A 57,671-nucleotide genomic window follows, 5' to 3' on the forward strand; every position below is an offset into this window, starting at 1 on the left:
CCAAAACAATTAACCTATCAAGTAGATTAATTATTAGAGATTCAACAAAAATATAACATCTAAATACATAAATAAATACTTAAAGGTTTGTTTATCCACAATAAATTGATATTTTAGAAGGAGATTTCAACTTAACTTGTTTTTTCAAGCTCCCGGTTTCTTGCCCAACATTTGAAAAATATGGATTAACGGATACGAGGATGATGAATCTTACGGATATTTTAAAGAATAACATTTCTGTTCACTCTCTTATTGAGTCAATGTCCGAAGGCATAATTTTCACGAATAAGGAGGGTGAAATATTATCTGTAAATGAAACAACAAACCAGTTATTTGGATACAAAAGAAATGAACTAATCGGTCAACCAATCGAAAATCTGATTCCAAACAGATTTAGAGACAAACACAAAACCCACCTGCTTAGTTATTTTTCAGCTCCCAAAGTACGTCCTATGGGACATGCAAATTCGAAACTATCCGGAACTAAAAAAGATGGAACTATTTTTTCACTTGAAATTAGTTTGAGTTTTATCAATACAGACAAAGAACTACTTGCTATCGCTTTTATTACTGATATTTCATCACGGGTAAAGGCTGAGAACGAACTAAAAATACGGAACATTGAATTAGACGCATTTGCTCATACGATTGCCCATGAACTGCATTCCCAACTAAACAGCATCATCGGCTTTAGTCAATTGATACTTAACGATAATGATTTAAGCGAACAGAAACGCAGCTCCTTTTTGGACATGATAGTTGCCAGCAGCCTTAAAATGAACAGCATTATTCGGGAAATGCTTCTTTTCTCAAGTCTTAAAAAAGATGAAATTGTAAAAACTCAGCTCTCAATGAAGAATATAGTTGATGAGGCTGTTAACAGAATTGCAGACTCTGAAAAAAAATCAGCTAAAATTTCCATATCAGATGATTTTGAACCTTCTTTGGGTTATGGACCATGGATTGAAGAGGTTTGGTACAATTACATACGAAATGCCTTAAAGTATGGTGGAACCCCTCCCAGTATCGAAATTGGCAGCTCAAAAGCTAAGGATGGTTACAATAAATTCTGGGTAAAGGATAACGGCAAAGGGCTTACTAAAAAGCAGTGCGATATTATTTTTGTTGATCCTCAGAAATTAGGAAATGGTTTTATTAGAGGCCATGGATTAGGATTATCAATCGTAAAGCAAATTGTTCAAAAACTAAACGGCTGGGTAACTGTTGAAAGTACACCTAACAAAGGAAGTAGATTTAGTTTTTACCTGCCACACTCAGAGAATAATTCCCATTAAAAATTTATTAAGCTGATTGCTGATAACAATAGAATCAGCAATCAACAAAATAACTGTAATTACACTTTCTTTAAAATCTCTCTTGCAATAACAACTCCATTAACCGATGCCTGCATAAGACCTCGGGTAATTCCAGCTCCATCGCCTCCCAAATAAAGATTTTCAACCGAAGTAGACTGAAAGCCATTATCCACTTTAGTGATATTGCTATAAAATTTTACTTCAACACCATACAATAAGGTTTCATCTGATGCCAAACCTGGAGTTACTTTATCGAGAGCCAAAATCATTTCCTCGATATCTTTCAATATTCTATGAGGCAAAACAAGGCTTAAATCTCCGGGTACTGCATCTTTTAGAGTTGGTATAATGTTATTTCGATACAAACGACTTGATGTGGTTCTCCTCCCCCTTATTAAGTCACCAAATCGTTGTACCATTATTTGATTATTTGTCAGCATATTAGCCAAACGGGCAATGTGCTTGCCATACTCAATAGGTGCTTTAAAAGGTTCTGTGAATTTCTGCGATACCAATAAAGCGAAGTTAGTATTGTCACTCTTTAAATCTTTAAAACTATGTCCGTTCACCACAGCCAAGTTATCATCGTAATATTCCGATGACACAAAACCGCCTGGATTCGAACAAAAAGTTCTCACCTTATCATCAAAAGTATGTGTGTAATGAATCAATTTTGCCTCGTAAAAATTGTCATTAATATCCTTCATCACCTCATTACGGCACTCTAATCGAACACCAATATCTACAACTCCGACTTCGGTAGAAATACTTTCCTTACTGCACTCCTTCATTAACCAATCTGCACCGTCTCTACCAACAGATACCATTACTATTTCAGCAAAGTAACTCCCTTTTCCATTTTTAACCCCTTTGATTTTATCTTCCTCTAAAATCAGATTTTCAACAGCACTGTTAAAATGTACCTCAACACCTCTCTCAACAAGGTAATCGTATAATTTCCGGTATAATTCCTGAGCTTTTTCAGTGCCCAAATGCCGAACAGGACAATGCACCAACTTTAAATTTGCCTCAATAGCCTTTTTCCTGATTTTCTGCATTTCAAGGCTTAGCGATTTCCCATGAATATCAGATGCTGCTCCAAAATCCAAGTATACCTCATCGGTATATTTTATTAATTTGATTGTTTCCTCTATACCTAAATAATCGGGTAAAGTTCCTCCAACCTCAGGCGATAATGAAAGTTTCCCATCAGAGAATGCGCCAGCTCCTGCCCAACCTGTAGTAATACTGCAAGGCTTGCAATGCACACACTTTCCTCCATTGGTGTGTTTGGGGCATTTCCGCTTGTCCATTCCTCTTCCTTTTTCAAGGATTAAAATGTTTAAATCAGTTCTGTTTTTTACTAATTCATAAGCACAAAAGATACCGGCAGGTCCGGCACCAACAATAATCACATCGTATTTCTTCATACGCTTTGTTTAATTTTTTAGATTAATGCGGTTTACCCGATTTCTGTTTTTTCAAAAGGCAAACCTCTAAAATTAGGCATTCTTTTCATTCAAATCACATCATACTCTCTATAATGAATATAAATATTAAACAACTATTAACGAACTACACCTAAACAAAAAAAGGTCGGAATGATTATTCATCCCGACCTTTTACAACAATGCTGTAATTTCTATTGTCTATTCTTAAATTCTTTTTTCCCGTTTTCAAGAAATTCAACAAATGCATCTGCATTTAAATCATAAGCTCTTGGTTCAACCAAAGTCTCCTCCGATTTATCCATAAGCACATAATAGGGTTGTGCATTGATACCAAATCGTGTAATTTGAAAATCGGCATATTTCTTACCTAAAGTCTTTTTCACTTTTCCATCGTAAGTTGAAGTAATCCAATCTGATTCCGGCAATGATTGCTTGTCATCAACATACAAGGCAATAATCACATAATCTTCTCTTAGAATTTTCTGCACCCGCGGATCAGACCAAACATTAGCTTCCATCTCACGACAATTTACACATCCGTGCCCCGTAAAATCAATAAAAATAGGTTTGTTCTGCTCTTTTGCACAGGCTAATCCTTGTTCAAAATCGAAATATCCTTTTAACCCATGTGGCAAATGAAGATACTCTGCATATTTAGGTGCTTCACAAATTTCCATAGCTGCAGATATATTGTTCGCCCCGGATTGATCGCGAACAATTGCAGAAATATCAAAATCCTGAGTTGTTTGTGGTGGCAAATAACCGGAAATCGCTTTTAAAGGAGCTCCAAACATTCCAGGAATCATATAAACAACAAATGAAAACGAGGCAATTGCCAGCATTAAACGTGGAACAGATACAAATTTAATATCACTATCGTGGCTAAACTTCAATTTACCCAATAAATAAAATCCCATCAAGGTGAAAATTACGATCCAAATACCCAAATAAATTTCACGATCCAGTAACCCCCAATGATAAGTCTGATCTGCAATACTTAAAAATTTTAATCCCAATGCAAGTTCTAAAAATCCTAAAATAACTTTTACTGAATTAAGCCAACCACCCGACTTTGGCAGATTATTCAACCACGACGGGAATATAGCAAACAGCGTAAATGGCAACGCAAAGGCAAGAGAGAAACCAAACATTCCTACAATTGGTTCCAAAACCTCTCCTCCAGCTGATTGAACCAAAATTGATCCAACAATGGGGCCGGTACACGAAAATGAAACCAATACCAATGTAAATGCCATAAAAAAAGATCCTGCAATGCCACCTTTATCTTCTTTTGCTACCGACTTATTTACAATCCAACTTGGCATCGTGATCTCAAACATTCCAAAAAATGAAAACGCAAAAAACAAGAATATTATGAAGAATAAGATATTTGGAATCCAATGAGTACTTAGCCAATTGGCAAAACTTGGTCCCAAAGTTACCGCGACAATGGTTCCTATAATAGTATAAATACCAATGATTGAAATACCATAAACAACAGCATTAAAAATTGCTTTTCGTCTGTTTTCTGAACTGTGCATAAAGAAGGAAACCGTCATGGGTATCATTGGAAACACACATGGTGTAAGAAGAGCGATTAATCCAAAAGAAAATGAAATAAAGAACAAAGACCACAATGAAGTATACTCCTTTCGAGGATTCTTCATCGGATTTATTTTCTCTTTCACTTTAGGAGTAGACTCAACTATTGAAGAAGTTTTGTCGACATTCAGTTTAAACTCAAAATCGGGTGTAAACATCACACACTCGCCTTCGCGACAAGTTTGATATTCCATTTCCCCCTTTACTGAAAATGCCGATTCGGATAGTAATTTTATTTTTTGTTTCAGAATTGCCTCACCAACAAAGTACCGAATATCCATTTCAAAAATGTCATCGTACTCCGATTTTGGCTTGGTGATCTCTTCCAAATCTCCAAGTAATTCATAATTATCCGACTCCGTAAAAGTTGTACTGAATCGAATCGGACCACCATCCGGGAAATGTTGGGAATAAAGATGCCATTCGTTGGCAATTTTGGCTGTAAAAACCAAATTAACTTCGTTGTTGCTAACTTGCTCTGTTGAAAAATCCCAGGATACCGTTTCACGAATTTGCGCCTGAACGGAGATAAGACTGCTAAGGAAAACTCCAAGGAATAAAGTAAGAAGTTTTTGTTTCATGTGCTATAATTTAAGTGCTTTAACGCATAAAATTAATATTATAAAGCACCTTAACAAAGGCTTTAACAAAATGATAACAAAGTTTCGAAACCCCTCAGATCATTGATTTTGTATACTTAATTATAACATCTCTATTTCCTGATTGTTTTTATCGAAAAATTTATAAACCAACATATCGTATGAAGGAATTTCACGTACAGAAAGTTTTATGCCAAATTCCGACTGCCATTTTCTACGCAATGTATTCCAAATCCCTTTGTTGATATATGCTGCAACAAAAGGATGTACTTTTAAAGTAAACTTCTTGTCATTTTGTTCATTAACCAGCCGCTTAAGATTTTGTTCTATCTGATCGGTAAGCAGAACCGCTGGAGTTATTTTCCCTGATCCTAAGCAAGTTGGACACACCTCTTGAATCTCAACATTCATTTCAGGACGAACACGTTGGCGGGTAATCTGCATCAAACCAAATTTACTCAATGGCAAAATGTTGTGTTTCGTATGGTCAAGCCCCATTATTTCTTTCATTTTCTCGAAAACTTTCTGTCGGTTTTCGGCAGAATGCATATCAATAAAATCAACGACAATAATTCCTCCCATATCGCGCAGGCGAAGTTGGCGGGCAATCTCCTCAGCCGCAGCTAAATTCACTTCTACTGCGTTTGACTCCTGATCGTTTCCTGCTTTGGAACGATTTCCACTATTTACATCAACAACATGAAAAGCTTCTGTATGCTCAATAATTAAATAAGCACCATTTTTGAAGGAAACGGTTTTCCCAAAAGAAGATTTAATTTGTTTATCGATACCAAGTTGATCGAAAATCGGCACATCACCAGTAATATGCTTTACAATTTTAGATTTCTCGGGTGCAATGCTTTCAATGTAGTTTTTAATATCTTTTGCTGCGTTAGCATCATTAATATAGATATTCTCGAATGAAGAATTCAAAATATCACGCAAAATAGCCGATGTTCTATCCATTTCCCCCAACACTAATTTAGGTGGATTTACATCTCTAATATGCTCAAAACCAGACTCCCATTTTTCCACAAGAGATCTTAATTCCTGATCAAGAGCAGCTACTCTTTTTCCCTCAGCAACCGTGCGAACGATTACACCATAATTCTTAGGCTTGATACTTTGAAGGAGTTTCTTTAGTCGGAGTTTCTCCTCGGCAGAGCTAATCTTTTGAGAAATGGAAACTTTATCTGAGAAAGGCATTAATACCAGATTTCTTCCGGCAATAGAAATTTCGGAACACAATCTAGGGCCTTTTGTCGAAATTGGTTCTTTTGCAACCTGAACAAGTATGTGTTGACCCGACTTTAAAATCTCGGATATTTTCCCATTCTTATCGATATCCGCCTCTAATTTCATTTTAGAGATGGAAAGATTACGACCATTTCGTGCCAAAGCTTGTTGCAAGAACTTACTTAAAGATCTAAATTGATGGCCTAAATCCAAATAGTGTAAAAAAGCATCCTTCTCATATCCTACATCAATAAATGCAGCATTTAGACCCGGCATTATCTTTTTCACTTTTCCCAGATAAATATCACCTACAGCAAACTGAAGATTACTTTTTTCCCTGGATAACTCAATCAGTTGCTTATTGCTTAATAAAGCAATTACAATTTCATTAGGGGTTACATCAATTACAAGCTCGTTACTCACTACTTTTTTTCTTATTTTTAATAAAGATAATCAGTTCTTACAAATAGATAAACCTAAAGTACTAAAAAGTTCTTTAGGTTTATTTATTTTGTTATTACAAACAATCAATTCAAAAGAATCTATTTCTTCTTCTTATGACGGTTTTTTCTTAATCTTTTCTTACGCTTGTGCGTAGCCATCTTATGTCTTTTTCTTTTTTTTCCGCTTGGCATATCTTCAATATTTTTAATTAATTACAATCTAAGACTACTTTACGTTAGTTTTAACTTTACTAACGAATGTTTTAGCTGGTTTAAAAGCTGGTATAAAGTGCTCAGCAATAATAATTGTTGTGTTTTTAGAAATGTTTCTTGCAGTTTTCTCTGCTCTTTTCTTAACGATAAAACTCCCGAAACCTCTTAAATACACATTTTTGCCTTTTACCAAAGAACCTTTGATAGTATCCATGAAAGCTTCAACAGTTTTTTGTACTGTAATTTTCTCAATTCCTGTGTTTTTAGAAATCTCGTTAACAATATCTGCTTTAGTCATCTCTTAAAAAATCTTTAATTATCAATTATTTACATCATCATTTTCTCAAATCAGAATGCAAATATATATGATTTCTAGCTATTAATGAAATCGAAAACAATTATTTTTACCCAAATTTGAAAAAAAATAAATCAGGACAAATATTTTCAAGATGCTTAGTAACCAAATCATAAGCTGGTATTTGCAAAACAAACGCGACTTACCATGGCGGGAAACAAAAGATCCGTATCAAATATGGATATCAGAAATCATGCTTCAACAGACCAGAGTAGCCTCAGCTATTGATTATTTTAATCGCTTTTTGAAACAATTCCCAACAATCTCCGATTTAGCTCAGGCTGAGGAGCAGGAAGTATTAAAACTATGGCAGGGATTGGGATATTATTCCCGGGCCCGGAATTTACATGCCGCTGCAAAAATTATTCAATTAGAATATCATGGTATTTTTCCAGACTCTTACAAAGAGATTCTTAAATTAAAAGGAATTGGCACATATACTGCAGCTGCAATTGCTTCATTTGCCTTCAATCTGCCACATGCCGCAGTTGATGGAAATGTTTATAGAGTTTTATCAAGACTATATGGCATTAACAAAGCAATTGACAGTACTGAAGGAAAAAAATACTTTCAAACAATCGCAAGCGAAACAATGGGAAATGCCATCCCAGAGATCTACAATCAGGCAATTATTGAATTTGGAGCTCTTCAATGCATTCCCCGTAGTCCTAAATGTGATATTTGTCCACTTCTCGCGAATTGCTTTGCCCACAACAATGCACAAGTTGATCAATTCCCCGTTAAATCGAAACAAATTAAGACTAAAAATCGATATTTTTACTATTTGTTTCTATCTTGTAAAAGTCGGTTTTTAATCGAAAAAAGAAAGAAAAAAGACATCTGGGAGAACTTGTTCCAATATCCTTTAATTGAATACGATAAACCTATTTCAACGAATGAATTGTTACGAACTTCTGAATGGAAAGAGTTATTTGGAAATATGGAATTGGTTATTCACTCTGTATCCGAAAATGTGATTCATAAATTAAGCCATCAAAACTTACACACGAAATTCATTCATATCGAAATGGATATCGATAAGATGAAAAATAAGTATGGATATGCAATTATTAATCATTCCGAAATATCGGAATACCCATTCCCGAAACTAATTGAAGATCATTTAAATAAAATGACTAAAAATAACCCATAATAACATTATGATCTTACAATAAGTTTGTATATTTACAACTATTGTTAAATTAAAAAAAATCAAAATATGTCAGTAAACAAAGTAATTCTTGTTGGAAATGTTGGTAAAGATCCAGAAGTAAAATATCTTGACAATGGTGTTGCCGTTTGCAACTTTTCATTAGCAACCAGCGAAACGTACAACAATAAAAATGGCGAAAAAGTTACCCAAACAGAATGGCACAATATTGTATTGTGGCGTAAACTGGCCGAAATTGCAGAGACTTACGTTAAAAAAGGAATGCAAATTTACATCGAAGGTCAAATTAGAACACGTAACTGGGAAGACAAAGACGGCGTAAAAAGATATACAACTGAAATTTTTGGTACCAGCATGCAAATGTTAGGCCGCAAAGCAGAAGGTGGTTCTGAACCACAAGGAAGTCCTGAAGTCGCCCAACAAACTACTTCTGACTCATCGGCAACAGAAGAAACGGATGATCTTCCTTTTTAGACATCCTATTTAAAACTAATTTCATACAAAATTGGAAACTGAAGAATTTACTAAACTTTTTTTTAGCAATACTGATATTGCTTTTTATTCTATAAGTATAAGTACCATTATAAGTTTGCTTATAATGGTACTTCTTTTGTTTTGTTCTGCGGTGATTTCAGGATCAGAAGTGGCTTTATTTTCACTTTCTCCACAAAATATTAATGATTTGGAAGCCGATGATAATCCAAAAAACAAAAAGCTTTTAAAATTACTGAGTCAACCGGAGAAGTTGCTGGCAACCATACTAATTGGTAATAATTTTGTAAACATTGGAATTGTAATATTATCCAGCTTTATCACCAATTCACTAGTCGATTTTTCTAATGCTCCTACATTGGGATTTGTGGTTCAAGTAGTGTTTATTACATTCTTACTTTTACTTTTTGGTGAAATAATCCCAAAAGTGTATGCAGCCCAAACTTCATTGAACTTTTCAAAATTTGTTGCTTACCCTTTATATTATTTAGAAAAAGTGTTTCAACCTCTTTCTATCGCACTTATCAAATCGACCTCGATCGTCAACAATCGTATTTCTAAAAAACAGAATATCTCGATGGTAGATCTTTCTCAGGCATTAGAACTAACTGCCGATGAAATATCTGAAGAGATGGAAATTTTGGAAGGAATCGTAAACTTTGGCAATATCAATGTTGAAGAAATAATGATATCCAGAATGGATGCTGTAGCCGTAGATGTTAGAACCAGCTTTAGCAAATTAAAATCGGTAATTATTGAATCTGGCTTTTCTCGAATTCCTGTTTTTGACAAAAGCTTTGACAATATAAAAGGAATATTATATGTGAAAGATTTGCTTCCTCATCATCATAAACCAAGTACATTTCGTTGGCAATCTCTTATCCGACCACCCTATTATGTGCCCCAGACAAAAAAAATAAATGATTTACTGGAAGAATTTCAAACTCAGAAAAACCATATGGCGGTTGTTGTTGATGAGTATGGAGGCACTTCAGGAATTATTACCATGGAAGATATTATTGAAGAAATAGTTGGAGATATTACCGATGAGTCGGATGATAATAAGGCTACTTTTACAAAAGAGGAAGATGGTTCCTACTTATTTGAGGGAAAAACATCCTTAAACGATTTCTTTAAAATTGTAGATATTAGATCGGATATTTTCGATGAGATAAAAGGTGATGCTGAAACATTAGCAGGTTTACTTCTTGAAATAAAAGGTGAGATTCCACAGAAAAAAGAAGAATTCAAATATAAAAAACATCGCTTTATTGTTGAAGCTGTAGATAACCGACGAATCAAAAAAATTCGTTTTATACTACCAAAACTCCCTGCGAATAAGTAATTTCGTATCATTAAATAAACAAATGTTCTTAACCTGCATTTGCGTCTACATCCACAACTTATGAAATTGTATCGAATTCTTTTAACCTTTCTTTTTGTTCTTATCGCTTTGGTGCCCATTTCGTGTAAAAAGAAATATACTCCCAAACCGAAAGCATATTTCCGAATTGATTTCCCTTCAAAGGAATATCAAAATTGGAATTCCGATTTTCCATACAGTTTCGATCTTTTATCGATGGCAAAAATTGAAGAGGATCCAAGTAAAGGAGCTGAGAAATACTGGATCAACATTCAATATCCCAAATACCATGCAACCATTCACCTTAGTTATAAAAATGTAAATAACAACCTGGAAGAGTATCTGGAAGATTCGAGAAAAATGGCATACAAACACTCCATTATGGCAGATGCTATTGCCGAACAGATCTATATCAATGATAAAGAAAAGGTTTATGGTATGATCTATCGGATTAAGGGCAATGCTGCATCATCGGTTCAGTTTGTTGCAACAGATAGTACAAACCATTTCTTAAGAGGAGCTTTGTATTTTCAGGAACATCCTAATCAAGATTCTTTAGCACCGGTCATTCAATTCATCGACAAAGATATTGTTCGTCTGATGGAAAGTCTGAAATGGAAATAAGTTAATATTGTGATTCATGCCAATTTGCAATCAAATACAAATTAATAATTCCTGCAGACTAATTGTTTGGAAAACCTCTGAACCTCTGGAAGAACTGCTGCAGATTGTACGCTTAACTCCCAACGAAGAAGCAAAACTTAACTCGTTCGGGAGTCAATCCCGTAAAATTGAATTTGCAGCAACACGTTGCCTGCTGCAATTGTGCTTAGGGGAAAATGTTCAGATTAAAAATGATGAGCATGGCAAGCCTCATCTTATCAATTCAGACTTGAACATTAGTATCTCTCATACGAAATCATACGTTGGTATTCTAATTGGAGACAAGCACTCTGTTGCATTGGATATGGAATATTTATCGGATCGGGTGAATAGAATTGCCTGTCGATTCCTTTCAGAAACTGAGTTAAATAATATTGAAGAAGAAAATAAGATCTTACATCTTTATCAGCATTGGTGTGCCAAGGAATGTTTAATTAAAATGTATGGAAAAAAAGATGTTCATTTAATCGATGAATTAAAGATTTCCCCTTTTTCTCCCGGTGACTCTACATTCTCTGGTCAGGTTTACAGAACAGATTTTTCCAAAACATATACGTTTCATTATCTGCTATTCGACAACCATTTATTGGTTTATTCCACAAAAAGAAACCAACAGTAGTTGAATTATCAATTACGATTGGCTTAATATCTATTAAAGGAAACTTTCCTAATTCACCAACTCTTCAATCGGATTTCCATCGCAACCGGAAGGAATCGAAATGTTCAGGAAACTTGAAATTGTAGGAACAATATCCTCAATATAAACCGATCGTGAAATTACCGACCGCTTAATTTTCCATCCGTACCAAAACAAAGGAACCTGATTGGTATAGGAATATTGCGCAATCTCATCACGTTCATCTTTTATTTTATGCATCCATCCTTGTTCCAACGTAAGCATTACATCACCCGATCGTTTTTGATTGAAAGAGCGTTGCACTTTTTGCAATATTCCATGTGTATAATTCGATTTCACCAAACTATTCGCAGTAGTAGTAGTTGCCACTCCCGAAAACTGAATTAAAAATTCAGCAGCCTTAATTTGCAGATCAATAATTGACAGTTTCGAATCTTCGATCAGCTGATGATTTAAATAAACCTGTTGCGAATCATAGCCTAAAACCCATTCTCCATTTCCATATAATATATTGAAATACGATTTTAATAAAGCAATTGCATTGTAAGTACTAAAGTAGCCGTTCGGAATATTTTGTTCTGAAAGATTCTCGGGCGTATAATTAGCAGATTGATCTGCAGTTACAAACACCAATACATTCTCCAGTCCAATCTGCTCATCTAAAAACGAAAGGAAATGTTCCAACTCCTGATCTAATCTGATAAAATTATCGATCATTTCGGGAGCAAAAGGGGACAAGTCTCTATGTTTCTCATCCAAACAGGAAAAGGTGACAGATAAAAAATCAGCATCATCATCTTTACCCAAATTCTCGTTAATAATAGCAGATATAGCAAAATCCTTTACCAACATATTCCCAAAAGGTGTCGTTTTAATCGCCTTGTATCCGTGCTCTCTCTTCTCCTTATTCAAATCGTAGAAAAACTGATTATTCAAACCAACTTTCCCAAGTAATTTATCAGACACACTCGGTGCATTTCCTTCATTAAAAGGTGTCCAAACACGATTTAGATAAAAATCAGCAAACTTTTTCTCATTAAATTCCTTCACCCAATTGTACAAGGTATCCTGGTAATACGATGATGTTATAAATTTCCCTGAAAGATCATCCATCCAATAAGCTCCGTCGGCAGCATGGCCGGCAGAAAACAAAGCTGATTCACAGTTTAAAGCCACACCAACCACTCTCGAACGAGAGTTGAACAACTTAATTTCGTCTCCTAATGTTGATGCCAGCATCTTTTTTGGTGAACTCCCCTTCTCTTCGGATTCTATTCCCACAAGTTTGGTTTCTGAATCCTCTTTCGCCAATTCAAGTTCTCCCGATAAGCGATTGTACCATCCGTTTGAAATAATACCATGAAAAGCTGGTGGTGTACCTGTAAATATAGAAGCATGATCGGGTCCTGTTTGAGAATACAAATAACTAAATTTAGCGTTTTTGCAATAGGTTCCCTGATTCATTAATCGTTTGAATCCTCCATCTCCAAGCAAATTTGAATAGCGAAAAAAATAATCGGCACGTAAATGATCTACAACAATACCTACAACAAGCTTTGGTTTTTCTGATGGGATTTTTCGCGTATTTTGTGCAATTGAAAATTGAATTGTAAATACTAGCAGTGCAAATAACAGGGTTCCGAATCTTTTATTCATTATCATTCTCGTTGTGGTTATTAACTATTGGCCACAAATATAATCGATTCGAGTTGATTAAAAAGAAATTGAATTTGATATTACAGGAACTTTAACATTTGTAGCTTAAACCAGCATTCAAACAGTTATTTTTTCCGAGGCTGATATCTGATTACATCGACTTGTTCCATCGTAATCATTCCTCCTCCACCCGATTTTTCAATTAACAGTTCAATAATGTGAAGAAAACCGTTAACTTTTTCTTCAGAGTCTACCACCTCAATAATAATTGGCAAATCATCTGATAAAGTAAATATTTTTGAAGAATGAATTCGTGAATTTGCTCCATAAGACATGATTCCCCGATGAACTGTTGCTCCTGCCAAACCATATCTTTTTGCACCGTAAACAATTGCCTCATAAAGAGGTCTTTGATAAACCTGATCGGCTTCTCCAACAAATACGCGAAGTAACTTGGCCTGACCTTTCAGTTTCATATGAATTTACGTTTAGAATAGTTTATGAATTTGTGTGCCAAAGTAAACTGCAAGTAATCCCAGAAATACACTTCCGGCCACATATACTGAAAGATACAAAAATCCACTGTCTTTTAAAAGATTAAGATTATCGAATGCAAAAGATGAAAAAGTTGTAAAACCTCCACAAAAGCCTACAGCTAGAAACATCCGCATTTCCGGACTCACCAAGTTATCCCGCTCCGCCAAGGAATATATTACTCCTATTATAAAACTGCCTACAATATTTACTGTCATGGTTCCTATTGGAAAAATGGTATCAAAATAACGATGAAGACCTTGTCCTACCAAAAATCGAGAGACACTTCCTAAAAAGCCTCCTATTCCTACCAATAAAACTGTACGAAACATGCGATATTAAAATTATATAATGAATAATTAGTAATGGGCAATTCAAAATCATTCCCGATGACAAAGATACTAATCTTGATTTAGATAAATAATGCAAAAAAAAATGACCGTTCAAATTGAACAGCCATTCATGTTTCATTAGAAAATTCAATTATACGTTGAATCGGAAGTGCATAATATCACCATCCTGAACTACATATTCTTTTCCTTCCACATTCATTTTACCAGCTTCCTTACAAGCTGCCTCTGAACCTAAGCTTGAAAAATCTTCGAACTTAATTACCTCTGCACGAATAAATCCTTTTTCAAAATCGGTATGAATAACACCAGCTGCCTGAGGCGCCTTTGCTCCTTTAGGATAGGTCCATGATCTTACCTCTTTTACTCCTGCTGTGAAATAAGTTTCAAGATTAAGCAATCTGAATGCTGCCTTTATTAATTTATTAACGCCTGGTTCCTTTAGACCTAAGTCTTCCAAAAACATTTGTTTCTCTTCGTAAGTTTCCAGTTCTGCAATATCAGCTTCGATACCGGCACCAACAACAATTACCTCTGCATTTTCATCTTTAACCGCTTCTCGAACCGCATCAACATGAACATTGCCATTCACTACAGATGCTTCATCAACATTACAAACGTATAAAATAGGTTTTGTAGTTAGTAAATGAAGATCCCCTGCTACTTTCTCATCAGCCTCGCTCAATTCAACCACACGCCCAGACTTACCTTGTTCTAAAGCTTCCTTATATCTTCCCAATACCTCAGTTAAACGAACCGCATCAGGATTTTTCCCAATTTTCGCCAATTTAGCCGCCTTTTGCAATCTTGCTTCAACAGTTTCTAAATCCTTCAACTGCAATTCAATATCAATGGTTTCTTTATCCCGGATAGGATTTACAGAACCATCAACATGAACAATATTGTCATCTTCGAAACAACGTAAAACATGTATAATCGCATTCGTCTCACGTATGTTTGAAAGAAATTTATTTCCTAAACCTTCTCCTTTACTTGCTCCTTTTACCAAACCAGCAATATCAACAATTTCCATTACCGAAGGCTGAACTCTTTGCGGATTTACCAATTCAGTCAATCTGATTAAGCGTTCATCAGGAATGGTAATTACTCCAACGTTAGGTTCTATGGTACAAAAAGGGAAATTTGCCGATTGTGCTTTTGCATTCGACAAACAATTAAATAAGGTGGATTTTCCAACATTTGGTAATCCTACAATTCCACACTGTAAAGCCATGGCTATTTATATATTATATGATTTGCTACTATTCAATTTTAAAAAATCTGTGCAAAAGTACATTTTAATTTTCGTTGTGCCAATTTTAAACTTTTATCTCCTAAATAAATGTTAAAGGATGAAAATCAGTAAATAGGCTATTTATATTTTCATTAGCTTTAAGCATAGGGCGTTTTACTATGTATAAAAAACTGGCAATCATTATTTTTTTAACATTGGTTTCTCTTGAGTTCATGCAAGCTCAGGAACCAGCATTCGGTAGATATAGAGATATTGACCGTCATGTAAAAAAAACACCCGACAGCTTATCCCGAAATATTGTTTTATTGCACAATTATTTAGTAGCTCCCGCAAAAAATGATGAGGACAAAATCCGGGCTTTTTACCTATGGATTATCTCTAATATAGAATATAAAGATCAGGTAGAATTACTATTCGACCCCAACCTGTTTTTTTATATGGGATCAAACAATTGCTCTTCTCCGGTTTGTGTTTTACAGAAAGGTAAAGCCGTTTGCGAAGGGTTTTCTAGGTTATTTGAATTTTTCTGTACCTATTCCGGATTTGAATCCTACAGCATTGGAGGATACATCACTAAAAATGGAGCCCTGCAAGATCGTGCTACTCATTCGTGGAATGTTGTTAAAATAAATAATGGATGGCGGTTTTTCGATTTAAGTTGGGCCAATGCCATACTCTACCATTCTGGAATTAAAAGCAAAATAAACGAATATTTTATGGTTCCTCCGGAAGAATTTATCTTAAGCCATTTACCTATTATCCCAATGTGGCAATTTTTAGAGAATCCAATTAGCTTGCAAATATTTAATTTGGGAGAAGAATCAATAAAGAACTATCTAAAGACTGCCCCAGCCAATTACAACCATGCCGACACCTTAACAAATTTTAAACAATTGTCTGCCACAAAAAAAAGTTTAAAAACAGCTCAGGAAATATACAGGACAAATCCAAACAATAAATTCAATCTTGCTATCGAATATTATCGATACGCCCGAAATATGCTCAGTTTTGATGGTGAAATAGATACTCTAAATTATTTTAGATTGATAAAAGCCAAAGAGAAAATGCAATTAGCAATTGATTTGTTTACATCCTCTTCTGACATCTCCGCACAAATTATGCTCTTGCAAATTAAAGCTGACCTGTCAAAAGTTGACAAGCTTATAAATTCGGCAAGCTCAGATATTAAGTATCTCAAATAAGCAACTTTTATCCTCTGTCTCGAATTTCACTATACGTCAAAATTTGTATGGAAAATAAAATAACAATTGATAATTAACCATAATACACCTATCATTAATTAAATTTAAAATTACAGGAACTATCGATTTTAATTCTTTAACACATTCCTTATCTTTACTTACTAATCAAAACAACCCCCTACTCTTGAAATCATACCTTGAATACTTCTCCATATTTTTGTTACTGCTGTTGTTTTCAAAACTGAGTATAGCTCAGGGATCACTTGAAAAAGCTGAAAAAACAAGAATATTATTTATTTTCGATGCTTCTCAAAGCATGAATGGATACTGGGAGGAATCAAAAAAAATAAATATAGCCCGTAAATTTTTGATTCAGATGATTGACAGTTTAGAATGTGAAGACAATGTTGAAATGGCTTTAAGAGTATATGGTCATCAAAGTGTTGTTCCTCCGCAAGATTGTAATGATACCAAACTGGAAGTGCCTTTTAAACCGGGTAATGCAGGAGAAATAAGACAAACCCTACGATATATTGATCCAAAAGGAACAACACCAATTGCTCATTCTTTAGAACTGGCTGCCAACGATTTCCCGGAAGTAAATTCCAATATCAGAAATGTAATTATTCTTATTACAGACGGTGTTGAAGCTTGTGCCGGCGATCCTTGTGCTGTTTCTCTGGAGCTCCAAAAAAGAGGCATCTACTTAAAACCATTTATTATCGGAATTGGCTTGGATGTTGATTTTAAAAGCAGTTTTGAGTGCATTGGAAATTTTCTTGAAGTAAAAAAAGAAGAGCGCTTCGGAGGAACTCTTGAGTATGTTATCTCGCAGGTTTTGAATAAAACTTCGGCGCAAATAAATCTAATTGATGCCAATGGTTCTCCTACAGAAACTGATGTTCCAATGACATTTTACAATTCTGTTTCTGATAAAGTAAGATACCAGTTTATGCATACCATGAATGCAAAAGGAAATCCTGATACATTATTCTTAGATCCATTGCTTACTTATAATATCACAATTCATACCATACCCGAATTGCATCGCGACAGCATTAAAATGATTGCGGGCAAGCACACGGTCATTGGATTTGATGCTCCTCAAGGAATGTTGAAAATTGAATGCCCGCGAACAACCATGTACAAAGATTTACAAATTCTTATCCGAAAAAACAGAGAAATTATCAATATCCAAACTCCAAATGAGATAACTAAATACCTTACTGGTAAATACGATTTAGAGGTTTTAAGCCTTCCCCGAATTTCAATTCCTGATGTTGAAATTAATCAAAGCAAAACAACCTCAATTACGATTCCGCAACCAGGATTGGTCACTATATTTAAACCAACAACCGGCCCGTGCAGCTTGTTTGTTCAAAAAGGAAACAAATTAGAATGGATTTACAACATCCCTGAAAAATTATTGAGAGAAACTTTAACTCTTCAACCGGGTATATATCATATCATATTCCGTAACAAAAACGCCTATCTGTCGCAAAGCTCAAAAAAAGCAAGTTTTGTTATAACATCCGGCAAATCAATACCTGTACACTTGTAATCATATTGATTTACAATATTCTAAATATTGCAAAAACCACAATTTAAAAGCTTTTATTAAGTGTTTACATGATGCTTAAAGGCATTTTTGTTTATCTTTGCATGAATTAATAAAACCTTACCAAGTTTTTATCATCTAAAATCTCATTTTCAAAAATGGATCTAAAAGAAATGAAAAACCAAGTGGATCTGACAGCAACTGACATGGCTGCGAATAATGTTCGTATCCTATCAGCAGCAATGGTAGAGAAAGCTAAATCCGGACATCCGGGTGGTGCTATGGGCGGAGCCGATTTTATCAACGTTCTTTATTCCGAATTTTTAAATTTTGACCCAACAGACATGAACTGGATTAATCGCGATCGATTTTTCCTTGACCCAGGTCACATGTCTCCAATGTTGTATTCCATTCTTTCCTTAATCGGAAATTACACAATGGAAGAACTTGCAAATTTCAGACAATGGGGAAGTCCAACTCCCGGTCATCCTGAAGTTGAAGTTGCAAGAGGTGTTGAAAACACTTCCGGTCCTTTAGGACAAGGTCATACAATGGCTGTTGGAGCTGCAATTGCAGAACGTTTTCTAGCAGCACGTTTTGGTGATTGGATGTCACACAAAATTTACACTTTCATTTCTGACGGTGGAATTCAAGAAGAAATTGCTCAGGGAGCTGGTCGAATTGCAGGTACTTTAGGATTAAGCAATTTAATCATGTTCTATGATTCCAATAACATCCAACTTTCAACCAAAGTTGAAGAAGTTACAGTTGAAGATACTGCTAAAAAGTACGAAGCATGGAACTGGAATGTTATTACGATTAAAGGAAATGATGCAACAGCAATTCGTGAAGCATTAGTAGCAGCTAACAACGAAAACGAAAGACCAACTCTTATCATCGGAAAAACCCTAATGGGTAAAGGTGCCGTTGATGTGGATGGCTGTAGCTTCGAAAATATGGTTTCTACTCACGGACAACCTTTAGGAGCAGCAGGTGCATCAATCGAAAAAACAATTGAAAACTTAGGTGGAAACCCTGAAAATCCATTCCAGATTTTCCCTGAGGTTCAAGAATATTACGCCGAAGTTCTAAAGAAAAAGCAAGCATATGCTTCTGCAAAAAAAGCTGAACAAGCTGAATGGGCAAAAGCAAATCCTGAATTGGCAGCTAAATTAGAGAAGTTTTTTAGCAAGGAAGCTCCTGAACTTGACTACGAAGCAATTGTTCAAAAATCAGGCGATGCAACTCGTTCTGCATCATCGGTTGTTTTGGCTGAACTGGCTAAAAATGTTGAAAACATGATTGTGTCTTCGGCTGATTTAAGTAACTCTGATAAAACTGATGGTTTCTTGAAAAACACCAAAGCTCTTGCTAAAGGTGATTTTTCCGGAGCGTTTCTTCAAGCAGGTGTTGCCGAATTAACTATGGCTTCTATCTGCAACGGTATTGCTCTTCACGGTGGTGTTATTGCTGCTTGTGGAACTTTCTTTGTATTCTCTGATTACATGAAACCTGCAGTTCGTTTAGCGGCTTTAATGCAGGTTCCAGTAAAATATATCTGGACTCACGATGCATTCCGCGTTGGAGAGGATGGACCAACTCACCAGCCAATTGAGCAGGAAGCTCAAATTCGTTTACTGGAGCAATTGAAAAATCACTCCGGACAAATGAGTTTATTAGCACTTCGTCCTGCTGATGCTGATGAAGCCACTGTAGCTTGGAAAATGGCAATGGAGAACACAAAAACTCCTACTGCTTTAATTCTTTCCCGTCAGAACATTACAGAACTTCCTTCAAAAGATAATCGTTATCAGGAAGCTCTTCAGGCTCAAAAAGGTGCTTATATTGTTGAAAAACCTGAAACAACTCCTGATATTGTTCTTTTAGCAAGTGGATCGGAAGTAGCAACTTTAGTTGAAGGTGCTAAGATCTTACGTGCTGAAAAAGGGTTAAAGGTGCAAATTGTATCTGTTCCTTCAGAAGGATTATTCAGAACTCAATCTGCAGCATATCAAAACGAAGTGATTCCTGCCGGAATTCCCGTTCTTGGATTAACAGCAGGTTTACCTGTAACTCTTCTAGGCTTGGTTGGCCCTCTTGGTAAATCAGTTGGGTTGGATCATTTTGGTTACTCTGCTCCCGCAAACATTTTAGATGAAAAATTTGGTTACACTGCAGAAAATGTTGTAAAAGAAGTATTAGCTCTACTTCAAAAATAATATACAATGCAAATAAAAATTATCCGGGATCATTTCGATTCCGGATTTTTTTTGATCCCAAATTAAACCTTTTACAAAGAAAATAGTCTTACCTAACGCATAACAAATGTGAAATAGCTATTTTTAAAATCCATTACTTGAATGCAAATTGATGAACAACAAATCTGACGAAGAAATACTGGAACTTTTTCGCGATAAGAATACGCAAAGTCAGGCATTTTCCTTCTTGGTGAAGAAATACCAGGAAAGATTATATTGGCAAATCAGAAAAATTGTTCTTTTGCACGACGACTCTGATGACGTTTTGCAAAATACTTTTGTAAAAATATGGAAAGGCCTACAAAACTTCAGATCCGACTCCCAATTGTTTACCTGGATGTTTCGGATTGCTACAAATGAGGCCTTAACTTTTATAAAAGAAAAGCAAAAAAAATATTTGGGATACTCAAATAGCGAAGTTGAAAATATACTTTTAGCAAACTTAGAGGCAGATCCTTATTTTGATGGAAACAAGGCTCAATTGGAATTGCAAAAAGCAATCCTGAAGCTGCCTGAAAAACAACGTTTGGTATTTAATATGAAATATTTCGATGATTTAAAATATAATGAAATGTCTGAAATTTTAGAGACTTCAGTCGGAGCCTTAAAAGCTTCTTACCATCATGCAGTAAAAAAAATCGAATCTCTTTTGAAACTAAACGAAGTGTAAATTAAACCAATTACTATTCAGACAGTCTAAATACTATAAGAAACATGAATAATCTGTCGAACATGAAAAACGATCAACCATTTAAAGTTCCTGTGGATTACTTTGAAAACCTAAGTGATCGGGTTCAGGAAAGAATTATAACGGAAGAAAATCCAAATAAAAGACTGTTACAAGTATTAAAACCATACTTCTGGATGGCAGCCAGCGTAGTTGGGATCCTTTTTATTGCTAAAATTGTACTGATCAATTCTGTTCCATCCGATTACAAAATTCAACAGTTTTCGCAAACAGAAAATACGGCTATTGATACTCAAAGTACAAGTCTGGATGAACTTAATTGGTTTTCAGATGAAAGCCCTGAGGCTACATCTGATGAAATAATCGAATATCTTTCTGATTTTGACATTGATTCAGAATCTTTATTAGCAAACTTATAACAGGCCAAACATGAAACAAATTTTAATCCTGTTAACACTTGTTGTTAGCTTTAGTTACTCAGGCATTGCACAGGAAAGAGAACACGGTATGCACGATCAGATGAGTGAACGATTTGCAGCTGAAAAAATCTCCTTCATTACTCAAAAATTAGAATTAACACCTGATGAGGCTCAATTATTTTGGCCGCTTTACAATGAATTGGAAAAAAAGAGGAAGGAAAACAGAGACCAAGGCAGAATTCTTTTCAGAAAACTACGCAACAACTCTGCAGAATTATCCGATAAAGAGTTAGGAGATTTAAGTGACGAACTGATTGAGCTTAAATTGCAGGAAGCAAAGCTTCAAAAAGAATACCATCTAAAATATAAAAAGATACTCTCCGCTAAAAAAATACTTACGCTTTATCATACCGAAAGGCAATTCCAAAACATGCTGTTAAGGCAAATAAAAGAACGGGGAAAACATCAACACGAAAACCAAGATTAAATACAATGGGCTGTAAACTCTACATTTACAGCCCATTGTATTTTCTTTTGAATAATTTATTAAATCGAAACTAATCTTTCGATCAACTGATCCGGAGTTAATTTTTCCTGATCTCCGCTTTCCATATTCTTTAAACTAACAACACCTTCCTCAACTTCCGATTCTCCTACCAAAATCACAAAAGGAATATTTTTATTGTTGGCATAAGTCATTTGTTTTTTCATTTTCGAAGAATCAGGATAAATCTCAGCGTTAATTCCGTTTGCTCTTAACTTAGCCAGGATTGGCAAACAAAACGACTCTTCTTTTTCGCCAAAATTGATAAACAATACTTTGGTTGTTATACCCGTATTGGACGGAAATTTATCCATTTGTTCCAATACATCGTAAATACGATCGGCACCAAACGAAATACCAACTCCCGAAACATCCTTCAATCCAAAAATTCCGGTTAAATCATCATATCGTCCGCCACCGGTGATGCTGCCAAACTCCATGTCTTTCGATTTCACTTCGAAAATGGCTCCGGTGTAGTAATTTAATCCTCTGGCCAAGGTTAAATCCAATTCAACTTCTATTTGCACATCAAGCTGCGATAAATAAGTAAAAACTGTTTCCAACTCTTCAATCCCCTTCATTCCTATTTCTGAAGCAAAAAGAAGCTCCTTTAATTTGGCCAGTTTTTCCGAATTTGAACCCGACAATAATATAATTGGCTGCAATGTATCAATAGCTTCCTGAGAAATTCCCTTGTCAACCAATTCCTTATTCACATTCTCCAAACCGATTTTATCCAACTTGTCAATTGCAACAGTGATATCAACAATTTTTTCAGCTTCTCCAATAATCTCAGCAATTCCCGCCAAAATTTTTCGGTTATTCAACTTTACAACTACATTCAACTGAAGTCTTTTGTAAACCTGATCAACAATCTGAATTAATTCAACTTCATTTAAAAGAGAATTGCTGCCAATCACATCAACATCGCATTGAAAGAATTCGCGATAACGGCCTTTCTGAGGTCTGTCTGCTCTCCAAACCGGTTGAATCTGATAACGCTTAAAAGGGAAATCAATTTCGTTACGATGCTGTACAACGTAACGCGCAAAAGGCACTGTCAGGTCATAACGAAGTCCTTTTTCACTTATCTTTGTGGTTAATTTCACCGAATTCTTCTCTCGAATTTGATCTTCATTTATTTTTGATAGAAAATCGCCTGAATTCAGCACTTTAAACAATAGTTTATCTCCCTCTTCTCCATATTTTCCCATTAGAGTAGAAAGATTTTCCATTGATGGTGTTTCGATCGGCATAAAACCATATAACTGAAACACTTCTTTTATGGTATCAAAAATATAGTTTCTCTTTACCATTTCAACAGGAGAGAAATCTCTTGTCCCTTTAGGAATAGACGGTTTTTGAGCCATTTTTAAGTCTTTATTTTAGTTATTTTATTAGAGCTACAAAATTATCAAATTATTTGACAGATACCACAGCATTCTAATGCGATCTGTATTTGACATGCAAAACAGAACAACTATTTTAACTATGTCCTTTTTATCCGGCGAAGTATATTTGCAAAAAAATCGACTAGAAGCCCTAAAACAAATGGATAATACCACAGTTTAAAATCAATCACAAAAAGAAGAAATATTGAGATCAGAAATAAAAAATTTACCGATAATTTCAAATAATCAAAGGTCCACCAATCCGAAATGCTTTTATAAAACAAAAACCTAATCTGAACGCCTGAATACAGCAGTACTCCAATTGCAAATAAAATTTCGCCGTAGGACAAATTATTTAATAAGCGGATACCTCCTAAAACAATAAAGACAATCCCAACATAGTAGATTGTCTTATAACCAGAAAAAGATTTCATTTTTTTAATTTAGAAATTTAATACTCAGAGGATATTGGTAATCTTCCCCATTTAAAGTTTTTACAATCGCTATAACAACAAAAATCAAATTTAGCAAAGCAAGTCCAATCAGCAATAAAATTCCAATGCCTATAAAAACCAATATTGCGGATACAAAGATGTATATACACATCGATATCTGAAAATTAACAGACTTTTTCCCTTCCCGATCAACCAGTTCGGAATAGTCCTTTTTCATCGACCATAAAATGAGTGGCCCTATTACATTACCAAAAGGAATTATAACTCCGGAAAATGAGGCTAAATGGCAGAACATTGCCCAATTCTTTTCATCGGCAAGGGTAGCAAATTGATTCATGGAAATCGAATTAAGTGATAAATTATTTTGTTCCATCAAGTTACAAAAACAAAGGGAAGAAAACCAATTTGGCTCCTTCCCTTCTTTAATTGAAAACGATCAGCCCTTTTATACCAATATCTGTTACAAACAGATTAATTATTGCCTCCCGTGTAGGTTATTGATGGTTTTGTGAAATAGTTGCCTTTTTTCCAGTAACGAAGCAAGAAATCTATATCTGCTAAATACATTTTTCCCGGTTCTGTTTTAAAGAAAGGCAAATCTGCTTTAAAATTAGTGATACAATACATTGCTAATTCGGGAGAAATAGTGTCTTCTTCCAGTAAGCTCAAAAGATGCTCTTCGCTATCTTCTTTCCTGAAAAAAGGATTATCGGTCATAGGAAAGGCACTGTTTACTTCAAAAGCAATTTCTACGCCACTCTTAGGATTAAAGAAAATCAGAGCACTTTCTGATCTATCGGTAAAATCTACAGATCCATCTTGTCCACCAAAGTAACCATCTGCTTTAGCGCGCTGTTTTGCCTTTTCTTTCTCTCTTTTAGAAAGTTTAAGAGACTTGTTAAAGTATTCGGTATATTCTTGTATAAAGTTATTCACTTTGCCCGAGCTCATAAATACAATTGGAGATCCTTTAGTAAAGTCTTTAAATGCCTCGTATTGTTTTTCCAGCACCTCTTCTACATTTTTGTCCTGATGATCTAAGAAATTCACGGCTTCACGACTTTTTACTGAATTCTTTTCATCTAAAACCAAATCGGCATTAAAGTCAGATTGAAAAGATACTCCAGAAAACCACCATTCATTTCTCCATTTCACAATTCCCATAAACAAAATGGTATCAATCTTTTTCAGCGATTCGAAATGCTCATAAGACTTTTTAGTTAAATCGAACTTTTTACCCGAAGCAATGTGTTCGATAAAAATGTTCTCTGAATCCTGACCTTTATAAAAAAAATACCCTCTTATTTTTCGTGATATATTCAAAAAATCATTCTTTAACGGATGATCAACTTCCAGCATTCCCGATGCCCATTCTTTTCCCTTTAAACCTAACAATCTTGTATGTACATTATGCAGTGCGTAATCACGATTTTCATTTAGGTAGTTCAGCAGGTTTTCTTCATCGTTACTGTCTTCTACAATATCTATTTCCTGGTCTTTTAAATCAAGTAAGCTATCGGGATAAAACAGATATGTTTTAAATAAGATGGTATCAATTAAATTACGGGCAATGTAAAAATCAGTTTCATCTTCATCAAGACTATAAGCTGTTTTTAGCAGTTCGTTTTCAGGTGCATAATCCCATGCCGAATCGAACACATTCATTACCTTATGGGCTGTTTCAATAATAAAATCGTTAAACGGTACAATAAATGTATCACGCTGAAGGGTATTCATAAAATACCAAATTAAAAAACTAATATCCTGCGGATTAATTTCTTCAGTATAATATTCATCTAAATTGTAAAAAGGCAGTGGCTTGTTATATAATTCGGTGTGATAAGTTACAAAGCTGTTCCAAATATTCGTTTCCGATATTAAATCTTCAAAATAAGAAGTAAGAAAACATACCAATAAATCAATCTCCTCCTTATCTAAATAGCGCTGTAAAACAAAAGATTGTTTGTTGGTTACAATAACCTGTTTTACCTCGTTAGAAATCTTAAGATAGTAACTATCTGTTACGGTTTACGTTGCATATGGCTTCATCTCGAACCATTGCTGAATGTATATTCGCTCTTTTGGTTTTCTCATTACATTTAATTTTTCCCAATAAATTATGCGCAAATATACAATTCGCACTTAAAATAATCCAACAGACTTTTAAATCTTAACGATGTTCAAACATTTCTGCTTTTCAACAATATTCTTCTTCGTACTTTTCTTCCGGAATTTGCAGACGCTCCTCACGGCCATTTTCTATATACGCTTCAACTTCTGTCCAATCGACATCATTCGAGTTTGTATCCGATTCCATTATCTTACCTAACTCAAAGAGTTTATCTATTCCTGCTTCCTGCATAATTTTCTTAATCAAACTATCCTCTTCAGGAGGATTTGAAAGAAAGGAGCTTACTGAATCGAAACGCCAATAGCTAATATCCTTTTTTCCCAGACCCGAAACTTTTTCCAAAAGATCCCCCTCAGGAGTCGATCGATGTGTTATAAATAGAAACGTTTTAATAATTACTTTTTCATCAATAATAGCCGCAACGAAATAACCAATCTTAATATCTCCATAATACTGAGGGATGAGAATATTACCTCTAAACACCTCTGTAATAGATTGATTTCGAAGTAATTTAGCCATAAATAGCCTGCAGAAAATTAACGATAGAGGCCTTGTTCTTTCTTCGAACCTTCTAATAGCATGAGATTGAATATAAACTTCTAACTCTTTCTTTTCTCCTTTATAGATATCTTTTATTTTGTGATTTTTAATATTAAAGTACCAAATACCCCCGTTTGCTATGGGCCAGCCAAATTGTATAATCGGTCTTCGTTTTCCTTCTATGGCAATACTTCTTTTAACCGGACGATGATGTTTTACTTTTACGATATGAAACACGCCGCTAACAGGGTATTCTTTCCTGACAAAAGCTGTTTTAATACTAAACATTTCGCGACCAACAGCATTCAGCATTGCCAGTATATTGTCATACATACCGTAGAGGAGATCTTCGGGTGATTCCAATTCATCGTATGCATCAATTAAAGGTTTAAAGGCAGAATTGAATGCTTCCAAATCAAGACCATTATCTTCTTTACGAATAAAGTAAATAAAACAGTCAATAACGTAAACATCTCCAATTGAAATCAACTCTCTTCCCTTAATCAATTCAATATTGCGTCTCTCCCTCCAACTTCGGAATACTAAAGCCAAAATTTTTGCCAGTTCTTTACTGATTGGTTCCCCTTTATCCACACGCGGTTGGGTCAAATGAATCCTTAAAAGATACATCAACATTCGGTTACTCTTATTTAAGAGTTTACAAGCATCTTTGTTGCATCCTGCTATTTCAGCTAATTTCTCGAATCGATTAATAAATTCGGATTGACCTCCCAGATTAATACCTTGACCTTTGAAATTAGATATTTCTCTGTTCTTTTTTTTTCGTTTTTTAGTCGTTTTTCTGGGCATAGCTTCATTTTCTAATATGGCTTCACGAACCTATCATAACTTTACGAATAATCCAACAAATCTGATTAAAAAATCACCTTTTTACATGCAAGTTAGTACGATGAAGTTGGAAGTCTGATTTATTCAATTCTCTCTTGAACTGCTAAACTTGTTTGCAAATGGGACTTATGGAATAATCAGATTTATAATCCGATTTTTATGCCCGATCCGTTTCACTCCTGTGGATTAGAAATCTAAATTTCGCCAATATTAAAAGGCCGGAGCTTTCTGTCTTTTTCTATCAAATCCTCTAATTTATAATCGATAAACCTTGTCTGGTGACAAAATATCCATGTGGCAGTTTGTAATATATTACCAACATTAAAATAACAACAATTGTTACTATTTCTCAAAAAATACAATCAACCAATCATACATTTCATTCCCCCTAAAACCTGTCTTCTTATGAAGAATAATTTACCGTAAAAATCATTGAATGCCTAAAGGAATAAGCATTTTACAGAAAAATATCAAAAATAAGGAAGGTCGTTATTATTTTATAATGACTCCACTAAAGGCTTAGGCAAACCATTATAATTTATTAATGGCTCCAAGAAAGACTTAAGTAAGCCATTATTATATGTTAACGGCTCCACTAAATAATAAAACATTCATTATAATTTTATAATGGCTCCACAAAAGACTTAAGTAAACCATTATTATATGTTAACGCCTCCAACTCCTGCGGATTTGCAATCTGCAGGTAGGAGTTTCAGATTTGTAATCCGATTCCAGCATACATCTGTTTTCACTCCTGTGGATTAAAAATCCACCACTCTCAACCGGCCAATTACAAATCGGAGAGAGCAAATCCTAAAATTAAAAAAGGTGAAAACTTCAAAACAGAGCTTTCACCTTTTATACTTTAATCAGCTATCAGCTTTTTATATCTGATTCGCTTGGGTCCTTCATCGCCCATTCGCTTCTTCCTGTTAATCTCATAATCGGAATATCCTCCTTCAAAGAACTGCACATGTGAATTGCCTTCAAAAGCCAAAATATGTGTTGCAATACGATCCAAAAACCATCGGTCATGTGAAATCACCACAGCGCAGCCGGCAAAGTTTTCCAAACCTTCTTCCAGAGCCCGAAGTGTATTTACATCGATATCATTGGTTGGTTCATCCAAAAGCAAAACATTAGCCTCTTCTTTTAAAGTCAGAGCCAAATGCAGGCGGTTACGCTCTCCCCCCGATAATACGCCGCATTTTTTTTCTTGATCGGCACCATTAAAATTAAACCGACCAACATAAGCTCTGGCATTAACTGTTCGCCCTCCAACATTAATCAAATCACCACCGCCCGAAATCACTTCATAAACAGATTTTTCTGGATCAATATCAGCATGTTGCTGATCAACATAGCCTACTTTTACGGTCTCTCCTACTTCAAAAGTTCCTTTGTCCGGTTTCTCAAGATCCATAATCATCCTGAAAAGCGTCGTTTTACCTGCACCATTGGGGCCAATAACCCCAACAATTCCTGCCGGCGGCAATTCAAACTCTAAATCATCAAATAACAACTTATCTCCGAATGCCTTTGAAACAGACTGAACCTGAATCACCTTACTTCCCAAACGAGGACCATTAGGAATGAAGATTTCCAGTTTTTCTTCTTTTTCTTTCAAATCCTCATTCATCATGCTGTCGTAAGCACTCAAACGAGCCTTACTTTTTGCCTGGCGGGCTTTAGGAGCCATCCGCACCCACTCCAACTCTCTTTCAAGGGTTTTACGTCGCTTACTGGCGGTTTTCTCTTCCATTGCCATACGTTGAGTCTTCTGATCCAACCAAGCGCTGTAATTGCCCTTCCAGGGAATTCCTTCTCCTCTATCCAACTCAAGAATCCAACCTGCTACATTGTCAAGGAAATATCTATCGTGAGTAATACTAATTACAGTTCCTTTGTATTGTGCCAAATGCTGTTCCAGCCACTCCACCGATTCTGCATCCAAATGGTTGGTAGGTTCATCCAAAAGCAAAATATCCGGTTCTTGTAATAGTAATCGACAAAGAGCAACACGTCTTCTTTCTCCACCTGAACAATTTTTAATTAATGCATCTCCCTCCGGACAACGCAGAGCATCCATAGCACGTTCCAGCTTTGTATCTAAATTCCATGCATCAAAATGATCAATCTTCTCCTGAAGATTTGCTTGCTCATCCATTACGGCCTGCATCTTATCAGCATCTTCAAGAACTTCCGGGTCACCGAATTTTAGATTAACGGCTTCGTATGCATTCAAAGTATCAACAATTTCCTGAACACCTTCCTCTACAATTTCTCGTACCGTTTTACTGTCATCCAATATTGGCTCCTGTGCTAAATAGCCGATATTATGCTCTTTCGACCAAACAACATGTCCGTCAAATGAACTTTCCAATCCGGCAATTATCTTAAGCAGAGTCGATTTACCAGAACCATTCAGTCCGATAATTCCAATTTTAGCACCATAAAAAAAAGAAAGGTTAATATTATTCAATACTTTTTTTTGTGATGAAAAGGTCTTACTGACCCTATCCATCGAAAAAATAATTTTTTTATCGTCAGCCATTATTTCGCTTTTATTTATTTCGTTCAAATCCTAAACGCAAAAATAGGAAAATTGCTTTGAAAATTTATCAATTCCATTTGCTTTAGAATTCTTAATTTATAGATTGATAATCAGATCCTTCTCTTTTTCAATCCAAAACAGAACATTTGTTTTTTATTATAGTTAAAAATCACTATTTTTAAATGTCAAATACTGGGGTCATTATGGAAAAAACAGCACATAAAAAACTTTCTGAATTACTAGAGCAGATAGGTATAGAAACAAAAAAGAAAATATATTGGGAAGAAACAATTGATTCTTCTGTTGTAGTAAAAACTCATCCTAACAAGAGAAATGTTCCTGTAAAAGAAGCAAAAATTTTATTGGTAGAGGATCAGCCAAGCAACAGAAAAACAATTGAGGTTTACCTGAAACAAAAAGTAGCTAAGGTTGATATTGCTGAAAATGGAAAACAAGCTGTTGAACTTTTTGAAAAGGAACAATACGATATTGTTTTAATGGATTTGCAAATGCCTATTATGGGAGGAATAGAAGCCTCTTTACGGATGCGGAAAATAGAAGAGCAACGCGATTTTTCAGTTCCGATTATTGCTTTTACAGCTAATTTCTATTCCGATGATAAAGAAATATCAATTGAAGTAGGAATGGATGCTTACCTTTCAAAACCTTTTCAGTGTAAAACTCTATTTGGTTTAATGCTGGAGTATATTTAGAAAAAACAAGTCGTTTTGGAACAAAACCGGACATAAAAAAAGGGATCTGTAAAGATCCCTTTTTTAATATATCTAATTAAGCTTAGCAACCAAAAATTGCATTTTCGCCTAATTCTTCTTCAATACGAAGTAATTGATTGTACTTAGCCATACGGTCAGAACGGCTCAAAGAACCTGTTTTGATCTGTCCGGCATTAGTAGCCACAGCAATATCAGCAATAGTAGCATCTTCAGTTTCTCCGGAACGGTGAGAAGTTACTGAAGTGTAACCAGCACGATGTGCCATTTCAATAGCATTTAAAGTCTCAGTCAAAGTTCCAATTTGGTTCACTTTAATCAAGATTGAGTTAGCCGCTTTAAGCTCGATACCTTTAGCTAAGTACTCAACATTAGTTACGAATAAATCGTCACCTACAATCTGACACTTATCACCAATAAGAGCATTTAAAGCAACCCATCCATCCCAGTCTCCTTCGTCCATACCATCTTCGATAGAATCGATAGGGTATTTAGAAATCAACTCAGCTAAGTAAGCGGCTTGCTCATTAGAATTTCTTTTAGCTCCGTTTGGCTCAAATTTACTGTAGTCATACAAACCATCTTTGTAGAACTCAGAAGCAGCACAGTCCATAGCGATTGAAACATCACCACCATCCTCTTTACGACCAGCTTTATAACCAGCGTTTTTAATAGCAGTAAGGATACACTCAATAGCCTCTTCAGTTCCACCTAACATTGGAGCAAAACCACCTTCGTCACCAACAGCAGTAGAAAGACCTTTACCTTTAAGAACTTTTGCAAGAGCGTGAAATACTTCAGCACCCATTCTTAAAGCCTCGCGGAAAGATGGAGCACCAATAGGACGGATCATGAACTCCTGAAATGCGATTGTAGCATCTGAGTGAGAACCACCGTTGATGATGTTCATCATTGGAACAGGAAGTACATTTGCATTGGTGCCACCAATGTAGCGATACAAAGGCATACCTGAATACAATGCTGCAGCTTTAGCAGTTGCTAAAGAAACACCTAACATAGCGTTCGCACCTAAGTTAGACTTAGTTTTGGTACCATCAAGAGCGATCATCGCTTTATCAATAGCAACCTGGTCAGTAGCGTCCATACCAACTAATGCTTTTGCAATAACGTCATTCACGTTATTAACTGCCTTTAAGACACCTTTACCTAAGTAACGAGACTTATCGCCATCACGTAGTTCTAAAGCTTCGTTCTCACCAGTTGAAGCTCCTGAAGGAACACCGGCACGACCCATAAAACCACTAGCAAGAGTTACTTCAACTTCGATAGTAGGATTTCCTCGTGAATCAAGAATTTCACGACCATGAATGTTTACAATTTCTGACATAACTTTCGGATATTAAAAGTTTTACTGATTTATTTATACGATCAAATGCAATCGTATGCAATTTTTATAGGGTACTAAAAAAGGGATAAAGACTAAACTTTACCCCCTTTTTTATCTTAGAAAGGAAGCTTATTCTTCTTCCTTTTTAGTTGCTTCTGTTGCAGTTTCCGGAGCTTCAGCTTTTACTTCTGATACTTCTGTTGCTACTTCTTCTGAAGCTTTAGAACCACCACGTTTTCTACGTGTAGATTTTTTAGCTACAGCTTTCTTTTCAGTCAAGTAAGTTTCATTGTAATCAACCAATTCCACAATACACATCTCTGCATTATCACCTAAACGATTACCAGTTTTTAAAATTCTGGTATAACCACCGTTACGGTTAGTGATCTTTGGTGAAACTTCTCTAAACAACTCAGTAACCGCTTCTTTTTGTTTTAAATAACCAAAAACAATACGTCTTGAGTGAGTAGAATCAACTTTACTTTTTGAAATTAGAGGCTCAACATACATTTTTAAAGCTTTCGCCTTAGCAGTAGTAGTCGAGATTCTTTTATGCAAAATCAAAGAAGAAGCCATATTTGAAAGCATCGCTTTTCTATGTGCTGTTTTTCTTCCTAAATGATTAAATTTCTTTCTATGTCTCATTTTCCCTTATTCCTTATCTAATTTATACTTAGAAATATCCATACCGAAAGTAAGATTCAAGGATACCAATAGATCATCCAGCTCGGTTAAGGATTTCTTACCAAAGTTTCTAAATTTCAGAAGGTCATTCCTGTTGAACTGTACTAAATCACCTAAAGTATCCACATCAGCAGCTTTCAAGCAATTCAAAGCACGCACTGAAAGATCCATATCTACCAGTTTTGTCTTCAATAGCTGACGCATATGCAAAACCTCTTCATCAAACTCCTCGTTTGCAAACTTCTCATCAGAGTCAAGAGTAATCTTTTCATCTGAGAACAACATGAAGTGATAAATAAGAATTTTTGCTGCTTCTTTTAAAGCTTCTTTTGGGTGAATTGAACCATCAGTAGTAATATCAAAAACCAATTTTTCATAGTCAGTTTTTTGCTCTACACGATAGTTTTCAACAGCATATTTAACATTCTTGATTGGTGTAAAAATTGAATCGATCGGAATCACTCCAAACTCTACATCAACAGGTTTGTTTTCAACAGAAGGTACGTATCCACGACCTTTGTTAATAGCTAAATCCATTTGCAACTTGGCAGAGCTGTCCATCTTGCAAATTACAAGCTCTGGATTCAACACTTCGAAACCTGTTAGAAACTTGTTAATATCGCCAGCCGTAAAAGTATCCTGATCCGAGATAGTTACAGTAACCAACTCGCTGTCAACTTCTTCAACTTTTTGTTTAAACCGAACTTGCTTCAGGTTCAGGATCATCTCAGTAACATCTTCGATTACTCCTGGTATTGTAGAAAATTCATGATCAACACCCTGTATTTTGATAGTCGTAATCGCAAATCCCTCTAATGAAGAAAGTAATATTCTTCTTAAGGCATTACCAATTGTTATACCATATCCAGGCTCTAATGGACGAAATTCGAATTTACCGAATTTATTGTCTGCGTCGAGCATGATAACTTTGTCCGGTTTCTGGAAAGCTAAAATTGCCATAAATTACTGATTAACTATTTATTACTTAGAATACAATTCAACGATTAACTGTTCCTTGATGTTTTCAGGAATTTCCGTTCTTTCTGGTGTATTAAGGAACTTACCACTAAGAGAGGTTTGATCCCATTCCAACCAAGATGATTGGTTATATCTAGCAGTAGATAAAGAATCGGTAATAACTTCTAAAGACTTCGATTTTTCACGAATTCCTATGATATCCCCAGCTTTTACTGAAAATGAAGGAATGTTACAAACTTGTCCGTTAACAGTTACGTGCTTATGGCTAACCAACTGACGAGCAGCTGACCTTGTTGGAGCTACACCTAATCTGAAAACTACATTGTCTAAACGACATTCTAAAAGTTGTAATAAAACTTCACCAGTAATACCTTTACTACGCGCGGCCTTTTCAAATAAGTTTGAGAATTGTTTCTCCAATACACCGTAAGTGTATTTTGCTTTTTGTTTTTCCTTTAGCTGAACACCATATTCAGACATTTTCTTTCTTCTACGGCTGTTACCGTGCTGCCCTGGAGGGTAGTTTTTGTTTTCAAATGCCTTATCAGGTCCAAAAATTGCTTCACCAAATTTACGAGCAATTCTACTCTTTGGTCCAATATATCTAGCCATTACTTCTTAAATTTAAATTTTTCTAACAATAGAAACTTTGCTATAAGTTTTGAATTATAAAAGTGCCGCGTTTTTTAGAGAGGATATCAATAAAACTAATTCAAAATCTTAAACAGCATTTTTTATTAAACTCTACGTCTCTTAGGAGGACGACATCCGTTGTGTGGTAATGGAGTAACATCTACGATTTCCGCAATGTCGATTCCACATGAATTGATCGCACGAATAGCCGATTCACGACCATTTCCAGGACCTTTTACATATACTTTCACTTTTCTCAATCCAAGATCGTGAGCAACTTTTCCACAGTCTGTTGCAGCTTGCTGGGCAGCATAAGGAGTATTCTTTTTAGAACCTCTAAAACCCATTTTGCCAGCTGAAGACCAAGAAATAACCTGTCCTGTGCTATTGGTTAAGGAAATGATAATATTGTTAAAAGATGAATGGATATGCGCCTGTCCTACAGGTTCAATTTTTACTACCCTCTTTTTAACTGATACTGACTTTTTTGCCATAACTTAACGATTATTTAGTCGCTTTCTTTTTGTTTGCAACTGTTTTTCTCTTACCTTTTCTAGTACGTGAGTTGTTTTTGGTTCTCTGACCACGCACTGGTAATCCAATACGGTGACGAATACCACGATAACAACCAATATCCATCAAACGCTTAATATTCAGTTGATTTAAAGAACGTAATTCACCCTCAACTTTTAAATTAGCATTAATCGCTTGACGAATACGATTAGACTCATCATCAGTCCAATCTTTTACTTGCTTATCGTAAGAAACTTCTGCTTCATCCAAAATTTGACGAGCAGCACTTCTACCGATACCGTAGATATAAGTCAAGCTAATTATCCCTCTTTTATTTTGAGGCAAATCAACTCCAACAATTCTAGCCATAAATTAAAATATTTATCTATTACAAAGTTTACTAAATTATCCTTGACGTTGCTTAAACTTAGGATTCTTCTTATTAATCACATACAAACGTCCTTTTCTTCTAACAATCTTACAATCATCAGAACGTTTCTTTACAGATGCTCTTACCTTCATTATTATTGAATTTAATTTTTATATCTAAAAGTAATGCGCCCTTTAGTAAGATCATAAGGTGACATTTCTACCTTTACCTTATCACCAGGCAAGATCTTAATGTAGTGCATTCTCATCTTACCGGAAATGTGAGCTGTTATCACATGTCCATTTTCAAGTTCTACACGAAACATAGCATTAGATAATGCTTCGGTAATTGTACCATCTTGTTCTATTGAAGGCTGTTTAGCCATAAGCTCATTAAATTTTATTAGTTTATATCTTCAATAAATTCAAAACTGGATAAGATCTGAGCTTTACCCTTTCGAACTACCACAGTATGTTCGAAGTGTGCTGAAGGTTTTCCATCAGCAGTAACAATTGCCCATCCATCACTATCTTGGTAAATATCTCTTTTTCCAAGATTAAACATCGGTTCAATTGCCACGACCAGTCCTTCTCTCAATTTCAATCCACGTCCATTTTTTCCATAATTCGGAACTTGTGGATCTTCATGAAGATTTTTCCCAATTCCGTGTCCTACCATTTCTCGAACTACAGAAACTGAATTCTGTTCTGCATGCTTTTGAATAGCAAAACCTATGTCGCCTAAATGATTACCTTCAATGGCCTGCTCTACCCCTTTGTAAAGAGCCTCTTTGGTAACCTTCAACAGTTGCTGAACATCAGGAGCTACTGACCCTACAGTAAACGTATAAGCCGAATCGCCGTAAAAACCATTCAACAAAACACCACAATCACAGGAAACAATATCTCCTTCTTTCAGCTCATAGTCAGATGGAATTCCATGAACGACCTGACTGTTTATAGAAACACATAAGGTATTCGGGAATCCATCGTAACCAAGAAACCCTGGTTTACCGCCATTGTCTCTTATATACTCCTCCGCGATTTTATCCAATCTCAAAGTTGATATTCCAGGAACTATTTCTTTCGATATTACACCTAAAGTTTTCGCTACCAGTAAGTTGCTCATTTTAAGCCACTCTATCTCTTCCTTTGTTTTGTAAAAAATCATTGCAAAGAAAGCAAAAATATTTTAATAAGCAGCAGCTCCTCCCGGAGATTTACCTTTTATTCTGCCAGACTTCATTAATCCATCGTAGTGACGCATCAAAAGATGACTCTCAATTTGCTGTAAAGTATCCAATACAACTCCCACTAAAATCAATAAAGAAGTACCACCATAAAAATGCGCAAATTGATTATTTACTCCGGCAATCATAGCGAAAGCAGGTAAAATTGCAACCAAACCTAAAAATATAGATCCCGGCAAAGTTATTCTAGACATTACAGTATCTAAAAAGTCGATAGTTTTCTTACCAGGTTTAATTCCCGGAATAAATCCACCGTTCTTTTTCATATCCTCAGCCATTTGCGTTGGATTTACTGTTATTGCAGTATAGAAATAAGTAAATAATACAATCATTACAAAGAATAAAGCATTGTAGTAAAATCCAGTAAAGTTGGATAAAGCTGCAGCTACTCCAGTTAACGCATCAGAACTGGCATAGTTAACAAACGCCATTGGTAAAAACATAATTGCCTGAGCAAAAATGATTGGCATTACACCAGCAGCATTCACTTTTAAAGGAATGTACTGGCGAACCCCACCATATTGTTTGTTTCCTACAATTCGTTTTGCATACTGTACAGGTATCTTTCTTGTTCCCTGAACTAACAAAATTGTTGCTGCAAAAACGAGGAATAAAACTACGATCTCTAAAACCAATAGAATTAAACCTCCTCCTTGACCTTCAATTTTTGAAAGTAATTCTGCAAAGAATGAGAATGGTAATCTTGCAATAATACCGATCATAATAATGATAGAGATTCCATTACCAATTCCTTTATCGGTAATTTTTTCTCCCAACCACATAATGAACATCGATCCTGCTGCAAGAATCATCACAGAAGATACTGTAAATAATGTACCTTTAATAATAAAGGCTGTTTCAGGCAATTGTGAATGTAAGTTTAATAGATATCCAGGTGCTTGAAGTACAAGAATTATAACTGTTAGATACCTTGTAATCTGGTTGATTTTACGAGTACCGCTTTCTCCCTCTTTCTGTAACTTCTGAAAATAAGGAACCGCAATTCCCATTAACTGAATTACAATAGAAGCCGAGATATAAGGCATGATTCCTAAAGCGAAGATTGATGCATTCGAAAATGCTCCTCCTGAAAACATATCTAATAATCCCAAAACTCCGTCTTGAGTTTGCGTTTTTAACGCGCCTAACTGTGCAGGGTCTACCCCTGGCAAAACAACCATGGTACCTAAACGATACACTAACACAAGACCGAGAGTGGTTAAGATTCTAGATCTTAAATCCTCAATCTTCCAGATGTTCTTCAATGTTTCTATTAAACCTTTCATATCTAAACTTACAATTTAACAACTGTTCCTTCGACTGCTTCAATCGCGGCAATAGCCGCTTTTGAAAATGCGTGAGCTTTTACTTCCAGCTTCGCAGTAATAGTTCCATGTCCTAAAATCTTAACATTATCGTTCTTTGACACCATACCTGCTGCCATCAAAACTTCCTGATCGATTGTAGTAATGTTATTCTTTTCTGCTAAGGCCTGTAAAACTTCAACATTAATAGCTTTGTATTCTTTTCTATTAACGTTTTTAAATCCAAACTTAGGAACTCTTCGTTGTAAAGGCATTTGACCACCTTCGAAACCAACTTTTTTAGAGTATCCAGATCTTGACTTCGCACCCTTATGTCCTCTGGTTGAAGTTCCTCCTCTTCCAGATCCTTGTCCGCGACCAATTCTCTTTGAAGTCTTGGTTGATCCTTCTGCGGGTTTTAAGTTACTTAAGTCCATATCTATTTAATACTAAATATTAACAATAATTATTCTACAACGGAAACAAGGTGTTGTACTTTAGCCACCATACCTTTAATCTGAGGTGTAGCTTCATGTTCAACAGTCGCATTGATTTTATTTAATCCCAATGCTTCCAAGGTTTTCTTTTGGCGATCAGTGCTTCCAATTTTGCTCTTTACCTGAGTAATTTTAATCTTAGCCATTTCCTTATTTGTTAACCGTTAAACACTTTATCTAATGATACACCTCTGTGTTCAGCAACAGTATGAGCATCTCTTAATTCAGCCAATGCACCAATAGTCGCTTTTACAAGGTTATGTGGGTTTGATGAGCCTTTCGATTTAGCAAGTACATCCGTTACACCAACACTCTCCAATACAGCACGCATAGCACCACCAGCTTTTACTCCGGTACCATGAGAAGCAGGCTTAATGAAAACCTCTGCTCCGCCAAATCGTGAAAGTTGTTCGTGAGGAATAGTTCCTTTGTAAACCGGCACTTTGATTAAATTTTTCTTAGCTGCATCAACACCTTTTGAAATAGCAGTGGTTACTTCGTTTGCTTTACCAAGTCCCCAACCTACTAATCCGTTTTCATTTCCTACAACAACAATTGCAGAAAAGCTGAAGGTTCTACCCCCCTTTGTTACTTTTGTAACACGATTAATAGCTACAAGCCTATCTTTAAGATCTGCATCGCTAGTTTTAATGTTTTTATTATCTGCCATAATTATTAAAATTTAAGGCCACTATTACGAGCAGCGTCCGCTAAAGATTTAATTCTACCATGGTATAGATAACCATTTCTATCGAATACAACACTAGTAATACCAGCGGCAACCGCTTTTTCAGCAATTGCTTTACCTACTAGCTCAGCTTGTTCAAGCTTAGTTGTAGTTTTCTCAGCGATTTCTTTAATCAAAGAGGAAGTTGCAACTATAGTTTGTCCTGATAAATCATCAATAATTTGTACCGAAATCTGCTTGTTAGAGCGAAAAACTGACATTCTAGGTCTTTCAGCAGTTCCAGCAATTGACTTACGAATTCTTCTTTTAATTCTAAGTCTTCTATCTTGCTTAGTTAAAGCCATAATTTACTGTTTTAAGAAATTATTTACCCGCAGATTTACCAGCTTTTCTTCTTAGCTGTTCACCAACAAATTTAACACCCTTACCTTTATATGGTTCAGGTTTTCTGAATGATCTGATTTTAGCCGCTACCTGACCAATAAGTTGCTTATCACAGCTCTCTAATGTAATGATCGGGTTTGCACGCTTTTCAGTTACTGCAGTTACTTGAACCTCTGGAGCAATTTCCATGTGAATAAGATGAGAATAACCCAAAGCTAATTCCAAAAGCTGACCTTTTGAAGTAGCACGGAATCCCACACCAACAAGTTCTTGCTGTAATTTATAACCTTCAGCTACACCAAATACCATGTTGTTCATCAACGAGCGATACAAGCCATGCATGGCTTTGTGTCTTTTTTGCTCTGATGGACGTTCCAATACCACTGTATTTTCTTCAACAGATACCTTGATGTCAACATCAATTTGTTGTGTTAATTCACCTTTAGGCCCTTTAACTGTTACTGAATTATCTTTATTCACCGTTACGCTTACTCCTGCAGGCAAATTGATAGGTAATTTTCCAATTCGTGACATTTCTATCCTCCTTTATTAATAAACGTAACACAATATTTCGCCACCAACGTTTTTCTGACGAGCTTCCTTATCAGTCATTACTCCTTGCGAAGTAGAGAGAATTGCAATTCCCAAACCGTTTAGTACGCGTGGTAATTCAGCTGCTCCACAATATTTTCTCAAACCAGGTTTACTCACCCTTTTAAGATTTTTGATTGCGGAAATCTTTGTCTCTGGATTGTATTTCAAAGCAATTTTAATTGTGCCTTGAACTCCATCATCAACAAACTTGTAATTAAGGATATAACCTTTATCCTTAAGAATTTTTGTCATTTCTTTTTTCACGTTAGATGCAGGTACGTCAACCACTTTGTGATTGGCCATAATCCCGTTTCTTAGACGTGTAAGAAAATCTGCTATTGGATCTGTCATTTTTAAAAAATTAAATTGATCCCGATTGCTCGGGACAATATTTAACAAAATTGTTTTTACAAACTAATCTGCTTACCAACTTGCCTTCTTAATACCTGGAATTAATCCTGAAGAAGCCATTTCACGGAAAGTGATACGACTAATACCGAATTGTCTCATGTATCCTTTAGGACGACCAGTAAGTTTACATCTGTTATGCAATCTTACAGGAGAAGAATTTTTTGGCAAACGACTAAGTCCGATGTAATCGCCTTCCTCCTTAAGTTGAGCTCTTTTTGCTGCGTATTTTTCAACAAGCTTTTGACGCTTAACTTCGCGAGCTTTCATTGATTCTTTAGCCATCGTCTTATTTTTTTAGGTTTTTAAATGGTAAGCCAAACTCCTTTAATAAAGCAAATGCTTCCTCGTCGGTTTTAGCAGTTGTAACGAAGGTAATATTCATACCCATTATTTTGGTTACTTCATCCAAAATAATCTCTGGGAAAATAATTTGTTCTTCGATACCTAAGGTATAGTTTCCTCTACCATCAAGTTTACCGTTAATACCTTTAAAGTCACGGATACGTGGCAAAGCAACACGTACTAATTTCTCAAGAAATTCGTACATATGCTCACGACGTAAAGTTACAGTTGTACCAACCGGCATCCCTTTACGAAGCTTAAAGTTCGAAATATCTTTCGAAGAAAGAGTTTGAACTGCCTTCTGACCAGTAATAGAAGTCATTTCGTTTACCGAAAATTCCAAAATTTTCTTATCAGCAATAGCCGAACCAACACCCTGATTAATTACTATTTTCGTTAATTTAGGTGCTTGCATTACAGATTTGTAGTTAAATTCCTTCATTAAAGCAGGAATCACTTCTTCTGTATATTGTTTTTTAAGAGTAGGTATATAGCTCATTACTTAATCTCCTCCCCTGACTTTTTAGAATATCTAACTAATTTATTGTCATCACCCAAACGTCTACCAACACGGGTAGCCTTTCCGGTCGAAGCATCTTTCACATTCAAATTAGAAATGTGAATTCCTGCCTCTTTTTTAACAATACCGCCCTGAGGATTTTCAGCATTAGGTTTAGTATGCTTAGAAATCATATTAGCTCCTTCAACAATTGCTCGTTGCTTGTCAACTAAAACTTCCAATACTTTACCTTCCATACCTTTTGATTCCCCTGAGTTTACAATAACGGTATCACCTTTTTTAATATGTAACTTTTTTCGCATTGTTCTAGGTTTACAAAGATTATAAAACTTCTGGTGCCAGAGAAACGATCTTCATATCAGTATCGCGTAATTCTCTTGCAACAGGTCCAAAAATACGGGTTCCTCTCATTTCACCAGTTGTATTCAATAATACACATGCGTTATCATCGAAGCGAATATAGGATCCGTCTGGTCTTCTAATCTCTTTTTTGGTGCGAACAACAACCGCTTTTGTTACTGTTCCTTTTTTCATATCGGAACCGGCTATAGCATTCTTTACGGTAACAACAATTTTGTCCCCAATCGAAGCATAACGCTTTTTAGTACCGCCCAACACACGGATACAAAGAACTTCTTTGGCTCCGCTGTTATCAGCAACTGTAAGTCTACTTTCTGTTTGTATCATGTTTACTTAGCTCTTTCAATAATTTCAACTAATCTCCAACTCTTATTTTTACTAATAGGTCGGGTTTCCATGATCCTTACGGTATCACCTTCATTACAGGTGTTTTCTTCGTCGTGAGCAGTGAATTTCTTCGTTTTGTTCACAAACTTTCCGTAAATTGGGTGCTTCTCTTTGGTATGCACAACAATAGTTATGGATTTCTCCATTTTATTGCTTATCACAACCCCGATACGTTCTTTTCTAAGATTTCTTTCCATCACTTTTTACTTATCAGTTAATTGCCTGTGACGCAACTCAGTTACAAGTCGAGCAATGTTACGTCGGGTTACCTTTATTTGCAAAGGATTTTCCAAAGGTGAAATAGCGTGATTTAGCTTGAATCGAGTTAATGTAGATCTTTCAGTATCTACCTTTTCTACTATTTCCTGTGTTGTTAACTCTTTAATTTCTGAATTCTTCATGATTAATCATTTGAATTTTCAACATAATCACGTCTTACGACAAATTTGGTAGTTACAGGTAATTTTTGAGCTGCTAAGCGTAATGCTTCTTTAGCTACTTCGAAAGGCACTCCTTCACATTCGAATAACATTCTTCCTGGCGATACAGGAGCGACGAATCCTTCTGGTGAACCTTTACCCTTACCCATACGAACCTCTGCAGGTTTCTTAGTGATTGGTTTATCTGGAAAAATTCTAATCCAAATTTGACCTTGTCTTTGCATATATCGGGTTACTGCCACACGAGCAGCTTCAATTTGACGACCAGTGATCCACTTAGTTTCAAGTGATTTGATCCCAAAAGATCCGAATGCTAATTCAGTACCGCGACCGGCATTGCCTTTGATTCGTCCCTTTTGCTGTCTCCTAAATTTTGTCCTTTTTGGTTGTAACATCGTACTAATTCTTTAAAATTTAAAGACTACTTCTTTTTTCTTCTATTAAAACCACCTTTTCCTTTTGGAGCTCTTCCGTCACGCATTCCTGCGTTAGGGGTTAAGTCACGCTTACCGTAAACTTCACCTTTACAGATCCATACTTTGATACCTAGCAAACCGTAAGTTGTTAAAGCTTCGGCTAAACAATAATCGATATCAGCTCTTAAGGTGTGTAGTGGGGTACGTCCTTCTTTGTACATTTCAGAACGAGCCATTTCAGCACCGTTCAAACGACCAGAAATCTGTATTTTAATTCCCTCAGCACCCATTCTCATAGTAGAAGCAATAGCCATCTTAATTGCACGACGATAGGCGATACGACCTTCAATTTGACGTGCAATATTATTAGCAACGATTACAGCATCCATTTCCGGACGCTTAATTTCAAAGATGTTAATTTGTACCTCTTTGTCAGTAATCTTCTTCAACTCTTCTTTTAGTTTATCAACTTCCTGGCCACCTTTTCCGATAATAATACCCGGACGTGCAGTGTTAACAGTTATAGTGATCAACTTTAGAGTTCTTTCGATGATGATCTTAGAAATACTTGCTTTTGCTAAACGAGCATTTAGGTATTTTCTAATTTTGGTATCTTCAACAAGCTTATCGCCGTAGTTTTTTCCGCCAAACCAGTTAGAATCCCATCCTCTGATGATCCCTAGTCTATTTCCGATTGGATTTACTTTTTGTCCCATTCTAACTATTGTTTAGTACTATCGGCTTCAGCTGTTTTGCTGCCCAACAATATAGTTACATGATTTGATCTCTTCTTTATTCTATGTGCTCTTCCCTGAGGGGCAGGTCTTAAACGTTTAAGGATTCTCGCTGAATCTACGCTAATTTCTTTAACGTATAATGCGCTTTCCTCAATTCTTTGCCCTTCATTCTTAGCTTGCCAATTGGCAATAGCTGAAAGCAATAGTTTTTCTACGCGATTTGATGCCTCCTTCGGACTGAAACGAAGTACATCTAAAGCTCGGTTCACCTCCATACCTCTTACCATATCGGTAACCAGTCTCATTTTGCGAGGTGAAGTAGGAACATTTCTCAAGCTAGCAAATGCTTTGCTCTTGTTTTCCTCCTTTATTTGGTTTGCTTTTATTCTTTTTCTTGCACCCATTTTTACAAATTCAAAATGTTAATTAAAACCAATGACATGCTTATCGTTTTTTCTTGTCAGCATGTCCTCTAAAAGTACGAGTTGGTGCAAATTCACCTAATTTATGTCCTACCATGTTTTCAGTAACATAAACAGGAATGAATTTGTTTCCGTTGTGCACGGCGATCGTATGACCTACGAAATCCGGAGAGATCATTGAACGTCTTGACCAGGTTTTAACAACTGTTTTTTTCCCTGATTCGTTTTGTCCCAATACTCGTCTTTCCAGCTTGAAATCGATAAAAGGTCCTTTTTTTAATGAACGACTCATAACAATCTAATTATCAAATTATTTTTTCCTTCTTTCAACAATATACTTATTAGAAGCATTCTTTTTAGCTCTGGTTTTGAAACCTTTCGCTAAAACACCTGTTCTAGAACGTGGATGTCCACCTGAAGATTTACCTTCACCACCACCCATTGGGTGATCTACTGGATTCATTACCACACCACGAACTCTAGGTCTTCTTCCCAACCAACGAGTACGTCCGGCTTTACCACTTCTTTCTAACGCATGGTCAGTATTAGAAACGGTTCCGATGGTAGCCTTACAGGTTACAAGAATCATTCTAACTTCACTAGAAGGCAATTTGATAGATGCATACTTGCCATCTCGTGCTACGAGTTGAGCATATGCACCAGCGCTACGAGCCATCACTGCACCTTGAGAGGGTCTTAATTCAATATTATGAATTATTGTACCTAATGGGATATCAGATAATGGCATTGAATTTCCGATTTCAGGAGCTATTTTATTTCCAGAAAGCAAAGATTGACCAACTTCCAATCCATTTGGAGCGACGATGTAACGTTTCTCACCATCAGCATACACTAGCAAAGCTATGCGTGCAGTACGGTTTGGATCGTACTCAATCGAAACCACTTTGGCAGGAACACCATCTTTGTCTCTTTTGAAATCAATAACTCGATATCTTCTTTTGTGACCACCACCTATATATCTCATTGTCATCTTACCGGAGTTATTTCTACCACCGGTTTTTTTCATTGGTCTTAACAATGATTTTTCAGGTTTGTCTGTAGTAACCTGCTCAAAGGTATTAAGAATCTTATGCCTTTGACCAGGAGTTACAGGTCTTAATTTACGTACAGCCATTTTCTAATTAAATATTGCTATAAAAATCTATTTTATCCCCATCAACTAAAGTAACGATCGCTTTCTTAAAAGAAGCAGTTCTTCCTTCAATTGCACCAGCCTTAGTAAAACGACTCTTCTTCTTACCTTGATAATTCATGGTATTAACTGCCGCTACCTTAACATTGTACATTGATTCAATTGCCTTTTTAATTTCGATCTTCTTCGCTCTGCGATCCACGACAAATCCAAAGCAATTTAGTTTTTCGCTTTGGGCTGTCATCTTCTCGGTAACGATCGGTTTGATTAAAATTTCCATCTTTTAAACTTAATTTAGTTTAAACATTTCATCGAGCCCTTTTACGGAGCTCTCTACAAATAACAAAGTTGAAGCTTTCATAATATCGTAAGTTGCAAGGTCAGAAACACGTACAACTTCAACATTCTTCAAATTACGAGAAGACAAATATATGTTTTTATTGTCTTCGGCTAACACCAAAAGCACTTTTTTATCAGATACTTTCAGGTTTTTTTGAAGTTCAACAAAACTTTTTGTCTTAACAGCTTCAAAATTGAAATCTTCGATAATTAACAAACCATCATTTTGAGCTTTTAAACTTAAAGCTGATCGACGAGCTAATTGCTTTAATTTCTTATTCAATTTGAAACTATAGTTTCTTGGACGTGGACCGAATACTCGTCCTCCCCCTCTGAACACAGGCGATTTAATGCTACCCGCACGAGCTGTACCAGTACCTTTTTGTTTCTTTATCTTCTTAGTACTACCTGAGATCTCAGCTCTTTCTTTCGATTTGTGAGTTCCCTGACGTTGGTTAGCTAAATACTGCTTAACATCTAGGTAAATAGCGTGTTCGTTTGGTTCAATTGCAAAAACCGAGTCGTTCAACTCAATTTTCCTGCCTGTATCTTCTCCAGATTTATTTAAAATAGTTAATTCCATTACTTTTCAATAATTACGTATGAACCTTTAGACCCTGGAAGAGATCCTTTAACTAATAATAAGTTGTTCTCAGGAATAACCTTAAGAACCTGAAGGTTTTCCACCTTCACAGTGTCCCCACCCATACGTCCGGCCATTCTCATGCCTTTAAATACGCGAGCTGGGTAAGATGCAGCACCAATAGAACCTGGAGCACGCAAACGGTTATGCTGACCGTGTGTCTGTCCTCCTACTCCGCCAAAACCATGACGTTTCACTACCCCTTGAAAACCTTTACCTTTTGATATACCTGTGATATCTACAAAAGTAGACTCCTCAATAATATCAATTGTAATAAGATCTCCTAACTTGTACTCAGCTCCAAAATCGCTGAATTCAACAAGTTTTTTCTTAGGGGTTGTGTTTGCCTTTTTAAAGTGCCCATCTAGCGCCTTCGTTGTTCGCTTTTCTTTCTTTTCGTCGAAAGCCAACTGAAGTGCTTCGTAACCATCAGTTTCAATAGTTTTGATCTGGGTTACAACACATGGACCTGCCTCAATGACAGTGCATGGAATATTTTTTCCCTCGGCACTGTAAACGGAAGTCATTCCGATTTTTTTTCCAATTAATCCTGGCATTTTTCTTTATTTTTTTAAAAATAAATGTAACAGTTTATCAAACTTTAATTTCTACTTCAACTCCACTAGGCAACTCTAGTTTCATAAGAGCATCAATTGTACTTGCAGTTGAACTGTAAATATCAATTAGACGTTTGAATGAAGAAAGTTGAAACTGCTCTCTTGATTTCTTGTTCACGAAAGTTGAACGAAGAACGGTAAAAATTCTTTTGTGAGTTGGAAGTGGAATAGGACCACTTACTACCGCACCTGTAGCCTTAACTGTCTTAACGATTTTCTCAGCTGAGTTATCAACCAAGTTATGATCGTAAGATTTCAGTTTAATTCTAATTTTTTGGCTCATATTATTTAATATTATACGATAAAACTATAGTAATTCAACTTTACCCTTGGCTTTTTCAACCACTTCTTTTGCAATACCTTTTGGCACCTCAGCAAAATGATCAAATTCCATAGAAGAATTTGCTCGACCAGAGGATAAGGTTCTCAATACAGTAACGTATCCAAATTGCTCTGACAATGGTACTGTAGCATTAACAACACGTGCTCCATGCTTAGACTCCATTCCTTCAATCTGACCTCTACGCTTATTCAAGTCACCAATGATATCTCCCATGTATTCTTCAGGTGTGATAACTTCAATTTTCATGATAGGCTCAAGAAGTACCGGTTTCGCTTTTGAACAAGCTTCTCTGTATCCTTGCTTAGCAGCCAATTCAAACGAAAGCTGATCAGAATCTACCGGGTGGAAAGATCCGTCAAGCAACTCAATTTTTAATGAATCAACAGTATAACCTGCCAACACACCATTCTTCATTGCTTCTTTGAAACCTTTCTGTACAGATGGGATAAATTCCTTAGGGATATTACCACCTTTAACCTTGTCTACAAACTGTAGTCCTTCTCCTTCAAAATCAGCATCCACTGGAGACAAGTTGAAAATAATATCAGCAAATTTACCACGACCACCAGACTGTTTCTTAAATACCTGACGGTGATTAACAGTTCCGGTAATAGCTTCTTTGTATGCAACCTGAGGTGCACCCTGATTACACTCTACCTTGAATTCACGTTTCAAACGGTCAACAATGATATCTAAGTGAAGCTCACCCATACCACTAATAACTGTTTGTCCTGATTCTTCGTCAGTTTTCACGTGAAAAGTTGGATCTTCTTCAGCTAATTTAGCCAATGCCATTCCCATCCTATCAAGATCCTTCTGAGTTAAAGGCTCAATAGCAATACCAATTACTGGCTCTGGAAAATCCATCGATTCCAACTCGATTTGAGTTTCCTTTTGACACAATGTATCACCAGTTCTGATATCTTTAAAACCAACACATGCACAAATATCACCTGCTTCAACACGATCAATCGCATTTTGCTTGTTTGAGTGCATTTGGTATAAACGCGAAATGCGTTCTTTGTTACCTGTTCTAACATTATAAACGTAAGAACCTGCATCAATAGATCCAGAATACAAACGAGTAAATGCCAAACGACCTACAAACGGGTCAGTAGCAATTTTAAATGCCAAAGCCGCCAAAGGCTCATCAACAGAAGGTTGTCTTGAAACAACTTCATCTGTTCCGGGAACTTTACCAACAATAGCATCAACATCTAATGGAGATGGCAAGAATGTAATAACAGCATCCAACAAACGTTGAACACCTTTATTTTTAAATGCCGAACCACACAACATTGGAACAATGTCCATAGCAATAGTAGCTTTACGAATCACATTTAAAAGCTCCTGCTCAGTAATAGAATCCGGATCCTCGAAGAAACGCTCCATCATATCTTCATCATGCACTGCAACAGCTTCTACAAGTGTCTCTCTCCACTCATTAGCTTCTTCAACCAAGTAATCAGGAATATCCTCTAACGTATAATTAGTTCCGTTCTCGTCATCATACCAAATAACAGCTTTCATTGCGATCAAATCAACCACACCTTTAAAACTTTCTTCAGTTCCGATAGGAATTTGAACAGGAATTGGATTCGCTCCTAATTTCTCTCTTACTTCACGAACAGCCTTGTAAAAATCAGCACCTGAACGGTCCATTTTATTTACAAAACCCATACGTGGTACTTTATATTTATCAGCTTGTCTCCAAACCGTTTCTGATTGTGCCTCAACACCACCAACTGCACAAAAACATGCAACAGCTCCATCCAACACACGCAATGATCTCTCTACCTCAACGGTAAAATCAACGTGACCCGGAGTATCAATAATATTTACCTGATACTTTTCGCTGTCGTAATTCCAAAAACAGGTAGTTGCAGCAGAAGTAATTGTAATACCTCTCTCTTGCTCTTGCTCCATCCAGTCCATTGTAGCCGCACCATCATGCACCTCACCAATTTTGTGAGAAACTCCGGTATAATACAAAATACGCTCAGTGGTAGTTGTTTTACCGGCGTCGATGTGCGCCATGATACCAATATTTCTGGTGAATTTTAAATCTCTCTTTGCCATATTCTTTAAGAATCGCTTAACAGTTATTAAAATCTAAAGTGAGCAAAAGCACGGTTAGCTTCAGCCATTCTATGTGTATCCTCTTTCTTCTTGTAAGCTCCACCTTCTTCATTGTATCCACCAAGAATTTCCGCAGACAATTTTTCAGCCATAGATTTACCAGATCTTTTGCGTGCAAAAAGAATCATACTTTTAATAGCGATTGAAACTTTTCTTTCAGGACGAATCTCTGTAGGAACTTGAAAGGTTGCTCCACCTACGCGTCGGCTCTTAACCTCTACTGCTGGAGTAATGTTTTCTAAAGCTTTTTTCCAAATCTCAAGTGGAGATTTCTCTAGCTTTTCTGTTTTCGTTTTAACGATTTCTAAAGCATCATAAAACACTTTAAAGGAAAGGTTTTTCTTTCCATCAACCATTAAGTCATTAACAAATCTTGTTACCAAAACGTCATTAAACTTTGGATCTGGTAATAAAATCCTTTTTTTTGGTCTTGACTTTCTCATTTTCTCTTAGTTTACGAGTTATCCGTTGTAGCTGCCTGGTTCAGTCTTCAAAAATCTCACGATCATTTACTCAACTTAATAGAGAACAACACATAAACATTAACTCACAGTTTTAAAAACTAGAATTAATTACTTTTTAGCTTTTGGTCTCTTAGTACCATACTTAGAACGACGTTGTTTACGACCTTCTACTCCTGAAGCATCAAGAGCACCACGAACAAGGTGATATCTTACCCCTGGAAGATCTTTTACACGACCACCTCTAATCAAAACGATCGAGTGTTCCTGTAAGTTGTGTCCTTCTCCTGGAATGTAAGCATTCACTTCTTTTCCGTTAGTCAATCTAACACGGGCAACTTTACGCATAGCCGAGTTAGGCTTCTTAGGTGTAGTCGTATACACACGAACACAAACCCCTCTCCTCTGTGGACAAGAATCCAATGCCGGAGCCTTGCTTTTATCGATAAGCTTGGTTCTTCCTTTTCTAACTAACTGTTGAATTGTAGGCATATTAACAATTACTTTTTTAATTAAATATTTTTAACAATTTGGTTTGCAAAGGTATTATTTATTTTATAAAATCAGCAATTCAGCCATGTAATTTTATAAAACCCCTTTAAATCAGCGCACAAAGGTAAGAAAAGCCTTTAGAAAAGACAAGTTATTCTCTATCAAAAAAATATGCTATTTGAGTTTATTTTAAAAAGAGCCGTGCCTCCCAGTAAAATTAAGGAGTAAAAGTTAAAAATACGATCAAAATTTATAGATGTCAATTTTTATGTCCTTCGATCCCTTAATGTATATTGTATCTAACTAAAAAGTTAATTAATTTAGAAAACCTTATGAGTCAAAATGAAGTTTTATCAACTTCAAACCCAAAATAAATACATTTTTTTCAAACCAAAAAAAATACCATTATGAAAGTGTATCAATCAAATGAAATTAAAAACATCGCCCTCATTGGCAATGCCGGCTCGGGTAAAACTACCCTTGCTGAAGCAATGCTATTTGAAGGCGGTGTTATTACAAGACGCGGAAACGTGGAAGATAATAGCACCGTTTCTGATTACAACCCTGTAGAACACGAATATGAGAACTCTGTTTTTTCAACGGTTCTTTACTCAGAGTGGTTAGGAAAGAAGATTAATTTTATAGATACTCCCGGCGCAGATGATTTTTCCGGAGGAGTTATTTCAGCCCTCAATGTTGTTGATACAGGTTTAATGCTTATTAATGCCTTAAATGGTGTAGAAGTTGGTACCGAAATTATAGGACGTAGAGCCGCAGCTTTAAATAAACCTTTGATATTTGTTGTTAATCAACTCGATCATGACAAAGCTAATTTTGAGTTATGCATCGAATCGGCCAAAACAAATTTTGGCAGTAAAGTTTCAATCGTACAGTATCCCGTAAACGTTGGCGTAAATTTTAATGCTCTTATTGATGTACTAAAAATGAAAATGTATCAATGGGGTCCTGACGGAGGAGAACCGGAAATACTTCCTATACCGGACTCTGAAATTGATAAAGCCAATGAACTGCACAATGAGCTTGTTGAATCGGCTGCAGAAAATGATGAAGACTTGATGGAACTTTTTTTTGAAAAAGGGACTTTAACAGAAGATGAAATGCGAACCGGAATGAAGAAAGGAATGATCGCGTGTGATTTCTTTCCTGTTTTCTGCGTTTCAGCCAAAAAAGATATGGGCGTACGTCGATTAATGGAATTTATTGGAAACATCGTTCCATTCGTAACAGAAATGCCTGCTATACCAACAGTAAGCGGAAGAGAAGCAAAATGCGACCCCAATGCCCCAACTTCAGTTTTCGTATTCAAAACATCCATTGAGCCCCACATTGGAGAAGTAAGTTACTTTAAAGTTATATCAGGAAGAATTAAAGAAGGTGACGATTTAATCAATATAAATAACAACATAAAAGAGAGAGTTTCTCAACTGTATGTTATTGCAGGTAGAAACAGAGAGAGAGTTAGTGAGCTTGTTGCCGGCGATATAGGCGCAACTGTAAAATTGAAAAACACGAAAAACAATCATACATTAAATTGTAAAGATTGTGATTTTGTATACAAAGACATCCAATTTCCTGAACCAAAGTACAGAACCGCTGTAAAAGCTAAAGATGATGCTGATGATGAGAAACTAGGAGAACTTCTGCATAGAATGCATGAAGAAGACCCTACAATAACAATAGAATATTCAAAAGAACTAAAACAAATTATATTACACGGACAGGGCGAATTCCATATGAACACCCTTAAATGGAGATTGAGTCACAACGATCATATTGAGATTGAGTTCCTAACTCCTAAGATTCCTTATCGAGAGACTATCACCAAACTTGCTCAGGCAGATTATCGCCACAAAAAACAATCAGGAGGTTCTGGTCAATTTGGAGAGGTTCATATGATTATTGAGCCATATACTGAAGGAATGCCCGATCCGACAATGTACAAAATAGATGGTAAAGAGATGAAGGTAAACCTGCGTGGTACTGATGTAACTAATTTAAGCTGGGGTGGAAAATTAGTTTTCTGCAACTGTATAGTTGGAGGTGCTATAGATACTCGTTTTCTTCCAGCCATTCAAAAAGGTATTATGGAAAAAATGGATGAAGGCCCCCTTACAGGATCTTATGCCAGAGATATCCGAGTGGTTGTTTATGATGGTAAGATGCACGCTGTTGATTCAAATGAAATTTCGTTTAGACTAGCTGGCCGACATGCTTTTAGCGCCGCCTTTAAAAATGCAGGCCCAAAAATCCTCGAACCAATATATAATATTGAAGTATTGGTGCCTGAAGATCGAATGGGTGATGTAATGAGTGATTTACAATCTCGTCGTGCAATGATTATGGGAATGGAAGCTGAAAAAGGATTTCAAAAGATTCTAGCCAAAGTTCCTTTAAAGGAAATGAACAAATACTCAACTACTTTAAGTTCTTTAACCAGAGGTCGAGCTCAATTCACCATGGAGTTTGACACCTACGAAAAAGTTCCAAACGAAGTTCAGGTTGAACTTTTAGCAGCTTATCAAGAAGAAACTGCTGAAGCATAAAAAAGAAAAGGCCTCGAATGAGGCCTTTTTCTATTTATAATTCTTATATCTCAACATCCTATTTTCTGATCAGCATAAAAGAGCCTTTCTTAGTATATTTCTTTTTTTGTTCTTCCCTACCCGTTGCAGTAATCACATAAAAGTAGGTTCCCGGAGTTGCCCATTTCCCATTAACTTTTCCATTCCAGCCTCCTTCAGGATCTTTCCATTCGTATACGACTCTTCCCCATCGGTTAATAATTGTTGCACTAAAACTTTTCAATGACTGAGATTTTACTCTAAAAATATCATTCCTACCATCTCCATTAGGGGTAAATACATTTGGAACCTGCACCAAAGAAGTATCCACTACAATTGGTGTTCCTTCTTTTTTAAAATTAAATTCGTCGATACATGTTCCATCAACATTTTCTGACGAAGCTATTAGTTTCACAAAATAATTTCCAGGATGTAAATATGTATAATCAATAGGCCCCTCATCAGTAATTATTCCATCAACAAGAAGACTATCCTCAACAGTAGTGGCATTTGCAATACGATCAAAATCCTGATAAAGGAACCATTCAAAATCATCAGCATTCACAGATTTATTATCAAAAGCAACTTCCAACGGGGCTTCACCAGCCATCGGATCAACAGAAAATTCTGCTTTTACTTTATCAGTAGAAGTCATTATTGTCACTGACTCAAAAACACAATTGTATTGATCTTGTACAACAACAACATATGGCCGTTCGCCTTCAAAGGCTTCCAAATCGATAAAACTTTTGTTTGTTTGTAAATAGGGCAACACACCTAAACTTTCAGCGGCACTTAAAATTACCTCCGAATTTCTCAGCATAGAAAATTTCACAACCCGATCAGTAGTTTCATCCAGAACACTTTTCAAATCATTTGGATTACCTGATCGAATATCATTATACTTTAAATCAACCGGAAGAAATGATGCCACAAAATGCAATCCCACACAATCCATTAATATCAGTGTTAAACTTGGGTTCGCATTAGCATTATTCAACACCCACGCCTGATCTTCAAATGTTTCCAATCCTTTTTCAACAACTACCCTATATAGTCCATCAGAAAGATTTGTAAGAACAGACTCACTCTGATTATTCTCAATAATTACCGGAATTGTAAAATCAGCTGCACCTGAATCCCATTTCATCCATGTGAAAGTCCAACCTGAGGTTCCATCATTAGAGACTGCTTTTAATTCACCAACACCGGCACCTATATTATCACAAAAGACAAAAATATCATCCTGTGGGGGACTCGTATAATGAGTTGCGGAGCTATAACTAGCTGTTGGTGCAGTAATCTGCGAGAAAATCGGATTAGACAAGACTGCAAATATCACAAGAAGTGCACAGCGAAAAATTGTCATCGAATCTATTAAGTTGGACTTAATTCTCATAGTGATGTATGAATAGTTTTATGATATATCTGGAATTACAATATTAAAAAAATTAAGCCGTTTTTTCTATTATTAAACAATTATCTTTATTTGCGAAATACCTACTAAAGGATAAACAAAACCAGCAAAAGGCTGTAGTAAGGCCTTTGATGACACCTCATTAGAACACTAGTTTACTTCACACTAAATGCTTTTTATGGAGTAATATTCAAAAAAAAGACAAAAATTACAGTTCAAATATTAATTTTGAGCTTCGAAATAATTGGAAAGATAAAGAATGGAATATTTAAATGAGTTAAATCCGGTACAACGAGAAGCCGTTGAGAATATTAATGGAGCATCGCTGATTATTGCCGGAGCCGGATCGGGCAAAACAAGAGTTTTAACCTATCGAATTGCCCATCTTCTAAATCAGAAAATTCCTGCCTACTCCATTTTAGCTTTAACTTTTACCAATAAAGCCGCACGGGAAATGAAAGAGAGGGTCGGTAATCTTGTCGATCAACAACAATCTCAATCGCTTTGGATGGGAACTTTTCACTCCATATTTTCGAAAATATTACGATACGAAGCCGAGCATTTGGGTTTTGATTCTAATTTTACGATTTACGATACTCAAGATTCGCGCAATCTGCTTAGAGCTATTATCAGAGAAATGCAGCTTGATGATAAGGTATATAAGGCGAATGAAGTTTTGAATCGAATTTCATCAGCAAAAAATAATTTGGTCACCGCTAATTCATATGCTCAAAACTCCGGCATTCAAAAAATTGACTCGAGCAATCGCCGGCCGCTAATTTTTGAAATTTACAAAAAATACAGTCAGCGATGCCGGCAAGCCAATGCGATGGATTTTGATGATCTTTTATTGCAGACCAATATTCTTTTTAAATCCAAACCTGAAATATTAGCCAAGTACCAAAACAAATTTAAATACATTTTGGTTGATGAGTATCAGGATACCAATTACTCTCAGTATTTAATTGTAAAAAAGCTTGCCGAAAACCATAAAAACGTATGTGTTGTTGGTGATGACGCCCAGAGTATCTATTCTTTTCGCGGTGCAAAAATTGAAAATATACTCAATTTTAAAAACGACTATCCAAAATACAAGCTTTATAAATTAGAGCAGAATTACAGATCGACACAAAATATTGTGAATGCGGCAAATAGTGTTATTCATAAAAACCTCGATCAGATAAAAAAAGTATCTTTTTCGGAAAACGAAGAAGGAGAAAAGATAAAAGTTGTTAAAGCACTTACCGATCACGAAGAGGGGTACATTGTTGCCAATGCCATTTACGAGGAAAGAATGCGTGAGCATCTTCAATATCAGGATTTTGCTATTCTATACAGAACCAATGCTCAATCGCGGATTTTTGAAGAATCATTACGCAAACTAAATTTGCCCTATAAAATATATGGCGGACTTTCTTTCTATCAGAGAAAAGAAATTAAGGACTTGCTTTCCTATTTCCGCATGACGGTAAACCCTAATGATGAAGAAGCAATTAAAAGGGTGATTAACTATCCCAAAAGAGGAATTGGAGATACTACCGTTAACAAACTGCAGGATGCTGCCACCCAAAACGGATGCAGTATTTGGGATGTGATTTGCGGTCTGAACCAAAGACCCTATGGAATCAACTCCGGAACCATCTCGAAACTGATGAAATTTGCAGCTTTAATCACTGATTTTCAGAAAAGACAAGATACCGACACAGCTATCGACCTTGCGAATTACGTTGCCAAAACAACAGGTATTGTCCATGATCTTTATAATGACCGATCGCCTGAAGGAGTCTCCCGACATGAAAACATTCAGGAGCTGTTAAACGGAATTCAGGAATTTACACAAAACTCATTGGAAGAAGGCAACGAATTGCAATTGGCCAATTATCTGGAAGATGTTGCACTGTTAACCGATCAGGACAAGGATAAAGATGAAGATCGGAACAAAGTGACCTTAATGACCATTCACTCGGCAAAAGGTCTGGAATTTTCGCACTTACACATAGTAGGATTAGAAGAAGATTTATTTCCTTCGCAGATGGCTACCAGCACTCAGCATGAATTAGAAGAGGAACGCAGGCTGTTTTATGTTGCTTTAACCAGAGCCGAAACAAAAGTCACCTTATCGTTTGCCAAATCGAGATACAAATGGGGAAACATTAGTTATCCCCGGCCAAGTCGTTTCATCAATGAAATTGATGAGAAATTTATGGATCTTCAATATGAATCGGAGCCTGATTTTTCGGGAGCCGGAAATGAAAACTTACAAAGCAGAACCGATTCTGAAATCGTAAATCAACCAAAAAAATTCGAAGCAAAACAAAGTTTCTCATCGAAACCAAAACTAAATCAACCCATTACTCGTAACAATACAAGTAGTAGTCAGGCTAATGATCCTAATTTTATCCCTTCCAATCCAGAACAAATACAACCAGGTATGATTGTAGAGCATCAGCGCTTTGGCAAAGGAAAAGTTTTGCAAATGGAAGGAAGCAAACCAAACATCAAAGCAACCGTGTTCTTTCAAAATGTAGGTCAAAAACAGTTACTGCTAAAATTCGCAAAACTTAAAATTGTAGGATAAATACGCTAACTATTTGTATTGAAAGAAGAAATCTGTTACATTTGCCTTGAGTTCTAAGATTTTCTGTAGTTGTTTAATTCGTTAAAAACAATTCATTAAAGCTTCTTTTCTACTTCGTTTAGTAAAACCAGTGAAATCTTAGATTCTTCAATAGTACTTATAACTATCTTCATTTTTTTGTGCTATTGCGTTGCATTCTTACAAGTTTGCCAAAATTACCTATCGTATAAAAAAAGTTATTACCAGATTAAAACAACAACAAAATAAATGGATTATAATTCGAGCAGGAAATATCTAATTCTTCCTGAATATGGACGAAATGTTCACAAAATGGTAGATTATGCCCTAACTGTTGAAGACAGGGCTCAGAGAAACCATGTGGTAAAAAGTATTATTGCCATTATGGGAAATATGTATCCTCACCTTAGAGATGTTAGTGATTTTAGACACAAACTGTGGGATCATATAGCCATCATGTCTGATTTTAATTTAGACATCGACTCGCCTTACGAAGCCCCTACAAGGGAAAAGTTAGCTGAAAAACCTGATCGATTGCCTTACAGCACTAAAAGAATAAAGTATCGTCATTATGGCCGTACGGTAGAAGTTTTAATTGCAAAAGCCATCGCACTTGAAGATCCGAAGGAAAAAGATGCTCTCATAATAATGATTGCCAATCACATGAAAAAATCATTCCTTAATTGGAATAAAGACAGTGTTCCTGACGAGAAAATATTTAAAGACCTGGTTGCATTATCAAAAGGAAAACTTGAAATTCCTGAGCGATTAAAATTAGCCGAAGTCAAGGAAAGGGAATTCGTTCAGAAAATTAAAAAGAAAAAAAATCCAAGAACTGATAATCGAAACGACAATAAAAACGATCATCGAAAGTTCAATAAACCAAGAGCATAAAACAAAAACCGGTTCCATACCGGTTTTTTTTATGTCAAGACCAGTCTGCATTCTCTTTTCCA

The 57,671-nt window shown here is 35.9% G+C and carries 65 protein-coding genes and 1 pseudogene (1 of these 66 only partly in view); 17 read left to right on the forward strand and 49 right to left on the reverse strand.

Annotated elements, in window-relative coordinates:
• Positions 1-56, forward strand: partial view of a LacI family DNA-binding transcriptional regulator gene (locus QUH73_RS03460; protein WP_289529089.1) — the end only. Its footprint begins 958 nt before the window's first position; the window shows 56 of its 1,014 coding nt (coding positions 959-1,014); the start codon falls outside the window, past its left edge; its stop codon occupies positions 54-56.
• Between the two features lie 144 nt (positions 57-200).
• The gene (locus QUH73_RS03465; RefSeq protein ID WP_289529090.1) at positions 201-1,295 is read left to right on the forward strand and encodes a PAS domain-containing sensor histidine kinase; all 1,095 of its coding nucleotides are present in this window, start codon (positions 201-203) and stop codon (positions 1,293-1,295) included.
• A 59-nt stretch (positions 1,296-1,354) separates the two neighbouring features.
• On the opposite strand, the gene QUH73_RS03470 is transcribed toward QUH73_RS03465, so the two are convergent.
• From QUH73_RS03470 to QUH73_RS03485, 4 genes are all read right to left on the reverse strand, one after another.
• Positions 1,355-2,746: an NAD(P)/FAD-dependent oxidoreductase gene (locus tag QUH73_RS03470; RefSeq protein ID WP_289529091.1), complete on the reverse strand. Its 1,392-nt coding sequence runs from the start codon at positions 2,744-2,746 to the stop codon at positions 1,355-1,357.
• A gap of 212 nt (positions 2,747-2,958) precedes the next feature.
• Complete coding sequence (locus tag QUH73_RS03475) at positions 2,959-4,950, reverse strand: protein-disulfide reductase DsbD family protein (RefSeq protein ID WP_289529092.1); 1,992 nt, start codon at positions 4,948-4,950, stop codon at positions 2,959-2,961.
• A gap of 120 nt (positions 4,951-5,070) precedes the next feature.
• Entirely contained in the window at positions 5,071-6,627 is a 1,557-nt protein-coding gene (locus QUH73_RS03480) for an Rne/Rng family ribonuclease (protein WP_289529093.1), read from the reverse strand.
• Positions 6,628-6,873: 246 nt separating this feature from the next.
• Positions 6,874-7,158 (reverse strand): HU family DNA-binding protein, encoded by a 285-nt coding sequence (locus QUH73_RS03485; RefSeq protein ID WP_101259605.1) that lies wholly within the window; start codon positions 7,156-7,158, stop codon positions 6,874-6,876.
• A gap of 151 nt (positions 7,159-7,309) precedes the next feature.
• Between QUH73_RS03485 and mutY the strand changes: the two genes are divergently transcribed.
• From mutY to QUH73_RS03510, 5 genes are all read left to right on the forward strand, one after another.
• Positions 7,310-8,368, forward strand: a complete 1,059-nt coding sequence (gene mutY, locus QUH73_RS03490; RefSeq protein ID WP_289529094.1) for an A/G-specific adenine glycosylase — start codon at positions 7,310-7,312, stop codon at positions 8,366-8,368.
• A gap of 66 nt (positions 8,369-8,434) precedes the next feature.
• The gene (locus QUH73_RS03495) at positions 8,435-8,860 is read left to right on the forward strand and encodes a single-stranded DNA-binding protein (RefSeq protein WP_289529095.1); all 426 of its coding nucleotides are present in this window, start codon (positions 8,435-8,437) and stop codon (positions 8,858-8,860) included.
• 124 nt (positions 8,861-8,984) lie between these two features.
• Positions 8,985-10,223 carry a gliding motility-associated protein GldE gene (gldE, locus tag QUH73_RS03500; RefSeq protein ID WP_289529096.1) on the forward strand — a complete coding sequence of 413 codons (1,239 nt, stop codon included), beginning with the start codon at positions 8,985-8,987 and terminating at the stop codon, positions 10,221-10,223.
• 60 nt (positions 10,224-10,283) lie between these two features.
• The gene (gene gldD, locus QUH73_RS03505) at positions 10,284-10,865 is read left to right on the forward strand and encodes a gliding motility lipoprotein GldD (RefSeq protein ID WP_289529097.1); all 582 of its coding nucleotides are present in this window, start codon (positions 10,284-10,286) and stop codon (positions 10,863-10,865) included.
• 16 nt (positions 10,866-10,881) lie between these two features.
• Positions 10,882-11,523, forward strand: a complete 642-nt coding sequence (locus QUH73_RS03510) for a 4'-phosphopantetheinyl transferase family protein (protein ID WP_289529098.1) — start codon at positions 10,882-10,884, stop codon at positions 11,521-11,523.
• Between the two features lie 48 nt (positions 11,524-11,571).
• Here QUH73_RS03510 and QUH73_RS03515 read toward each other — a convergent pair whose 3' ends face one another.
• The 4 genes from QUH73_RS03515 to ychF all read right to left on the reverse strand — a co-directional run bounded on the left by QUH73_RS03515 (position 11,572) and on the right by ychF (position 15,315).
• A complete protein-coding gene (locus QUH73_RS03515) occupies positions 11,572-13,197 on the reverse strand; it encodes an alkaline phosphatase family protein (protein WP_289529099.1) in 1,626 nt (541 codons plus the stop codon).
• A gap of 125 nt (positions 13,198-13,322) precedes the next feature.
• Positions 13,323-13,673, reverse strand: coding sequence for a DUF190 domain-containing protein (locus tag QUH73_RS03520; protein ID WP_289529100.1), 351 nt, complete (start codon positions 13,671-13,673; stop codon positions 13,323-13,325).
• A gap of 12 nt (positions 13,674-13,685) precedes the next feature.
• A complete protein-coding gene (gene crcB / locus QUH73_RS03525) occupies positions 13,686-14,063 on the reverse strand; it encodes a fluoride efflux transporter CrcB (protein ID WP_289529101.1) in 378 nt (125 codons plus the stop codon).
• A 151-nt stretch (positions 14,064-14,214) separates the two neighbouring features.
• Positions 14,215-15,315 carry a redox-regulated ATPase YchF gene (gene ychF / locus QUH73_RS03530; protein ID WP_289529102.1) on the reverse strand — a complete coding sequence of 367 codons (1,101 nt, stop codon included), beginning with the start codon at positions 15,313-15,315 and terminating at the stop codon, positions 14,215-14,217.
• A 179-nt stretch (positions 15,316-15,494) separates the two neighbouring features.
• Between ychF and QUH73_RS03535 the strand changes: the two genes are divergently transcribed.
• The 6 genes from QUH73_RS03535 to QUH73_RS03560 all read left to right on the forward strand — a co-directional run bounded on the left by QUH73_RS03535 (position 15,495) and on the right by QUH73_RS03560 (position 21,948).
• Positions 15,495-16,538: a transglutaminase domain-containing protein gene (locus tag QUH73_RS03535; protein WP_289529103.1), complete on the forward strand. Its 1,044-nt coding sequence runs from the start codon at positions 15,495-15,497 to the stop codon at positions 16,536-16,538.
• Positions 16,539-16,722: 184 nt separating this feature from the next.
• Positions 16,723-18,099, forward strand: coding sequence for a vWA domain-containing protein (locus QUH73_RS03540; RefSeq protein WP_289529104.1), 1,377 nt, complete (start codon positions 16,723-16,725; stop codon positions 18,097-18,099).
• Between the two features lie 155 nt (positions 18,100-18,254).
• Positions 18,255-20,315, forward strand: coding sequence for a transketolase family protein (locus QUH73_RS03545; RefSeq protein WP_289529105.1), 2,061 nt, complete (start codon positions 18,255-18,257; stop codon positions 20,313-20,315).
• A 151-nt stretch (positions 20,316-20,466) separates the two neighbouring features.
• A complete protein-coding gene (locus QUH73_RS03550) occupies positions 20,467-21,024 on the forward strand; it encodes an RNA polymerase sigma factor (protein ID WP_289529106.1) in 558 nt (185 codons plus the stop codon).
• 62 nt (positions 21,025-21,086) lie between these two features.
• The gene (locus QUH73_RS03555) at positions 21,087-21,461 is read left to right on the forward strand and encodes a hypothetical protein (RefSeq protein ID WP_289529107.1); all 375 of its coding nucleotides are present in this window, start codon (positions 21,087-21,089) and stop codon (positions 21,459-21,461) included.
• A gap of 10 nt (positions 21,462-21,471) precedes the next feature.
• Positions 21,472-21,948 (forward strand): hypothetical protein, encoded by a 477-nt coding sequence (locus QUH73_RS03560; protein ID WP_289529108.1) that lies wholly within the window; start codon positions 21,472-21,474, stop codon positions 21,946-21,948.
• Between the two features lie 59 nt (positions 21,949-22,007).
• On the opposite strand, the gene hisS is transcribed toward QUH73_RS03560, so the two are convergent.
• The 6 genes and pseudogenes from hisS to ettA form a co-directional block, all read right to left on the reverse strand.
• Entirely contained in the window at positions 22,008-23,375 is a 1,368-nt protein-coding gene (gene hisS, locus QUH73_RS03565) for a histidine--tRNA ligase (RefSeq protein WP_289529109.1), read from the reverse strand.
• Between the two features lie 119 nt (positions 23,376-23,494).
• Positions 23,495-23,830 (reverse strand): hypothetical protein, encoded by a 336-nt coding sequence (locus QUH73_RS03570; protein ID WP_289529110.1) that lies wholly within the window; start codon positions 23,828-23,830, stop codon positions 23,495-23,497.
• Positions 23,831-23,834: 4 nt separating this feature from the next.
• Complete coding sequence (locus QUH73_RS03575) at positions 23,835-24,188, reverse strand: DUF4870 domain-containing protein (protein ID WP_289529111.1); 354 nt, start codon at positions 24,186-24,188, stop codon at positions 23,835-23,837.
• Positions 24,189-24,322: 134 nt separating this feature from the next.
• Positions 24,323-25,861, reverse strand: a pseudogene (locus QUH73_RS03580) (DUF3843 family protein); the annotation flags it as partial.
• A gap of 187 nt (positions 25,862-26,048) precedes the next feature.
• Positions 26,049-27,332, reverse strand: a complete 1,284-nt coding sequence (locus QUH73_RS03585) for a hypothetical protein (RefSeq protein WP_289529112.1) — start codon at positions 27,330-27,332, stop codon at positions 26,049-26,051.
• 904 nt (positions 27,333-28,236) lie between these two features.
• Positions 28,237-29,925: an energy-dependent translational throttle protein EttA gene (gene ettA / locus QUH73_RS03590; RefSeq protein ID WP_289529113.1), complete on the reverse strand. Its 1,689-nt coding sequence runs from the start codon at positions 29,923-29,925 to the stop codon at positions 28,237-28,239.
• 203 nt (positions 29,926-30,128) lie between these two features.
• Between ettA and QUH73_RS03595 the strand changes: the two genes are divergently transcribed.
• On the forward strand, positions 30,129-30,638 hold the full coding sequence (locus QUH73_RS03595; protein ID WP_289529114.1) for a response regulator: 510 nt from the start codon (positions 30,129-30,131) through the stop codon (positions 30,636-30,638).
• 82 nt (positions 30,639-30,720) lie between these two features.
• On the opposite strand, the gene eno is transcribed toward QUH73_RS03595, so the two are convergent.
• The 34 genes from eno to rpsL form a co-directional block, all read right to left on the reverse strand.
• A complete protein-coding gene (gene eno / locus QUH73_RS03600) occupies positions 30,721-32,004 on the reverse strand; it encodes a phosphopyruvate hydratase (RefSeq protein WP_289529115.1) in 1,284 nt (427 codons plus the stop codon).
• Between the two features lie 129 nt (positions 32,005-32,133).
• Positions 32,134-32,649 (reverse strand): 50S ribosomal protein L17, encoded by a 516-nt coding sequence (gene rplQ, locus QUH73_RS03605; protein ID WP_442913380.1) that lies wholly within the window; start codon positions 32,647-32,649, stop codon positions 32,134-32,136.
• Positions 32,650-32,655: 6 nt separating this feature from the next.
• Positions 32,656-33,648, reverse strand: a complete 993-nt coding sequence (locus QUH73_RS03610; protein WP_101308175.1) for a DNA-directed RNA polymerase subunit alpha — start codon at positions 33,646-33,648, stop codon at positions 32,656-32,658.
• Between the two features lie 21 nt (positions 33,649-33,669).
• A complete protein-coding gene (gene rpsD / locus QUH73_RS03615; protein WP_101308174.1) occupies positions 33,670-34,278 on the reverse strand; it encodes a 30S ribosomal protein S4 in 609 nt (202 codons plus the stop codon).
• Between the two features lie 125 nt (positions 34,279-34,403).
• Positions 34,404-34,793: a 30S ribosomal protein S11 gene (gene rpsK, locus QUH73_RS03620; protein WP_096428425.1), complete on the reverse strand. Its 390-nt coding sequence runs from the start codon at positions 34,791-34,793 to the stop codon at positions 34,404-34,406.
• 10 nt (positions 34,794-34,803) lie between these two features.
• Complete coding sequence (gene rpsM, locus QUH73_RS03625; protein ID WP_101308173.1) at positions 34,804-35,181, reverse strand: 30S ribosomal protein S13; 378 nt, start codon at positions 35,179-35,181, stop codon at positions 34,804-34,806.
• A 36-nt stretch (positions 35,182-35,217) separates the two neighbouring features.
• Complete coding sequence (gene ykgO / locus QUH73_RS03630) at positions 35,218-35,334, reverse strand: type B 50S ribosomal protein L36 (protein WP_101259629.1); 117 nt, start codon at positions 35,332-35,334, stop codon at positions 35,218-35,220.
• Positions 35,335-35,345: 11 nt separating this feature from the next.
• Positions 35,346-35,567 carry a translation initiation factor IF-1 gene (infA, locus tag QUH73_RS03635; RefSeq protein WP_054714084.1) on the reverse strand — a complete coding sequence of 74 codons (222 nt, stop codon included), beginning with the start codon at positions 35,565-35,567 and terminating at the stop codon, positions 35,346-35,348.
• A gap of 17 nt (positions 35,568-35,584) precedes the next feature.
• The gene (gene map / locus QUH73_RS03640) at positions 35,585-36,352 is read right to left on the reverse strand and encodes a type I methionyl aminopeptidase (protein WP_289529116.1); all 768 of its coding nucleotides are present in this window, start codon (positions 36,350-36,352) and stop codon (positions 35,585-35,587) included.
• Between the two features lie 21 nt (positions 36,353-36,373).
• On the reverse strand, positions 36,374-37,717 hold the full coding sequence (secY, locus tag QUH73_RS03645) for a preprotein translocase subunit SecY (RefSeq protein ID WP_289529117.1): 1,344 nt from the start codon (positions 37,715-37,717) through the stop codon (positions 36,374-36,376).
• Between the two features lie 8 nt (positions 37,718-37,725).
• A complete protein-coding gene (rplO, locus tag QUH73_RS03650; RefSeq protein ID WP_289529118.1) occupies positions 37,726-38,172 on the reverse strand; it encodes a 50S ribosomal protein L15 in 447 nt (148 codons plus the stop codon).
• A 29-nt stretch (positions 38,173-38,201) separates the two neighbouring features.
• A complete protein-coding gene (gene rpmD / locus QUH73_RS03655; protein ID WP_096428430.1) occupies positions 38,202-38,378 on the reverse strand; it encodes a 50S ribosomal protein L30 in 177 nt (58 codons plus the stop codon).
• A gap of 11 nt (positions 38,379-38,389) precedes the next feature.
• Entirely contained in the window at positions 38,390-38,902 is a 513-nt protein-coding gene (gene rpsE / locus QUH73_RS03660) for a 30S ribosomal protein S5 (protein ID WP_101259634.1), read from the reverse strand.
• A gap of 5 nt (positions 38,903-38,907) precedes the next feature.
• Positions 38,908-39,264, reverse strand: coding sequence for a 50S ribosomal protein L18 (rplR, locus tag QUH73_RS03665; protein ID WP_101308169.1), 357 nt, complete (start codon positions 39,262-39,264; stop codon positions 38,908-38,910).
• 19 nt (positions 39,265-39,283) lie between these two features.
• Positions 39,284-39,838 (reverse strand): 50S ribosomal protein L6, encoded by a 555-nt coding sequence (gene rplF / locus QUH73_RS03670; RefSeq protein WP_124992438.1) that lies wholly within the window; start codon positions 39,836-39,838, stop codon positions 39,284-39,286.
• 15 nt (positions 39,839-39,853) lie between these two features.
• Positions 39,854-40,249 carry a 30S ribosomal protein S8 gene (gene rpsH / locus QUH73_RS03675; RefSeq protein ID WP_101308167.1) on the reverse strand — a complete coding sequence of 132 codons (396 nt, stop codon included), beginning with the start codon at positions 40,247-40,249 and terminating at the stop codon, positions 39,854-39,856.
• Between the two features lie 72 nt (positions 40,250-40,321).
• Positions 40,322-40,591 (reverse strand): 30S ribosomal protein S14, encoded by a 270-nt coding sequence (gene rpsN, locus QUH73_RS03680; protein WP_101308166.1) that lies wholly within the window; start codon positions 40,589-40,591, stop codon positions 40,322-40,324.
• A gap of 4 nt (positions 40,592-40,595) precedes the next feature.
• Positions 40,596-41,150, reverse strand: coding sequence for a 50S ribosomal protein L5 (gene rplE, locus QUH73_RS03685; protein WP_289529119.1), 555 nt, complete (start codon positions 41,148-41,150; stop codon positions 40,596-40,598).
• A complete protein-coding gene (rplX, locus tag QUH73_RS03690) occupies positions 41,150-41,473 on the reverse strand; it encodes a 50S ribosomal protein L24 (RefSeq protein ID WP_101259640.1) in 324 nt (107 codons plus the stop codon). The genes rplE and rplX overlap by 1 nt, the downstream gene beginning before the upstream one ends.
• A gap of 19 nt (positions 41,474-41,492) precedes the next feature.
• A complete protein-coding gene (gene rplN / locus QUH73_RS03695) occupies positions 41,493-41,858 on the reverse strand; it encodes a 50S ribosomal protein L14 (RefSeq protein ID WP_289529120.1) in 366 nt (121 codons plus the stop codon).
• A gap of 2 nt (positions 41,859-41,860) precedes the next feature.
• Positions 41,861-42,115, reverse strand: a complete 255-nt coding sequence (gene rpsQ, locus QUH73_RS03700; RefSeq protein ID WP_289529121.1) for a 30S ribosomal protein S17 — start codon at positions 42,113-42,115, stop codon at positions 41,861-41,863.
• Between the two features lie 6 nt (positions 42,116-42,121).
• Positions 42,122-42,319, reverse strand: a complete 198-nt coding sequence (gene rpmC, locus QUH73_RS03705; protein WP_289529122.1) for a 50S ribosomal protein L29 — start codon at positions 42,317-42,319, stop codon at positions 42,122-42,124.
• A gap of 2 nt (positions 42,320-42,321) precedes the next feature.
• Entirely contained in the window at positions 42,322-42,753 is a 432-nt protein-coding gene (rplP, locus tag QUH73_RS03710; protein ID WP_101308161.1) for a 50S ribosomal protein L16, read from the reverse strand.
• Positions 42,754-42,779: 26 nt separating this feature from the next.
• Positions 42,780-43,490, reverse strand: a complete 711-nt coding sequence (gene rpsC / locus QUH73_RS03715) for a 30S ribosomal protein S3 (protein ID WP_101308160.1) — start codon at positions 43,488-43,490, stop codon at positions 42,780-42,782.
• A gap of 5 nt (positions 43,491-43,495) precedes the next feature.
• The gene (rplV, locus tag QUH73_RS03720) at positions 43,496-43,915 is read right to left on the reverse strand and encodes a 50S ribosomal protein L22 (protein ID WP_101259646.1); all 420 of its coding nucleotides are present in this window, start codon (positions 43,913-43,915) and stop codon (positions 43,496-43,498) included.
• 40 nt (positions 43,916-43,955) lie between these two features.
• Positions 43,956-44,225: a 30S ribosomal protein S19 gene (rpsS, locus tag QUH73_RS03725; protein ID WP_101308159.1), complete on the reverse strand. Its 270-nt coding sequence runs from the start codon at positions 44,223-44,225 to the stop codon at positions 43,956-43,958.
• Positions 44,226-44,243: 18 nt separating this feature from the next.
• On the reverse strand, positions 44,244-45,068 hold the full coding sequence (gene rplB / locus QUH73_RS03730) for a 50S ribosomal protein L2 (protein ID WP_101308158.1): 825 nt from the start codon (positions 45,066-45,068) through the stop codon (positions 44,244-44,246).
• 7 nt (positions 45,069-45,075) lie between these two features.
• On the reverse strand, positions 45,076-45,366 hold the full coding sequence (rplW, locus tag QUH73_RS03735; RefSeq protein WP_101308157.1) for a 50S ribosomal protein L23: 291 nt from the start codon (positions 45,364-45,366) through the stop codon (positions 45,076-45,078).
• 9 nt (positions 45,367-45,375) lie between these two features.
• Positions 45,376-46,008 (reverse strand): 50S ribosomal protein L4, encoded by a 633-nt coding sequence (gene rplD, locus QUH73_RS03740; protein WP_289529123.1) that lies wholly within the window; start codon positions 46,006-46,008, stop codon positions 45,376-45,378.
• The gene (gene rplC, locus QUH73_RS03745) at positions 46,008-46,625 is read right to left on the reverse strand and encodes a 50S ribosomal protein L3 (RefSeq protein ID WP_289529124.1); all 618 of its coding nucleotides are present in this window, start codon (positions 46,623-46,625) and stop codon (positions 46,008-46,010) included. Before rplC ends, rplD begins: the two co-directional genes overlap by 1 nt.
• 37 nt (positions 46,626-46,662) lie before the next feature.
• Entirely contained in the window at positions 46,663-46,968 is a 306-nt protein-coding gene (gene rpsJ, locus QUH73_RS03750; RefSeq protein ID WP_096428449.1) for a 30S ribosomal protein S10, read from the reverse strand.
• A gap of 24 nt (positions 46,969-46,992) precedes the next feature.
• Positions 46,993-49,107: an elongation factor G gene (fusA, locus tag QUH73_RS03755; RefSeq protein WP_289529125.1), complete on the reverse strand. Its 2,115-nt coding sequence runs from the start codon at positions 49,105-49,107 to the stop codon at positions 46,993-46,995.
• A gap of 26 nt (positions 49,108-49,133) precedes the next feature.
• Positions 49,134-49,610 (reverse strand): 30S ribosomal protein S7, encoded by a 477-nt coding sequence (gene rpsG, locus QUH73_RS03760; protein ID WP_124992442.1) that lies wholly within the window; start codon positions 49,608-49,610, stop codon positions 49,134-49,136.
• 129 nt (positions 49,611-49,739) lie between these two features.
• Complete coding sequence (rpsL, locus tag QUH73_RS03765; protein ID WP_101259654.1) at positions 49,740-50,120, reverse strand: 30S ribosomal protein S12; 381 nt, start codon at positions 50,118-50,120, stop codon at positions 49,740-49,742.
• Positions 50,121-50,527: 407 nt separating this feature from the next.
• On the opposite strand from rpsL, the gene QUH73_RS03770 reads away from it, so the two are divergent.
• A complete protein-coding gene (locus QUH73_RS03770; RefSeq protein WP_289529126.1) occupies positions 50,528-52,684 on the forward strand; it encodes an elongation factor G in 2,157 nt (718 codons plus the stop codon).
• Positions 52,685-52,742: 58 nt separating this feature from the next.
• On the opposite strand, the gene QUH73_RS03775 is transcribed toward QUH73_RS03770, so the two are convergent.
• Positions 52,743-54,071: a gliding motility-associated C-terminal domain-containing protein gene (locus QUH73_RS03775; RefSeq protein ID WP_289529127.1), complete on the reverse strand. Its 1,329-nt coding sequence runs from the start codon at positions 54,069-54,071 to the stop codon at positions 52,743-52,745.
• Positions 54,072-54,378: 307 nt separating this feature from the next.
• Here QUH73_RS03775 and QUH73_RS03780 point away from each other — a divergent pair, with 307 nt between their 5' ends.
• On the forward strand, positions 54,379-56,697 hold the full coding sequence (locus QUH73_RS03780; RefSeq protein WP_289529128.1) for an ATP-dependent helicase: 2,319 nt from the start codon (positions 54,379-54,381) through the stop codon (positions 56,695-56,697).
• A gap of 267 nt (positions 56,698-56,964) precedes the next feature.
• Positions 56,965-57,609 (forward strand): DUF4290 domain-containing protein, encoded by a 645-nt coding sequence (locus tag QUH73_RS03785; protein ID WP_289529129.1) that lies wholly within the window; start codon positions 56,965-56,967, stop codon positions 57,607-57,609.
• Positions 57,610-57,671 lie beyond the last annotated feature (62 nt).

Source organism: Labilibaculum sp. K2S, from assembly GCF_030372765.1.
GTDB lineage: Bacteria > Bacteroidota > Bacteroidia > Bacteroidales > Marinifilaceae > Labilibaculum.

Coding starts and splice junctions, on each gene's coding strand:
- QUH73_RS03465 (WP_289529090.1), top strand. CDS start 201: ATGATGAATCTTACGGATATTTTAAAGAATAACATTTCTGTTCACTCT.
- QUH73_RS03470 (WP_289529091.1), bottom strand. CDS start 2,746: ATGAAGAAATACGATGTGATTATTGTTGGTGCCGGACCTGCCGGTATC.
- QUH73_RS03475 (WP_289529092.1), bottom strand. CDS start 4,950: ATGAAACAAAAACTTCTTACTTTATTCCTTGGAGTTTTCCTTAGCAGT.
- QUH73_RS03485 (WP_101259605.1), bottom strand. CDS start 7,158: ATGACTAAAGCAGATATTGTTAACGAGATTTCTAAAAACACAGGAATT.
- mutY (WP_289529094.1), top strand. CDS start 7,310: ATGCTTAGTAACCAAATCATAAGCTGGTATTTGCAAAACAAACGCGAC.
- QUH73_RS03495 (WP_289529095.1), top strand. CDS start 8,435: ATGTCAGTAAACAAAGTAATTCTTGTTGGAAATGTTGGTAAAGATCCA.
- gldE (WP_289529096.1), top strand. CDS start 8,985: ATGGTACTTCTTTTGTTTTGTTCTGCGGTGATTTCAGGATCAGAAGTG.
- gldD (WP_289529097.1), top strand. CDS start 10,284: ATGAAATTGTATCGAATTCTTTTAACCTTTCTTTTTGTTCTTATCGCT.
- QUH73_RS03510 (WP_289529098.1), top strand. CDS start 10,882: ATGCCAATTTGCAATCAAATACAAATTAATAATTCCTGCAGACTAATT.
- QUH73_RS03515 (WP_289529099.1), bottom strand. CDS start 13,197: ATGAATAAAAGATTCGGAACCCTGTTATTTGCACTGCTAGTATTTACA.
- QUH73_RS03520 (WP_289529100.1), bottom strand. CDS start 13,673: ATGAAACTGAAAGGTCAGGCCAAGTTACTTCGCGTATTTGTTGGAGAA.
- crcB (WP_289529101.1), bottom strand. CDS start 14,063: ATGTTTCGTACAGTTTTATTGGTAGGAATAGGAGGCTTTTTAGGAAGT.
- ychF (WP_289529102.1), bottom strand. CDS start 15,315: ATGGCTTTACAGTGTGGAATTGTAGGATTACCAAATGTTGGAAAATCC.
- QUH73_RS03535 (WP_289529103.1), top strand. CDS start 15,495: ATGTATAAAAAACTGGCAATCATTATTTTTTTAACATTGGTTTCTCTT.
- QUH73_RS03545 (WP_289529105.1), top strand. CDS start 18,255: ATGGATCTAAAAGAAATGAAAAACCAAGTGGATCTGACAGCAACTGAC.
- QUH73_RS03550 (WP_289529106.1), top strand. CDS start 20,467: ATGAACAACAAATCTGACGAAGAAATACTGGAACTTTTTCGCGATAAG.
- QUH73_RS03555 (WP_289529107.1), top strand. CDS start 21,087: ATGAAAAACGATCAACCATTTAAAGTTCCTGTGGATTACTTTGAAAAC.
- QUH73_RS03560 (WP_289529108.1), top strand. CDS start 21,472: ATGAAACAAATTTTAATCCTGTTAACACTTGTTGTTAGCTTTAGTTAC.
- hisS (WP_289529109.1), bottom strand. CDS start 23,375: ATGGCTCAAAAACCGTCTATTCCTAAAGGGACAAGAGATTTCTCTCCT.
- QUH73_RS03570 (WP_289529110.1), bottom strand. CDS start 23,830: ATGAAATCTTTTTCTGGTTATAAGACAATCTACTATGTTGGGATTGTC.
- QUH73_RS03575 (WP_289529111.1), bottom strand. CDS start 24,188: ATGAATCAATTTGCTACCCTTGCCGATGAAAAGAATTGGGCAATGTTC.
- QUH73_RS03585 (WP_289529112.1), bottom strand. CDS start 27,332: ATGCCCAGAAAAACGACTAAAAAACGAAAAAAAAAGAACAGAGAAATA.
- ettA (WP_289529113.1), bottom strand. CDS start 29,925: ATGGCTGACGATAAAAAAATTATTTTTTCGATGGATAGGGTCAGTAAG.
- QUH73_RS03595 (WP_289529114.1), top strand. CDS start 30,129: ATGGAAAAAACAGCACATAAAAAACTTTCTGAATTACTAGAGCAGATA.
- eno (WP_289529115.1), bottom strand. CDS start 32,004: ATGTCAGAAATTGTAAACATTCATGGTCGTGAAATTCTTGATTCACGA.
- rplQ (WP_442913380.1), bottom strand. CDS start 32,649: ATGAGACATAGAAAGAAATTTAATCATTTAGGAAGAAAAACAGCACAT.
- QUH73_RS03610 (WP_101308175.1), bottom strand. CDS start 33,648: ATGGCAATTTTAGCTTTCCAGAAACCGGACAAAGTTATCATGCTCGAC.
- rpsD (WP_101308174.1), bottom strand. CDS start 34,278: ATGGCTAGATATATTGGACCAAAGAGTAGAATTGCTCGTAAATTTGGT.
- rpsK (WP_096428425.1), bottom strand. CDS start 34,793: ATGGCAAAAAAGTCAGTATCAGTTAAAAAGAGGGTAGTAAAAATTGAA.
- rpsM (WP_101308173.1), bottom strand. CDS start 35,181: ATGGCTAGAATTGTTGGAGTTGATTTGCCTCAAAATAAAAGAGGGATA.
- ykgO (WP_101259629.1), bottom strand. CDS start 35,334: ATGAAGGTAAGAGCATCTGTAAAGAAACGTTCTGATGATTGTAAGATT.
- infA (WP_054714084.1), bottom strand. CDS start 35,567: ATGGCTAAACAGCCTTCAATAGAACAAGATGGTACAATTACCGAAGCA.
- map (WP_289529116.1), bottom strand. CDS start 36,352: ATGATTTTTTACAAAACAAAGGAAGAGATAGAGTGGCTTAAAATGAGC.
- secY (WP_289529117.1), bottom strand. CDS start 37,717: ATGAAAGGTTTAATAGAAACATTGAAGAACATCTGGAAGATTGAGGAT.
- rplO (WP_289529118.1), bottom strand. CDS start 38,172: ATGGACTTAAGTAACTTAAAACCCGCAGAAGGATCAACCAAGACTTCA.
- rpmD (WP_096428430.1), bottom strand. CDS start 38,378: ATGGCTAAGATTAAAATTACTCAGGTAAAGAGCAAAATTGGAAGCACT.
- rpsE (WP_101259634.1), bottom strand. CDS start 38,902: ATGGCAGATAATAAAAACATTAAAACTAGCGATGCAGATCTTAAAGAT.
- rplR (WP_101308169.1), bottom strand. CDS start 39,264: ATGGCTTTAACTAAGCAAGATAGAAGACTTAGAATTAAAAGAAGAATT.
- rplF (WP_124992438.1), bottom strand. CDS start 39,838: ATGTCACGAATTGGAAAATTACCTATCAATTTGCCTGCAGGAGTAAGC.
- rpsH (WP_101308167.1), bottom strand. CDS start 40,249: ATGACAGATCCAATAGCAGATTTTCTTACACGTCTAAGAAACGGGATT.
- rpsN (WP_101308166.1), bottom strand. CDS start 40,591: ATGGCTAAAGAATCAATGAAAGCTCGCGAAGTTAAGCGTCAAAAGCTT.
- rplE (WP_289529119.1), bottom strand. CDS start 41,150: ATGAGCTATATACCTACTCTTAAAAAACAATATACAGAAGAAGTGATT.
- rplX (WP_101259640.1), bottom strand. CDS start 41,473: ATGCGAAAAAAGTTACATATTAAAAAAGGTGATACCGTTATTGTAAAC.
- rplN (WP_289529120.1), bottom strand. CDS start 41,858: ATGATACAAACAGAAAGTAGACTTACAGTTGCTGATAACAGCGGAGCC.
- rpsQ (WP_289529121.1), bottom strand. CDS start 42,115: ATGGAAAGAAATCTTAGAAAAGAACGTATCGGGGTTGTGATAAGCAAT.
- rpmC (WP_289529122.1), bottom strand. CDS start 42,319: ATGAAGAATTCAGAAATTAAAGAGTTAACAACACAGGAAATAGTAGAA.
- rplP (WP_101308161.1), bottom strand. CDS start 42,753: ATGTTACAACCAAAAAGGACAAAATTTAGGAGACAGCAAAAGGGACGA.
- rpsC (WP_101308160.1), bottom strand. CDS start 43,490: ATGGGACAAAAAGTAAATCCAATCGGAAATAGACTAGGGATCATCAGA.
- rplV (WP_101259646.1), bottom strand. CDS start 43,915: ATGGGTGCAAGAAAAAGAATAAAAGCAAACCAAATAAAGGAGGAAAAC.
- rpsS (WP_101308159.1), bottom strand. CDS start 44,225: ATGAGTCGTTCATTAAAAAAAGGACCTTTTATCGATTTCAAGCTGGAA.
- rplB (WP_101308158.1), bottom strand. CDS start 45,068: ATGGCTGTACGTAAATTAAGACCTGTAACTCCTGGTCAAAGGCATAAG.
- rplW (WP_101308157.1), bottom strand. CDS start 45,366: ATGGAAATTTTAATCAAACCGATCGTTACCGAGAAGATGACAGCCCAA.
- rplD (WP_289529123.1), bottom strand. CDS start 46,008: ATGGAATTAACTATTTTAAATAAATCTGGAGAAGATACAGGCAGGAAA.
- rplC (WP_289529124.1), bottom strand. CDS start 46,625: ATGCCAGGATTAATTGGAAAAAAAATCGGAATGACTTCCGTTTACAGT.
- rpsJ (WP_096428449.1), bottom strand. CDS start 46,968: ATGAGCCAAAAAATTAGAATTAAACTGAAATCTTACGATCATAACTTG.
- fusA (WP_289529125.1), bottom strand. CDS start 49,107: ATGGCAAAGAGAGATTTAAAATTCACCAGAAATATTGGTATCATGGCG.
- rpsG (WP_124992442.1), bottom strand. CDS start 49,610: ATGAGAAAGTCAAGACCAAAAAAAAGGATTTTATTACCAGATCCAAAG.
- rpsL (WP_101259654.1), bottom strand. CDS start 50,120: ATGCCTACAATTCAACAGTTAGTTAGAAAAGGAAGAACCAAGCTTATC.
- QUH73_RS03770 (WP_289529126.1), top strand. CDS start 50,528: ATGAAAGTGTATCAATCAAATGAAATTAAAAACATCGCCCTCATTGGC.
- QUH73_RS03775 (WP_289529127.1), bottom strand. CDS start 54,071: ATGACAATTTTTCGCTGTGCACTTCTTGTGATATTTGCAGTCTTGTCT.
- QUH73_RS03780 (WP_289529128.1), top strand. CDS start 54,379: ATGGAATATTTAAATGAGTTAAATCCGGTACAACGAGAAGCCGTTGAG.
- QUH73_RS03785 (WP_289529129.1), top strand. CDS start 56,965: ATGGATTATAATTCGAGCAGGAAATATCTAATTCTTCCTGAATATGGA.